The following is a 57,671-nucleotide window of genomic DNA, read 5'->3' on the forward strand; positions in this document are numbered from 1 at the left end:
ATTAGCTTGCCGGAACGTTGCGACGCGCGGCGGTGAATATACATTGTGAAATCGCGTCCGGGATAACGACCAACACACTAAATAGTAAATAAAATAACAGGAGGAATTATCATGATTGCAGATTATGCAGACAAACTGAATACATATGAGGAATTTAAAGACTACGCTGACATGGTTCAGCAGTTTATCAAAAAACAGAAAGAGGAGAACCTTCCAGAAGGCAGGTACGACCTGGAAAACGGCATTTTTGCCTTGATTCAGAAATATACCACGAAGCCCCTGGATGGTGCACAGATGGAATCCCATAAGAAATACTGCGACCTTCAGTACATTGTAGAAGGCACTGAGAAAATCTACTGGGCATCTCTTCGCAACCTTACAGTGGAAGACGACCGCACCCCGGAAGCTGACATTATTTTCTATAAAAGTGGTCCGGAGCAGGGATACACTCTTCTGGAGGCTGGAATGTTCGGCTTCTACGCTCCTGAAGACGGTCATATGCCCTGCATCGCCGTAACTGAACCACAGCCAGCAACGAAGATCGTGTTTAAGATTCCGGTGAAAGGTTGACATTCGGGCATAATACATAAAAATTGAAATATAGTAGGAATCCCCTTGGATAGATAAAAGTGAACTTGTTAAAATCTATTTAAGGGGATTTTATTAACATAAATTAGAAAGTAAATCATGAAATGGGAACAAAAAGTGAATAATTCTTGATTCAATTGACTAAAATATAATGAAATGTTATGATGAAGCTACAGGCAGAATGGAGGGAAGATATGGACAATTCGATTGTGCGGTTAACTGGAATAAAGTTAAAGAATTTTAAAAATGTTAAGTATGGAGAACTGGATTTTTGTAATCGCAGGAAAGAGTACAATGCCAGCATCTTAGGCTTATATGGACAAAATGGGTCTGGGAAGACTGCGTTGATTGAGGCCTTGCAAATATTAAAATATCTTCTTTGCGGAAAAGAGATTCCAGAAGATTTTTGGGATTGTATTAATGTAGATGCAGAACAGGCAGAACTTCAATTCATTTTTGATGTACGTATTCCTAAATATAGCGAGAAATATGAGGCATATTATGAATTTAAGATGAAAAAAGAAGTAACGGAGTATGCGTATAATTGGAATGAGAAAAAAAATGATGAGCAAAAGACACGGTTGGTTATATATGATGAAATTCTTAGTTACTCTTATGCCGATAAAAGAGTTAAGGTAAGAAAAGGTCCCTTGATAGATACATGCACAGAATCCGTTTTTGTACCTGTTTCTAAGTATGAATGTCTTATTGGAAAAGATAAAGATATAATGACAGATTTGATTGTTGCAAAAAAGTTTGCATACAAAACTTCCAGATCTTTTATTTTTTCACCTGAATTATTGAACGCAAATAGAAAACAACAGTTTGATATGGAGAAGCAAGATGGTGAATTAAGTCTTGAATTTGTCAGACACAGGGTGCTGCTAATAAGATTAGCTTTATATGGAAATTCGGAACTATTTGTGATTGATACAGCTAATACAGGATTAATTAGTATGAATGCTCTTCCGTTAATCTTTAAATATGAAGATGAAGAAAACGAGTCTGTAGGATTGTTTACTTTACCATTGGATGGCCCTGCAATTGTAGAAAAGGGGAAAGCTGATGTTGTTTATAAAATTGTTAACAACATGAACATTGTTCTGCAACAGATTGTTCCCGGTCTTACCATCAGCTTAAAAGATTTGGGGACTCAGGTCATGGATGACGGAAAGATAGGAAATCGCGTTCAGCTGATGTCCCATAAAAATAGCAAAGAAATCCCGTTAAAAAATGAATCCGATGGCATTAAGAAAATTATTTCTATTCTTCAATTGTTGATTGTTGTGTATAATAATCCGTCAATTACAGTTGCAATTGATGAATTGGATTCCGGTATCTTTGAATATCTTCTCGGAGAGCTTTTAAGAATAATTTCTGAAAAAGGAAAAGGGCAGTTGATTTTCACATCCCATAATCTACGACCACTGGAGACCATTGACAGAGGGTTTATTGCATTTACAACAACGAATCCTGAGATGCGTTACATTAGAATGTCAAAAGTGAAGGACAACAATAACCTTCGCGATTTTTACTTCAGGGATATAGTTCTGGGAGAACAGAACGAGGAACTTTATGAGCCTACTAACAATGCAGAAATTGCATTTGCATTCAGAGAGGCTGGTGAAGTAAGTGGCACGTAAAAAATTATATATGTAATCGTGGAAGGTCCGTCTGATGATGAGGCTCTGGGAGTTATTTTAAACCGTTTGTATGATAAGAATGCTGTATATGTGGAAATTACCCATGGCGATATTACTTCGAGAAATGGCATTGTCGCGGGAAATATTGCATCCAAAATTGGAGATATGATACGCGGGTATGCAAATGCAAACCACTATAAAGCTGGTGATTTTCAAGAAGTGGTACATCTTATTGATATGGATGGAGCATTTATTCCGAATTCATTGGTAGTACAGGATGAAAACGCGGTGAAACCTTTTTATACAGAAAATGAAATTAAGTCAGCACAGCCAGACCAGATTCTTTTGCGAAATGCAAGAAAAAGTGAAAATATAAATCGCATTTGCCTAATGGGAAAAGTATGGGGATCGGTTCCTTATCGAGCTTATTATATGTCTGCAAATCTGGATCATGTACTGTATGATAAATTAAACAGTTCGGATAAAGATAAGGAAAATGATGCATTTTTATTTGCAAAAAGGTATAAAGATCGTCTGGATGAATTTCTTCAGTTTATAGCGGATTCGGAATTTTCTGTAGTTGGGGATTTCAAGGACTCCTGGGAATTTATAAAAGAGGGAAAGCATTCTTTGGAGAGGCATACGAATCTGGGGATTTGTTTTAAAGAAATAAGAGAAGAGAGAATGGCCAATTCTTGTGATTCAGATTGACAAGCTCTTAATAAAGCGTATACTATAGCGTGTTAAGACACATAGTAGGAGGAAAGAGCTATGAAAAACAACAATAGTATCAAAACCGTAGTTGCTATCGGTATCGGTGCTGCACTGTTCTTTGTACTGGGACGTTTTGTGGCGATCCCTAGTCCGGTCCCGAACACAAACATCAGTCTTCAGTACGCAGTACTTGGACTTCTTGCAGCAATGTATGGTCCGGTTGCAGGCGGACTCATTGGTTTCATCGGACATACACTGATCGACCTGTCCTGGGGTGGAAGCCCATGGTGGAGCTGGGTTATCACATCTGCATTTGTAGGTGTTGTGATCGGTCTGTTCGCCAAGAAGCTTCAGGTTCAGGAAGGCGATTTCGGAAAAGGCAAAGTTGCCGTTTTCACAGTTGCAAACGTGATCGCACATGTTGTAGGATGGGTAGTTGTTGCACCTGTACTTGACATTGTAATCTATGCTGAACCGGCAAACAAAGTATTCGCACAGGGTGCATTCGCCGCTGTTTCAAACACCATCACAGGTGTTGTAGTCGGCGGACTTCTGATTCTGGCTTATACAAAAACAATTGCAAAGAAAGGTTCCCTGGATCAGGAATAAGTTGAAAGGGAAATTTGTGAAAGACCTTGCTATGGGGAAACTTGTGGCAGGGTCTTTTTTGATGCATAATTTTATTGGATCCCAAAAGTAAATTTCGCAAGATTTATGCAAAATAAGATAAACTTTGGTAAGAAATTTTATTGTGGATTTAAGAAATTCGTGTTATCCTTTTGAGATGGTGTAAGGTGTACACTTATAGAGATGCAAATTGTTAAGTGGTTCTGAAGCAGTCACATTGTTTACAAATTGACGATGGATTCGCTTCAGGATATTTGATTTTGAGGTACTATATGACAGAGAAAAAATCTCCTATTATTTCTTTCAAAAACTTTTCTTTCCAGTACCGGGCACAGAAAAAGCCTACGCTGAAGGAAATTAATCTGGACATTTATCCTGGCGAGCGGGTGTTGATCGCAGGTCCTTCCGGCTGTGGAAAAAGTACTCTGGCAGGCTGCATCAATGGCCTGAATCCTTTTTCCAATCCAGGAGAATGCAGCGGGGAACTTATTGTGGATGGTGTGGATGCGCCGAAGAGCAGCATTTTTCAGCTCTCTGCACATGTGGGCACAGTGCTGCAGGATCCGGATGGTCAGTTTATCGGGCTGACGGTTGGCGAGGATATTGCCTTTGCATTGGAGAACATCTGCATGCCGCAGGATGAAATGCATGAGATCACCCGTCACGCGGCAGAGTTGGTTGGAATTCAGGATCATCTGGATTACGCGCCCCACGAGCTTTCCGGAGGGCAGAAGCAGCGCGTCAGCCTGGCGGGGGTAATGGTGGATCAGGTGAAAATTTTGTTGTTCGATGAGCCATTGGCCAATCTAGATCCAGCTACAGGTAAGCAGACTATTGAGCTGATCGACGAGATTCAGGAAAAAACAGATACTACGGTGGTGATCATTGAGCACCGTCTGGAGGATGTTTTGTGGCGAGATGTGGACCGTATCGTTCTTATGGGCGATGGAAAAATTCTGGCAGATCTTCATCCGGATGAGCTTTTGTCCACCAGACTTCTGGAAGAAAATGGAATCCGGGAGCCCCTTTATCTTACTGCGCTGCGTTATGCAGGCGTGGAACTGGTTCCGGCGAAGAAGCCGGCACATGCTGATTCTGTCGTGATAGATGAGGCGGACCGGAAGAAAATGACAGACTGGTTCTGGTCCCGTCCGGCAGCAGAGGCTGAGAAAGAACATGAGCCGCTGCTTGAAGTTAGAAATCTTACCTTTGGTTATGAGAGAGGCAGTCAGACCTTACGTGATGTTTCTCTTACAATCCACAAGGGTGAAATGGTCAGTATTGTGGGGAAAAACGGTGCCGGGAAATCTACTTTTTCCAAACTGGTCTGCGGCTTTGAGATACCAGATTCCGGTGAAATCCTTTTCCAGGGAAGGGATCTTCTGCAGGAAAATATCCGCCACAGAGCCAAACATATTGGCTATGTGATGCAGAATCCCAATCAGATGATTTCCAAGACTATGATTTTTGATGAGGTGGCATTGAGCCTTCGCAATATGGGAAAAAGCGAGGAAGAGATTCGGGAAAAAGTGGAGGAAACTTTGAAAGTCTGCGGACTTTTCCCATTTCGGAACTGGCCGGTATCGGCGCTTAGCTTCGGACAGAAGAAGCGTGTGACCATTGCCAGTGTGCTGGTGCAGGATCCGGAACTGATCATTCTGGATGAGCCGACTGCGGGACAGGATTTTCGCCATTATACAGAGATTATGGAGTTCCTTCGTGGGCTGAATGAAAAAGGGGTAACAGTTGTGATGATTACCCATGATATGCATTTGATGCTGGAATATACGCCTCGGGCACTGGTCTTTGCTGACGGCAGGCTGATCGCGGACAGAAGCGCGGCAGCAGCTCTTTGTGATCCACAGCTGATCCGTCAGGCGGCACTGAAGGAGACCAGTCTTTTTACCCTGGCGAACCAGCTGGGAATCAGTCCGGCGGAAGAGTTTGTGCAGCGTTTTATTGAGGAGGACAGGGAGGTGCGAAGCCATGGCCGCTAAGACAGTGTTGAATTATCTGCCAAGGGAAAGTGTGATACACAAGCTGACAGGTACCACCAAACTGGCGTTTTTCCTGCTTTTTACTTTTGCAAGTATGATCACTTATAATACGTGGGTACTGCTTGGGCTGTTTGCGGTGAGCCTGGCGGCGTTTAAGCTGAGTAAGATTAAGTTCCGCGAAGTGCGGTTTATGATGATTTTTATGCTGGTATTTCTGGTGTTGAATAATTTGTTTATTTTTCTGTTTGACCCAAATCAGGGAACCACATTGTACGGAACCAGACATGTGCTTTGCCACCTGTTCTGGCGGTATGATCTGACCGCAGAGCAGCTGTTTTATATGGTGAATATTTCTCTGAAATATTTTGTTGCGCTGCCGGTTGCAATCTTGTTTATTTCTGCAACGAACCCAAGTGAGTTTGCCGCCAGCCTGAACAGTATTGGAATTTCCTACAAAGTGGGTTATTCTGTGGCGATTGCGCTTCGTTATATTCCTGATATTCAGCGTGACTATCACAGCATCAGCCAGGCCCAGCAGGCAAGGGGCGTAGAGCTTGGAAAAAACGAGCACTTTTTTGCCCGGCTGAAGAATTCGGTGAATATTCTTCTGCCGCTGATCCTGACCAGCCTGAATCGGATTGATACCATTTCCAATGCCATGGAACTGCGTGGGTTCGGAAAGGATAAGAAGAGAACGTGGTATATGAAGAGACCTTTTGAGAAAAGGGACTTCGTGGCAATTGGAGTTGGCGTGCTGCTGCTAGCAGTCAGCCTGACGGTGACGATACGGTGGGGGAGATTTTATAATCCGTTTGTGTGAGGGAATTGAATAATATGAAAGATATGAGATGGCTGTGCGAGGGGGCTCGCATGGCTATTTCTTTTAAAGTAAATTAAGGAGTGTACATATTATATTTGGTTATTTGTGGGGGGAGACAGATATAAAAAGAAGCATGGCTGTCAAGAAGGAGATTGGATGCAATCTTTAAACGCACTATTAGTAAAACATTGGAAAAGGCATTCTATGGTCAATCATATGAAGTGAAAATTTTATGGTTCCTTCTTGTATTCTGAATTTGTGCGTGTTACTATGAACTTGTAGATATCTTTTGATCTGTGAAGCGTTTCTTGCGTAAGGAGGAAAAATGAGCAGAAAGCCACAGAACAAAAGAAAAAGAGACACTGCTTACCATCCGGAGCTGCATACAAGAGATGTGAACAGCCGGGAGATTTTCAAAAACGATACACTTGCCAGCCAGTTTTTGAGAAATTATACGAATATTCCATTGTTTGCGAATGTTCAGCCTGAAGATATCAAGGATGTATCCAGCAAATCAACTCTATTTACAGCAATGCGCCGGAAGCGATAAAAGAAATTTACAAGAAGATTTTATGGACTTTACTAATAAAGATGAATGTGCCCGTGGACGAGGCAAGAGAGATGATGGGCGAGATTGGAGGTCGTGGAATGGGTTATCTGTTTGAAAAAAGAGCAAATGTAACCGAAAACTAAATTTAAGTAAGGGAAACAAATCACGATGAAAGGTATTAATACGTAAAATAAACTTAAGTGAAATTTATAAAAACAAACCTCCGGTTCTCAGGGACACTCTGAGAGCCGGAGATTTTATCTTCAATTCACAAAGGAGAAAACCATCATGAATTTATCCAATATTTTCGAATCCACCGATTTCGTCCACGCCAGTGGTACGAAGGAGGAACTGCAGGTTGCTGAATTTCTGAAAGCGCAGTGCGAGGAACTGGGCGTACTTGCTCATCTGGAGGCTTTTCGGGTTGCTATGGGAGAGATTGAATCTGCGCATTTGTTTGCAGATGGGAAGGAAATCACCTGTAAGGCGTTTAACTGCTGTGGCAGCGGCAGCGTAGAGGGAGAGCTTTATTATATGCCGGGAACGGATCCTGTTTCCATAGCAGGTGCAAAAGATAAAATTGTACTGATGGACACTCAGGGAGTTGGATTTTTTGTTTACCAGGATCTGATAAAAGCAGGAGCAAAGGGAATTATTTTCCAGTACGGAAATATGTATTATCCAAATACAGATATTGACCAGCGCGATCTGCGCGAAGCCGTTGTAGGGGAAGAACGGAAAGTTCTTTGCGCCATGATCCATTCCAGCCAGGCAGTAGAACTGGTGAAAAATAAGGTGAAGAACATTCGTCTGGAGGTTTCCCAGAAAGAGTACGACGGAGAGTCCCACAATGTAATTGCAGAGCTTCCTGGCAGACGGGACGAGTTTATTGTGCTTAGTGCCCATTACGATTCCACTTCTTTATCCCACGGCGCTTATGACAACATGAGTGGCTGCGCAGGTTTGCTTGGAATTATGGAACAGCTGAAGGGAAAAGAACTAAACTATGGTCTTCGTTTCGTATTCTGCGGAAGTGAGGAGAGAGGGCTTCTGGGCTCTAAAGCATATGTGAAGGAGCATAAAGAGGAACTGGACAAAATAGTGCTGAACATTAATCTGGATATGATTGGAACTTATATGGGTAAATTTATCTCCTGTGTTTCCGCAGAGGACAAGCTGGCACATTATATATCTTATATGGCAGCAGAAATCGGTTTTCCAATTGAGGCAAAGACCGGAGTGTATTCCAGTGATTCTACACCTTTTGCAGACAGCGGAATTCCGGCACTCTCTTTTGCCAGAATTGCCAGCTCCAATGTGGCACCAATTCATTGCCGCTATGATGTGAAGGAGGTTATGTCCATGGAGCAGCTACAGGGGGATATTGATTTTCTGGTGAAGTTTACAGAACGTTTTGCAAATGCAGCAGTGTGTCCGGTTGCAAGGGAGATTCCGGAGAAAATCAAGAAAGAACTGGATGAGTATCTTGCAAGAAAAAGAAAAGAGCAGTAGGGGAGGCTTCCTATGAGTTACATAACCACATACACAAGAAACCATTTCAATCCAGTTCATCCGGAGGCGGAGAAGATTGATATTCAGGATATTGCACATGCGTTGTCGCTGACCTGTAGGGGAAATGGACATGTAAGTTCTTTCTGGTCTGTTGGGGAGCATTGTATTTGCTGTGCGAAGGAGGCTCTTGGGCGAGGGTATTCCAATCGTCAGGCGCTGGCTTGTCTTTTGCATGATGCCAGCGAGTGCTATATGTCAGATGTGCCCCGTCCGCTGAAGCAGGAGATGCCCAGATACCGTGAGGTGGAAGAGCAGCTGCTTCAGGTGATTTATAAGAAATTTCTGGGAAGCAGTCTGACTGATGAAGAAGCGCAGCGTCTGAAAGAAATTGATGATGATCTTCTCTGGTATGATTTAGAGGTTCTTCTGGAAGAGAAACAACCGGGGGATGCACCGAAGCTGCACTTTGAGCTGGATTATACAGTGCGGCCGTTTGTTGAAGTAGAGCAGGAATATCTGGAAATGTTTCAAAAACTGAGCGAATCATAAAAGACAGATTTTTACCCGGAGAATGCGGCATTTATTATGCAGAAATATGAGGGATGGCAGATTCAGAAACAGACCTCAGACAGATTCTATGGGAGGAATTACACATGAACCAGGAGATAAAAATAGCGGTTTGTGATGACCTTGCGGAAGACAGGGAGAATATCACCCGGCTGCTTTCGGAATACACAGACAAAAATAACCTATATGTGAAAATAGAAGAATTTTCTTCCGGGGAGGCATTTTTATCCTCAGATACATCCGTTTATTCACTGGTTTTTATGGATATTTTTATGAGTGGGATGAACGGTATGGAGACGGCGAAGAAGCTGATTTCAAGAAACAGCCGGGTGCAGATCGTGTTCGGGAGCACCAGTACGGAGTTTGCAGCAGAGGCCTTTGATATTGAGGCGCTTCATTACATGGTGAAGCCAGTGAGAAAAGAGAAGCTGTTTCACATTCTGGATCGCTTTTTTGACAGTGTCTACTCCCTGCGGACTGTGAACGTGAAAGTGGGACGGCTGGAGGAGAGCATTTACATTTCCGATATTCTGTATGCAGAAGCAGATGGAAAACGAGCGAAAATTCACACGAAAAAGGGCGTGATAGATGCTTCCATGTCTATGGCAGATCTGGAAAAGGTTCTGCCAGCCAATGAGTTTTGCCGCCCGATCCGGTGGGCGCTGGTTTCCATGAGGGAAATCGTGGCTATGCCTACGGATATTCTGAAGCTGTCGGATAAGACAGAAATCCCCATCAGTCGTCTTAAGCGAAAGGAAATCCAGGATGCTTTTGCAAATTATAGCTGGCGAAGTACGAGACGGCGCATGCGGGGCGGAATCCTGTAAAAGAATTTACAGACTACGTTATAATTATAAAAGGAAAAAACTTTATAGCGTGTTTGAAAAAAGGTTTTCTGTAAAATATACGTTATAATCTGCAGGAGAAACTTGAAACGAAATATTGAGAGAACGTTTCGGACATGTTATGATTTGGAAAATATGAAAAACCTTTAGAAAACATTTTTTTGAAAGCGGAGGACATCATACTATGGGAAAAATTATTAATTTATCAGCAGTACTGGAAAAAGAAGAGAAATTACAGCAGGTAGTAGATTACATGGAGGAACTGAAAGACCAGTTTTCAGATTTGATCCAGGAGTATGAGGATGATGGCGCAGATGTAAGGAAAGTCGATACACTGACTGAGGCTCTGGACGCGCTGGAAGATGCATATGAGATGGTCTGTGAAGTTGCTGAGGAAGAGGAGTGATAATTTATTTAAAATAAGGTACATTCAGCTAAAAACACGAAACAACACAACGTGTTAATTAGTACTGGGTGTACTTTTCTTGTATATTGTGGAGATTTTGTAGTGTATAGAAATCGTACAAGCGTCGCTACGCGACGGCTCTAATGTTACTGTGAACTTTGTTCACAAAAAACACCTCGCGGAATGTTACCAGTGAACAGTAACGCTCCAATCTATTTTCTCATATAAAATCCCAAAAACCTATTGACATAGTGGGTTAATAGTGGTAATATCCATTTAACGAATAAATAACCCAGTAAATCAATACGGAATATCGACAATTATTGCCGAAGAAGCAAGCTGGCAGTTACTGGGGGCAGATACAGACATAACAGGCGGGCCGCCATACGGCGACATCACCTCGAATAAATGTAAAGCGGCCGCAGGCGCCGGGAAAGGAATGGATATGGCATACTATAAGGGAACACTTGGATTGATCGGAAACACCCCACTTGTAGAGGTTACAAATATTGAGAAGGAGCTTGGACTGGAAGCTACTGTTCTTGTGAAGCTGGAATACTTTAACCCGGCAGGAAGCGTTAAGGACAGAATTGCCAAGGCTATGATCGAGGACGCAGAGCAGAAAGGAATTCTGAAGGAAGGTTCCGTAATCATTGAGCCAACTTCTGGAAATACCGGAATCGGTCTGGCATCTATCGCAGCAGCTAAGGGATACAGAATCATCCTCACCATGCCAGAGACCATGAGTGTTGAGCGTCGAAACATTTTGAAAGCATACGGCGCAGAGCTTGTTCTTACCGATGGAACCAAGGGAATGAAAGGTGCCATTGCCAGGGCCAACGAACTGGCAGAGGAGATTCCGAACAGCTTCATCCCAGGACAGTTTGTGAACCCGGCGAACCCGGCAGTGCACAAGGCGACTACAGGTCCGGAGATCTGGAAGGACACTGAGGGAAAGGTTGATATCTTCATCGCAGGTGTTGGTACAGGCGGAACCCTTACCGGAACAGGTGAATATCTGAAAGAGCAGAACCCGAATGTGAAAATTGTAGCACTTGAGCCTTCTACCTCCCCGGTATTATCTGAGGGAAAAGCAGGTCCGCACAAGATCCAGGGAATCGGTGCCGGATTTGTTCCGGATGTTCTGAATACCAAAGTTTATGATGAGATTTATAAAGCAGAGGCTGATGAGGCATTTGCCACAGCGAAGCTTCTTGCACACAAAGAAGGAATCCTGGTTGGAATTTCTTCCGGAGCTGCGTTAAAAGCCGCAATTGACTATGCAAAGAAGCCTGAGAATAAGGGCAAAGTGATTGTAGCCCTTCTTCCGGATACTGGTGACAGATATTATTCTACACCACTGTTCACTGAATAAAGATACATAGTAAACATACGGTAACTGTGAAGGCATTGCGCAGTTATAGTTTACCAAATAAGAAGCCTCACTATCTGATATCGCTTATACAGAGTTGTTATCAGATCGGTGAGGCTTTTTTGCGTAATATTACGCTATTATTTTATTTGGCTAGCAATTGTACCGTCAGCATTGATAGTACAATTATCGGTCGGATTGAATTCGAGAATGTACATAAAAATTGCATGCTTATACATAAAAACGACAACTAACTTTTCCGGCGCCGTTTGTGATTGTAAGGGAAAATAGCTATGCTAAAATGGATTTAGTCAATTATCAAAAATAAATGTAATTGTTCAGTGCTAATTTTCAAAATGCTTTGTATTTCGTCATTTGATTCTGACCAGTTACAAATGAATTTAAGGGAGAGAAAAGAATTATGAAAAGGAAGGCAATCAGCCGGATACTTGCAATTTCGCTGAGTGTTGCAATGTGTGCACAAAGCATTCCGATTTATGCTGCAGAAGAAATTGGGACTTCAGCTGCAGCGGACTTCTTCGCAGAAGATTCTATTGAAAACCAGAGTTTGAATGAAGGCGACGCGGAAACCAACGCGGAAACTAACACGGAATCTAATACAGAAACCAACACGAAAGCCGATGCGACAACCGGCATATCGGAAGCGTATACGTTGGAAGAGAGTAATTCAGCGACCACATCGGAGGAAACGGTTACTGACGAGGATGGATTCTGGTCTGGAGAATCAGAAACAGTTGAATCTTCAGCAAATGGTTCTGGTGGATGGGAATCTGCGGAAATGGATGGAGCAGAAGCGGGAGATGAGGCGGTAAAGCGAGATGCTGCAGCTTTTGTTTCGGGAGACGTGGAAGAAAACGTAGAGGAAACTGGAGAAACAAATGAATTGGAAGAGGCTCTTTCTGAATCGGCAGAGATGACAGAAGGTGATTTTTCCTATGTAATTGTAAATAACAGTTATGCGCGTATTACCAGATATTCCGGAAGTGCCACCATCGTTCAGGTTCCGTCTACCATAGGTGGTTATGCGGTTCAGGTGATCGGAGCGAGAGCATTCCAGGGAAATACAGTGCTGGAAAGTATGGAGCTTCCCGATGGCCTGACTACCATATATGCTTATGCATTTGCAGACTGTACAAACCTTACCCAGATCAATCTGTCAGAAGGTCTTAATATACGCCTATGCATTTGAAAAATGTACCAGTATCACCAGCATACACCTGCCAGACAGCATTACCACGATGGGCTATAAAGTCTTTGGAGGATGCAGCAATCTTGAGAGTGCCAATTATCCGGTAAACTGGGTAAACAGCCCCAGTGGAAACGGATCGAACAGTTATGAATATGGAAATGTATTTTCCGGCTGTCCGAAACTGACCGAGATAGAGATTCCGGAAGGAGTAAAGGTAATCGCGCCGCATAGCTTTGCAAGCTTAACCACACTAACCAGTGTAACGTTGCCATCAAGCCTGACCGAAATCGGTGCATACGCATTCGCAGGAGCAACCGGTCTCACAGAAGTAACGCTTCCTTCCAATACCAAGACGATAAGAGATTATGCATTTGCCGACTGCGCAGGTTTAAAGGATATTTACATTCCAGATTCCACTACTGATATCAGGAAAGCTGTATTCGAAAACTGCCCACAGCTGACGATACATTGCAGTTATTATTCTATGGCAACCATATATGCCATTGAAAATAATATTCCATTTGAGCAAATTGGAACTTATACGGACAGCGCCGAAACCGTCCTGGATCGTTCAGGCACCAGCTATTACGGAGACTTCGGAAGTGCCACAGCCAATGGATATGTGGCCATGACAGTACGCTATAACATAAAAGACACATGGAAATCCGCAGTAAGCGACCTGAATGTGAAGCTGGTTCTTCCTTCCAACGGAGAGCTTGACGAATCCACATTAAAGGTGGATGGGGAGTTATGCCAGAACTATAATTTAAAGGACAGGACACTGACCATTCCTGTGAGCGGTACCTCTGGAATTATCCGTTTCAGTATCAAAGCACAGAGTCAGTCGGCAGCACGCAGCTACGCTATTTTGAACTACAAAAAGAATAGAAACTCCAGCCAGGAAATCATTGGTGTATTAAATGAAAGCATTAATCTGTTCACCATAGATGCACCAGATGTTGTATCAAAGCCAACCGTAAATGTTTCCGGTATGGCAAATGCCGGTGGAACTGTTACCCTGCTTGTGGATGAGAAAGAACAGCAGACAGTCCAGGTATCAAAGGCAGGTTTATGGTCTGCCGTCCTTACACTGGAAAATCCTTCCAACTATGAGACATATAAGATCAAAGCACTCTGCACACAGGCAGATGGTACAACAGAAACAAGAACTGCCGCAGTTACCTATAATGAAGGAGAACCCTCAATCGAGTCCTTCAAAATGTACTATAATGAGCATGACAAAATAAAATCCTACGATCTGACAAAGACAGACGGAGTAACACCTTTGGTGTATTACCTTCCGAAAAGCAAATTTGACTATGAGCTTACCTTTGAAAATCCGGAACAGATAAAGACTCTGTATGTTACAAGTACCAGAAACAACCAGACGAAATATCTGGAAGCAACCTATGATCCAGAAAAAAATGCGTTTGTGACAGACGGATATTTCGATGAATCCGATCACAACTATGTTCCTGGCGTGATTAGCTATGAATATAACAAAACAGTTCCAGAAGTAAAAATGGGACAGGATTTTGACTGGGAGGCTCTGCAGAAAGGACTTCCGGAAGGTGCAGAAAAGGATATTACGGTAAGGAAAAATACAGCAACCGATTATGACGCAACCATTGATCTCAGTAAATTCGGGGAGGATCTGAAAGATGTAGGACTGGATGTCACCATCAGCGTGTTTGACGAGAGCAACGGTTCCAGTATGGGAACATGGAAGGGATTGATCGACGAAGCCAATAAAGATATGGGCTATCTGATCCCGGGGTACGATGACAGCAAGTATATCTGCAACCTGGATTATTCCGACAAAGGCACCTGGTATATGCTGGTAAAGGATGTTACCGGAAATAAATACATTGGATTTATGCTGGACACTGCTACTGAAAATGCCGGGACTCTGGATCAGTACTGGACACTTTCCCAGATTTCCTCCCACCTGTCAACAATAAATAAGGGAGCGTCCATGTTATATCAGAACTATCAGATTGAGAAAGACATGGATGAGCTGAGAAAAGATGTACTGGCTTCCGGCGGTCACTATTCTGACCAGGAATTAAAGGAGAAATTGAAAGCTGTGGATAATCTAGAGAGTGACCAGAAAATGTTTATGATCATGACAGCGATGATTCCACTGGTCGTAGCAGGAGGGGCGATGGGCGCAGGCCCGGTAATTGCGCTGACTGCCATATTGGGAACGATTACAGCAGCTTCCTCATTATTCTGGGATATCAGAAAAGCAGATATTAAAGGGGAAAAATTCAAGCTTCGTTTTGTAGTAGATCCAAGCGGCTATGTGTTTGATCTTTCCACAGGAGAGAGAATTGAGGATGTTACCGTAACAGCTTACTGGATCCCATATGATGAGTCAGATGATTTCTGGAATAAAACGCCGTCCCCATCCGAGTATGGAACAAAATGGAATGCGGGGGAGTATAACCAGTACAATCCTCTTCAGACAAATGCAGACGGAAAATATGCATGGGATGTTCCGGAAGGCTGGTGGAGAGTAAAATACGAGAAAGAGGGATATGAAACTACATGGAGTGACTGGATGACCGTTCCGCCTCTTCGAACCGAAGTGAATATCGGTATGGTATCGCAGACAAAACCGTCGGTAGAGCACAGCTGGGATAACGGAACGGTAGTCATAGCAGCGACTTGTACTTCCACAGGAATTATCAGCTATGAGTGCACGGACTGCCATATTACCAGAACAGAGGTTTTACCGGTGAATCCGGACGCCCACAGCTGGGATAACGGAAATGTGACAAAGGAAGCCACCTGTACTGAGGAAGGCATCAGAACCTTTGCCTGTGTGAATTGTGGGCAGACCAGAACCGAGAAGCTGCCAGCGAAGGGACATGGGGAAACAGAGGTCAGAGGGAAAAAAGCTGCAACCTGTGCAAGTGAAGGTTATACAGGAGATACTTATTGCAAGACCTGCGGAACCAGATTAAGCTGCGGTGAAACAATCGCGAAGACAGAACACTCCTGGGGAGAATGGGAAAAGACAGCAGATGCTACTGTATTTGCAGCTCAGAAAGAGAAGAGAATCTGCCAGGTTTGCCAGACCACAGAAGAAAGAGATAATGGAAATCCGCTGACTTCCAAAATGACACTTACAGCTTCCAGTCTGAAAATGAAAATAAAACAGACCACAAAAGCGTTCCAGATTTCCGGCATGGAGAGTGGGGACTATGTAGCATCTGTGGTTTCAGGCAACAGTAAGCTTCTGAAGGTAAGCTCCTACACGAAAGACGGTGCAGTTACGCTGAAGGCTCAGAAGAAAACAGGAAAGACGAAACTTACAGTGACTCTGGCTGGTGGGGCAGTAAAAACTGTGAATGTTACCATCCAGAAGGGAACGGTGAAAACCACCAAAATTTCAGGTGTACCGAAGAAAATCACCTTAAAGAAAGGGAAGAAACAGACCCTGGCACCGATTCTGGCGCCGATCACAACCCAGCAGAAAGTGACTTATACCACATCTAATAAGAAGGTCTGCACTGTGACAAAAGGTGGTGTGATCACAGCGAAGAAAAAAGGTACTGCAAAAGTTACGGTACGCTCCGGAAGCAAAAAGGTGATTATTACAGTCAAAGTGTGGTAAGTTGCAAGAGAGCGAAGCGGGCTACGCCGACTGAAAGAAGACAAAATATACCGTAAAGCGGGGCGTGCAGATTGTAAGAATGATTAGGGGGGCAGACTTTAGAACTGCCAATATTACAGGATGTATGATGCCTCTGATAAACTGCCGTGTCTGATATGTTTAAGAAACATATTGAACACGGCAGTTTTTTTTAACAGGATAACTGTTTAGTATCTTCACACTGCCTTCTGGATAGTTGTCAAACAGGTTGTGCTGTGCATAAAAAAAGCAATCTTGTGCATAAAAACCGTAACCTTTCCCACCATTATTGTCTCAAAAATTCAATTATGATATTCTTTTTATGAGAAAAAAAGAGCACTTTTCCAGCTTTTGAAAATTTGCTGGTGCTATTCAGAGCCACGAAGCGTGTTGCTGTGAACGGAGTAAACAGTAACCCAAATGGATTTTTGAACAGTTATAATTGCCGAAAAAATAAGGGGGAATGAAAGAGTGAAAAAACAAATTTCAAAATGTGTGAAAATGCTGTTCCTTGGCATTATCATGTGCCTGGGTATGGCGCTTAGCGTGCATGCAGAAGGCTCAGGACAGTTTTTCCAGTTCGACGGCGAAAAGTGGAACAAGGAAGAATTTTCCTGGACAGACAGTCAGGGGCAGATCTGGTATGCCCATGAATATGGAACAAATGGAGAAGCTATTATCAGCGCAGTAACCGAGGCTGTTATGGAACTGCAGGTTCCGTCATATGTGTATAAGGATGGTGTGGCGAAGAAGGTAATTGGAATCGGTAAGTATTTTCCGGATTCAGAATATGATAACACATGGGACCGGTTTAGCTGTTTCTATTACGATGGAAAGTATGGCAACGGAACGCTGTATAAGTTGATTCTTCCGGATACACTCTGCTATGTGATGCCCAATGCATTTTCAACAAGTGGCAGCTGGTTTGACGGACTGGCAGCCGTTCAGCTGCCGCAGAATCCACGGCTTGTAATTGGAGAAAGTGCGTTTTATGGGGATAAGAATCTTCAAATCGTGCATTTTAATGACGCAGTAGGCGGTGCACAGCCTGTAAAAATCGAGAAGCAGGCATTTGGTAACTGTCCGAAACTGGAAGAGATAACATTGCCGCCAACAGGGGCTTATAACGAGATTGATAAAGAAGCTTTTTACAGTTATGGAGAATGTAACCTGAAAAGAATTTACAATGCCCCATCCGAGCTGGAACTGGGCTGGGATCAGTATTGTGCCGATGTTGAGGAGGTTTCTTTTGCAGAAGGACTTACATATGTCGATGGAATTTCGACTATTGTAGCTTATGAATGGAATGAGGATGGAAGTCCCTCGAGTGGACGGGGAGAAAACATTAAAACACTGAAAAAAGTAACGTTGCCCTCCACACTGAAGGAAATTGGCTGGGACGCATTTAAGGATAACAAGAACCTTACTTACATCAATCTCCCGGAGGGCTTAACCACTATTGGAAGTTATGCTTTTGCAGGCTGTACAGCGCTTACAGGATTTACTTCTCTTCCGGCAAGCGTAAGCGGAGGTATCGGAGAAGGTGCATTTATGGGCTGCAAGAACCTCCATCTTGAAAATGTATATATTCATGGAACTGACAGCCTGAAATATCAGTTCACCGACAGTGGAATTGTAAGTATCCGCATTGGTGCTGATGTAAAATATACAGTTGGTGCAATGTTCAAGGGCTGCACAAGCTTAAAAGAAATCACAGTTGACGCAGGACATCCGTACCTTTCTTCCCAGGACGGTGTGCTTTACAGTAAGGTCTATAAAAGCAGCGGAGGGGAAGTGGCTGGCAGCAGTATTTTCACCTATCCTGCAGGAAAAAGCTGGGCAGGAAGTTATACACTTCCGTCAGATGTGGTATTGTTAGGCGGTTTTGCATTTGATTCCTGTAAATTTACAGAGATTCACATTCCGGCCCGTGTACTGGATCTGGATTATGACTCTATGGCTTCTATAGGAGACAGGAACACATATTATGCCTTTGATTCCATCAAGGACAGCTGTAAATTATACGTTGTAAAAAATTCTTATGTGGACAATTACTTTAATACACGTTATCATTTTTATTATGAAAATGGTGATGTGCTTCCAATCAGTTATGATCTGGCTGGCGGAACAAATGACAGCTCCAACCCATCCACTTTCACAGGTGGAAACAGTATTGAGCTGAAAGCGCCTACACGAAGCGGTTATACCTTTACCGGATGGACGACAGTAGATGCGGATGATGAAGAAGTAAACTTTTCCGGTTCTTACACACCATCAATGGGTGAACTGGTAAGTGGTGTTAAACTGACTGCAAACTGGAAAAAGAACCCAGATCCTACCAAGGCACCAGAACCGACGAAAGCTCCAACGGCAGAGCCGACAAAAGCTCCGAACGCAGAGCCGACTAAGGCACCATCTGCTCCGGAACCGACGAAGACTCCGAACGCTTCTGATAACAATCAGAACACTGTAATTCCATCCAAGCTTCCGAAGCTTACTGGAACCAAGGCCACCAATGTGCTTACCGATGGCGCCAAGATTTCCTGGAAGCGGATTGCAAGTGCAACCGGATATCAGATCACAATTTCCACTGACAAGAAATTCAAGAAGAATGTAAAGAATTATATTGTCGAGGAAAATAAAAACAATGAACTGATCTACGGTTTGAAATCTGGAAAGACCTATTATGTAAAAGTAAGAGCAATCGCACAGGGCGGCGGCAAGAAGGTTACTGGAAAGTATAGCAAGGCTGTTAAGTTTACAACCTATGTTGTGCCGAAGGTAAAGAAGATCAGTGTAAAGAATAACAAGAAGGGCACGATCACCATTACGGCATCCAAGGTAAAAGGTGCTGCTGGTTATGCATTTGTAGTGACAGCAGATTCCGGTCTTACAGATATTGTAGCAATCAAGGAATCCAAGAAGAATACAGTAACGATAAAGAATCTTTCTAAGGGACATACGTATTATATACGTGCTTGTGCCTATAAACTGAACAAGCAGAAACAGAAGGTGTTTGGTGTGTACACGAAAAAAGCCAAAATTACAATTAAAAAATAAGGAACGAGTTGTTGTGTTTACAACTAGATAGAATGTGACATGAAGAAAGATGAGCAGGCAAATGTGTTGCTTTCGTTAAAAAATTTATATCGGTTGTTTACCGTGAAAGATTATCCGGTTTATTCTACAGGTATTTTACGTGAAAAAAGTAAAAAAGGTCTGACTCTGGTCAGATTCTGGGATGAATATCTTCTCTATGAGTGGAAAGGCACCAGACACGGAAAAATGATTTTTCGAAAGGATGGAAGCCAGAACCGTTATCATTCGGAATTTTGTAATCGCAAGGAAAGCTTTCCCTTGTATCATATATACATAGAGGAAGTGCTGGAAGGTCTGAATACGGAGACATTTGGCAGTCAGGTACTGATTTTTGAAAAATTCCTGAAAGAGAAAAATTATAACCATTCTGTGTTTGTACAGAAGCTGAGAAAATTTCTGGGCATGGTCATGGAGTCAGATCCATGGCTGTCCCAAGAGTGTGGGGAAAAGCTGATCTTCTGGATCGATTACATAGAGAAAAAACAGAAGGATTTTTCCCAGTCCTTTGGGGATGCCTGGCTGTTTACCCTGCTTAGTCTGCACGCGATGGCGGGGCCGGAAATATCCGGGGCAAAAATGAAACTGGTAAGAAACCGTGAAGACTTAAAGCCGGAATATATCTGGAGCTGTATTTATCGGGAATCCGGGGAAACCAGGCAGAGCTTTCTCACCCTGCGAAACTGTGAATTGTTCCGGAAATCTGTGAAAGCCAGCCATTTCTTTGGCAGAGAAGAAGAGTTATATGACTTGAAAGAGATGTTCTTCAATTCCGGAAAGTATCTGATTTCCGGAATTGGAGGAATTGGAAAAACAGAACTCATGCGTCAGCTTGTGAGCTGGATGGAGCAGGAAGAAGTAAAGTGCCGGATCGCAGCTGTTCAGTATGAGGAGAATCTGGCGGCCAGCTTTTCCAGAAGTTTTCTGAATCTTACTGGTGAGAGCGTGGAAGAAAGATTTCACGAAAGTATCTATCATCTGTCAGAAGAGCATCAGGAAAAAACAGTGCTTTTTCTGGATAATATGAACCATACGGAAGAGGAAGATCCTTACCTGTCAGAACTGAAAGATCTGCCGTGCACCATATTTGTTACTTCACGTCAGAAACATCTGGATGGGTTTACTACATTTGGCATAAAGGCACCGCAAAAGAATGCCTTAAGTTTGATTTTTCGTGACAATTACAACAAAATACTTTCCAGAGAGGAAAAAGACCGGCTGAGTCGTTTGCTGGAAAAAGAGATTTTTCAGCATCCTCTGACATTGAAGCTTCTTGGAAAAGCGGGGACCTACTATTTTGGTAATTGGGATTATCTGGAAGAAGAGCTGCAGAATAACTGGAATGATGTTGCAGAAGAGTTCGGACTCATTGATATGTACCGTGGGCTGTACAAACTGGCTGATATTGGAGAAACCGGAAGCCAGCTGGCAAGGATGTTCGCGCTTCTGCCGTATCAGGAAATTGACCGGAATTTTACTGTGATGTTTTTCCAGGGATTTTTGAAGAAAAACGAAACTCTGGGAGAGGCGCTTGGCAGACTGGTGAAATTCGGTTGGCTGGAAGATACGGGAAATGGTTACCGTATGCATCCTGTAATTGCAGAGAGTCTGTGTACAAAGGATTTTTCAGAAGCTGAGTTTCAGCCATTCTGGGAACGGGCACAGAAGTGCTTTTTCCCGAAACAGGCATCGAAAGACGAGGATCCTCGTATGGAGGAAATTGCGTGGCTTGTCTTCCAGGGAATTTCCAGAGTACAGGGAGCGGTCAGTGGCCAGCTTGTGGCACTGGCGGCAGAGGCTGCCCGATATCTGGAGCTGCCGGTTCCTATGTGCGGGAAAATCCAGAAATTGGAAAAAAGATGTGCACAGATTTCCAATGAGACGAAGTTTATGGTAGCGTGTCTGACAGAGACAAAACCTGAACAAAACGAAGAATATATAGAACTCTTCCGCGAACAGCTGAAAAAGAGAACGCTATCATCGGAATGGATGTTGTTTGCTATAAGTGATTTTTGCAATAGGCTGGAGCAAAGCAGTAATTATGAGTGTTACCGGGAGATCTGTGATTTAATTTTTCAACAGAAGGATAATATTGATTATAAAATTGGATATGCGCTTTTGCAGACGAATATGCAGATGTTAAAGCTTAATGTGAAAAAGGCTGAAATGTGGGCAGAACGTGGAATCCTCATGTGTGTACAATGGGGGCATAGCCAGAGAATACTGGATTTTCTTTATCCAAAAGCAGAATGTCATATGTTTTTTCAGGAAAAAGAAAAGCTGGCAGATTGTCTGGAAAAAATAGAGCAGATACAACAGATACAAAGAAAGCGTCAGGGTGAGAGTGAGTATGCAATATGGCAGCTTCGTGGTCAGCTTGCAGCTATGGATCAGAATATGGAAGAAGCCGCCTATTGTATGGAACAAGCAACGGACAGGTGCAAAATGTACTGTGGTGAGAAAAATCAGATGTATTCTGCCCTGTCAGAGGAACTGGCACGAATGTATAATGCTGCCGGACGAAGGGAAGAGTCGTTGGCATGTCATCTTGCGGTTCGCAATCAGCTGCTTAAGAATGGCTATCGTGAGGGTTCTATGCTTCTGATGGTGGACAACAATATGAGTGTAGTCTACCTGGACCTGGGAAGACCGGAAGAAGCGATCCCATATCTGACAGAGGCGCTGGAGCTTACGAAGGAAAATGGACTTGTAGGTTCGGCAGTTGCAGAGCCTACCTGGAATCTGGCACGCGTTTACCGTGCACTTGGAGATGAAGAAAAAGAAGCTATATATCTGAAAGCCGCCGTTGAAGGCTTCCGGGAATGCTACCCACCGGAGCATCCCAAGCGGATTGCAGCTGAACAAAGACTGAAAGAACGCCAGGGGGAATGAACCTAGCTTGGGGAATGAAAGGTTCTGTTGAATCTAAAAATTTAAAGTAAAAATTTAGATAGAGCTAAAAAGTATTGTGTTTATTTCAAAACTTTTTAGCTCTTCTTTTTATACTGAAATAAAAATTTTATATAAATATTTACATAATAACTACAATCTAATTGAAAAAAGAGTGCAATAAGCACAAAAAAGCATAAAATAAACTGTATAAATACACGAATTTAACAACAAGAAGTAAAAAAAGGTTGAAAAACAATATAAAATTATTATAATAAAACATATAAAAACATTACACGAAACAAGGAGGAAGCAAAAATGAAAAAACATGTATTGTTTGGGGTAGCAATGACAATGGTAGCAGTAACTGCAATGGGAAGTACAGTATATGCTGAAGATGGCGGAAGCAAGAAAATTGCAGTCATCCGAAACATGATCAGCTCTGACCACACGACTCAGTTCTTCGCAGGTGCGACTGATGAGGGCGAAAAGCTGGGATACACAGTGGACACCTTCATGAGTGACGGTGATGATGTTAAAATGCAGAACCTGATGGATCAGGCATTGAATCAGGACTATGACATCTGGATTGTTTCCCATGCAAACGAAGGTTATCAGTACGATTATCTTAGTAAAGCTGTTGAAAAGGGAATCAAGGTTGTTGGCTTTGACTGTGGTGGAGATCATGTTGACGGTGTTACCTATACAAGTCAGAGTGATCCGGATCTGACTGCTATTTCTCTGGATGCGTTGATTGAGAATGCTAAAGAAAAAGGAATTGAAGAGCCTGTTAAGATCGTGGAAGTTAATACATTAGGTGCCATTGTTCCTTTTGATACCAGACATAAAACAGTTGAGCAGTATGAGGAAGAGGGAAAAATCGAGGTTGTAAAGATGATTTCTCCAAACCTGCAGGGAGATTATTATTCAGAGATTAATACAGCTCTTACAACTGCTGTTCAAGGTGGACTGGAATTTGATGGTATCTGGACAGCATCCACAAGTTTTCTTGATCCAATTTTTGATGTAATGCATTCTCTGGAAAAAGATTATGTGGTAACCGGAATTGATATTTCTGACACGGAAGTACAGAGACTTGCAACAGAGCCTGACTATTATTGCTGTGCAGCGGTTGATCCATATGTTATCGGTATGGTTGACGTACGAATTGGTGTTTCAAAGGTTCTTGGATTAGAAACTCCGGAAGAATATAAATTTGATGCTGTAGGAATTAACAATACAGATGTAACAAAAGATGATTCCATGGCAACCCTGGTAGGAAAGATTTCTGGATTTGGTTCTTCTGATGCATTCCTTTCCGATGAACTGAATGCCCTGTATAAATAAAGCAATCTGGTAAAAGCTGGCGTCTAGTACATCGAAAATTAAGTTTCTGCTATATTGACGCAGGATGATTTCTTCATATGCAAGGCGGAGGAAGGAGGCGTAGCGGTGGCTACGGCGACTGACGACAACGCAGCAGATGAAAAATCAGACAAGTCAATATGGCAGTTACTTAATATTCGATGTACTAGAAACGCCCCAAGGAAGGAAATACTTATGGATAACGCTGGTAAAAATGTAATTGAAGTAAAAGGGGTATCGATTGAATTTCCCGGTGTAAAGGCCTTGCAGAATGTGTCATGTAAATTTGAAAGCGGTATGGCTAAGGCTCTGATCGGAGCCAACGGAGCAGGAAAATCTACATTAATGAAAGTTCTTGCAGGAGCAAATCCAACTTATACAGGAGAGGTTTATTTCAATGGAAAGAAAGTGGAACTGAGAAATCCCGTAGATGCAAAAGCCCAGGGAGTTGGAATTGTATATCAGGAAGTTGACAGTATTCTTACACCAAATCTATCAGTAGCAGAAAACATTATGACCGATCATTTAATCTACGAATTAAAAGGCCTTGGCGTTGTAAACTGGTCCAGGATGAATAAAGAAGCAGCAGCTGTACTGAAGGAACTGGATATTGATATTAATGTAAAAACACTGGTTTCAAATTTGACTCTGGCAGAAAAACAGATGGTTGTTATTGCCAGAGCAATGGTGCAGAACTGTAAATTCCTTATTCTGGATGAGCCTACAGCACCACTTTCCCAGAAAGAAACAGAGACCTTGTTTGACCTGGTGAGAAGACTGAAAAAGAAAAATTGTGGCATTATTTTCATTTCCCACAGATTAAATGAATTGTTCGAAATCTGCGAAGCGATTGCAGTTATGAAAGACGGTCAGATGGTTGGAGAACGCCAGGTAGATGGAAAGCTGAAAATTGATGATATTGTACAGATGATGCTTGGTGGAAAACATGTATTGGATTTGGATAAGTCTGGAAGAAATGTGGGCGAGGTTGTGCTGAAAACAGAGAATCTGAAAGACAAAAAGGGCAGAGTACACAATATCAATATGGAAGTTCGCAAAGGCGAGATTGTAGGTATTTCTGGACTGGTGGGAGCTGGAAAAACAGAACTTTGCAAGACTCTGTTTGGAGAGTTTGGAAAAGTAGAGGGCACATATGAGGTTTGTGGAAAAACAGTAAATCCGGTCTGTCCTGCAGATGCGATTAAAGCTGGTCTGGCACTGATCCCGGAGGAAAGACGTAAAGAGGGAATCTTCATTGAGGAAACTGTTAATCACAATATGTCAGTGGTTACTCTGGGGAAATTTTCAAAGGTTCTGACTTTTATTAATCGAAAGCAGGAATTTGAAGCAGCGAAGAAGAAAATTGCCAGTCTTACTGTAAAAACTCCCTCACCCAATCAGAAAGTAGGCTTGCTTTCCGGTGGAAATCAGCAGAAAGTAACTATTGGAAAATGGCTGGATTCAAATGCTGCGATTTATATTTTTGATGAGCCTACAAAAGGAATTGATGTAGGTGCCAAAAATGAGATATATAAGCTGATCGTAGAGCTGGCAAGACAGGGAAAAGCAGTTATCTACACATCCAGTGAGCAGTCTGAAATTCTCCTGGTGTCTGATCGTACCTATGTGATGTACGATGGAACAATTCAGAAGGAGCTGCGCACAGATCAGACAACAGAGGAAGAAATTTTATTCTATTCAACTGGAGGAAGTAATTATGAACAGTAAAATAACGGCGAAAAAGCTGGTGAGTAAAGGTGGAGTTGTCATTGCTGTTATTATTGCATTTATTGTTTTTGCAATAGGGGCTCCCAGTGTGTTCTTAACACCAAGTAATATTGTAACTATTTTGAAATCAATCTCCATCACTACAGTTATTGCAATGGGGGCAACTATTGGATTTGCAACTGGTGTATTTGATTTAAGCTTTGCTACGCTGGCAACACTTGGAGCTGCCTTAAGTGTAACCTTTATTGGCTGGTATAATATGTCTATGCCGGTTGCCATGATCGCTGCAACTCTGATCTGCATGCTTGTAGGGGTGATAAATGCTATAGTTGTAGTAAAGTTTCATGTAACCGCTTTCCTTGCAACACTTGCTATGCAGTTTGTTCTGGATGGTGTGATCCTCACCTATTCGGGCGGTGCGCTGATCAATCCAAAGGTTGCAGGAGCAAACGGACAGGAGGTTGTACGTGAAGTTCCAGAAGCTTTCTGGAATATGGGAAAATCTCCCTACATTATTATCATTATGTTTGTATGTATCATTGCTGTGGAATTGTTCCTTTCTTATACGAAGTATGGAAGACTGCTTTATATGGTAGGATCCAATCCTGGCGCGGCAAGGTTATCCGGTATTAAAACTGGTGCATACATCACTCTGGCATTTGTGTTGACAGGGCTGTTCTCTGCTCTTTCAGGCATGCTGATCGCCGCAAGAGCTGGAACTGTGCAGTCAACAGCAGGAAGTTCTTTCTTGATGCCGGCTATCGCAGCTGCCAATATCGGTTTCTCTTTTGGTGGCAGGGGCAAGGCAAATGCAATCGGAACATTTGTTGGTGCAGCACTGATTGGTGTTGTGGAAAATGGTCTGTATGCAATGGCTTTCCCATATTATTCTATCAATATTATAAAAGGTCTGATTCTTTTACTGGCGCTTATCATGAGTGCAGCCACAGCGAAAGCACAGGATTAATGGTAAATTAAGACTCTGATTTTATAAATCCTGTAAAGGGCAGTTCCTTCGCAAAAGCGAATCCTTTACAGGAGTGTTTTAAGGATTTTGAATTAAAAATTGACATTCTGAAAACTATCATGTAAAATTTTTACGAAAATGATAGTGTATGTGCAGATGGAGGGCAGCTATGAAGGTAAATATGAAACAGATCAGTGAGCTAACAGGTTTTTCTCAGGCAACCATTTCCAATGCTTTGAATAAAAAACGTGGTGTGAACGCTGATACGGCAGCCCGCATACTGTCAGTTGCCCGTGAATTGGGATATCTGGAGAAGGAGAGTGTACAGAAGGTTAAGTTTATAACCTTTTTCAAAGAAGGCGTAATCGCAGATGCTCCTTTTTTTCCACCTATTATAGCTGCAGCTGAGAAGGAGTGCAGAATCCAGGGAATGGAAATGATCCTGCTTAATATTGACAAAAGAAGTGCTGATTATGAGGAAGTGATAGAACAACTGCGTGAGGACAAAAGTTCGGCAGTGATCTTACTCGGAACAGAAATGACAGCGGAGGATATAGATGTTATCCGGGCAATTACCACTCCTCTTGTAGTGATTGATTACTGGAATAAAGATGAAGATTTCGATGCAGTATTGATCAACAATACAGATTCCGCTCAGATGGCTGCAGAGTATCTTTTAAAAATGGGGCATAGGAAGATTGGATATCTGAGAAGTAAATTTCGTTATGTTCCTTTTCAGGAGAGAGAGTTGGGATTTCGCAGGGCATTAGCGGAGGCAGAACTGACACTTCCAGATGGTATGATATTTGATGCAGATTTGAGTCCAGACAGTCATTTTGAGGATGAACTGCGAGAGTATATCCGTACTCTTCATGAGTTTCCCATGGCTTTTTTTGCAGATGATGATACGATTGCACTAGCTGCGATGAAGGTGATTCTGGATTGTGGTCTGAGAATTCCGGAGGATATTTCTCTTTTGGGATTTGATGATATTCTCACGGCAGCATATATGAATCCGTCCCTTACTACTGTCAGTGTTCCTAAGCAGGAGATTGGCAGAGCAGCTACGCAGAGACTTTTTGATATTATCAGAAATGGCAGTGAAGTAAAATACAAAATCCATATTTGTACGTCCCTTGTGGAACGGGAGAGCGTGCTGAAACTAAATTGAAAACCAGGTGAATGCCTGGTGATTAGGAGGCACCTTTATGGATTGGAAAAAAAATATGGAACCCATTGACTTTTCGGCATTGCATGACTATCTTCTGGAAGATGAAGATGGAAATATTCTGCCGATGGATGTACCCTATTTTAAAGAGAAAAAAATTGCACCAGGTACCTGGCAGATTTTAAGCCATGGTGATTACAGCTATTTGATCGAGGGCGATGATGAGGCGATTCTTATTGATAGCGGTATCGGATGTGGCAGCGTGAGAAAGTTCTGTGAGGAGCTTACTGGAAAGCCTGTTTACCGTATGTTGCTTACCCACAATCACTATGATCATACAGTAAATAATTATCTGTTTGATGTGGTGTATATGTCTCCAAAGTGTTATGAGAAGAGATGGGATGCTATGGGAAGCATGATGTCAGCAATCCATGTTCCTGTGGATTATCCGGTTGTATTTTTGCATGATGGTGATACTATTAATTTAAAAGGACGTGAGCTTCAGGTGTTTAATATTGAAGAGCACTGCTCTGGTTCGCTTCAGTTTCTTGATAAAAAAGAGCGAATCCTGTTCTGTGGAGATGAGCTGAATGGAAATTTCTTTGACAGTAGAGTTTCCGTAGAGCATTCTTTCAGGAATGTGGCAAGGTGGAAATCTTTCAGAAGCGAGTATGATACTTTATGTGCAGGAAATGGAATTCATGATGCAGTTTATGTAGATCGCTATTATGATACTTTAAAGTATATTCTGGAGGGGCATGCCGGAGAGGGAGAAGAGTATTATGTACCCCATGAGGATGCCAGAGCAAAGGTGAGTGAGCTGAATGGAAAGAAAGTTCATCTACGTCGAAGCCCGGACATGGACTCGGTAGCAGATGCTATGAAAGCTGTAGGTTTGGAGAAATTCCTGAAATTGACCGATGGAAGAGGCTGCTTCTGCTTTCTAAGAAAACTTACTCCAGACGGAATGTTCGACAGACAGCTGGAAATGAATGATTGTAAGGTTTGCTATTATATTAATCGAATTTATGATGAAAAGGAAAAAGAAGGCAGTGTAATTTAAATGAGAAGGGGAGTGCGGAAGCACTCCTTTTTTTGAATATGTCAGCTGGATTTTTGTTTTTAGTTTTACGCAACTGTTCAGTGTTTTTTCGGTTACATGCTTCGCGTTGCACTTTTCGAGTTTTCTCTGAACTATGTTCATCAAAATACCTTGCGGAATAATTGCAATTTGTTTAATCTATGGTGTAACATTATTTACTATATGAGTGTCAAAATAAATAATGAACCTATTGACACTACAGGGAGGATGCTTATATAATAAATTTGGGGTGATAATACATGAAGGATTATTCGAAATATCCAGATGGGAACAGATTTTATTCTGGTGCAGAAAGAAAAAAATCCATTCTTATAAATGAAAAACCATACCTTGTTAAGTTTCAAAAAAATTCCAGAGAGGGTTTGCGTTTTAATCATGTATCGGAATATCTTGGAAGTCATATTTTTAGTTTGCTTGGAATCGAAACACAGGAAACATTTCTGGGAATATATAAAGGCGAGAACGTTGTGGTAATACAGGATTTTCTTGGAGAAGATGAAATATTTGTACCATTTAATGGTGTGGGAGACAGTTCATTGGAACAAGACAAAGAGAAGTACCAGTATTCTTATGAAGATATTATTGAGATGCTGCAGGCTAATGTAAAGCTTACAGATGTTCATCAGACTATTGACCTGTTCTGGGATATGTTTATTGTAGACGCTTTTATTGCCAATTTTGATCGCCATGGAAGTAACTGGGGATTTATTAAAAAAGATAATATGTATAGACTTTCACCTGTTTTTGATAATGGCTCCAGTCTGTTTCCCCAGTTAAATTCAGATGAAAAAATAGAGGCTGTTCTTGGAAGCCAGGAAGAAATAGATAAGCGCATTTATAAATTTCCAACATCGCAGGTAAAGTATATGGGGAAGAAAAGTTCATACTATGAAATTATATCAAGCCTGGCATTCGAAGAGTGCAATAAAGCACTGGTTAGGATAGTAGAAAGAATTGATTTAGAGAAAGTTAACAAATTAATTGACACGGTAGAAAATATCAGCGAAAAGCGCAGGGCTTTTTACCAAACAATCCTTGAACAGAGGTATGAGAAAATATTGCTTAATGCATATAACAAATTATCAAGATTGACAGATACGGAAAAGTAATGAGAATAGTTGATTCCTATATTAGAGGGTGTCTGAAAAAGCTGATATGTTTGTTTGAAACTTAAATGCAGGAGGTGGAAACATGCAGGCAGTACGATCAGACTGGAAGCCAAGAAACAGAATTACTACACCGCTTACTGGAACTCCTTCCTATGTGAATTCAGGAATAATTAAAACAGTTATGAAGAGCGGTGAAAAAATCAGTGTGGCTCAGATTGATTATCAGGAGTTTGATGAAGAGAATTTTCAGTATGTGATAATCCCTTACTGGGACATTATTGACGGACTTCCGGCAAGTGTGTTTCAGGGTCTTCCGGGAATTGATATGGATCTTCGGCTAGACCGTTATTACCGAGTGAATTATATACCAGTTTTTATTACGGAAAGAACGCCCTCTGAGAACCGGGAGGATTTATGGGAAATCCTCGAAACGGTGGGGCTGGATTATTATGATCGTTTTGAATGGCTGCTCAGAACCACTATGAGAGCTGCAAATGATAATTTAATCGTTGAAAGAAGACGGGAATCACAAGTTGTAGAAGAGTTTAGACCGGGAATATTATCTGATCTGCAGTATGGGGATAAAATTATTGTTGATTCATTGGAAACAATCGCGGATACTACAGCTGGATTTGAAGATCGTATTTTTAAAGCAGTAACAAATGGTGTGGATATCGTCAGTCAGAATAGTGATGTATTAGTTGGTATGATGGTACGTTCTGCAATGGTTTCTGTGGCAGTAACTCAGAGAATTCTTGAAAGACGTGAATATGCATCAAAGAGAAGAGCGGGCATTGAGCAGGCGAAAAAAAATGGGAAATATACTGGCAGAAAGCCAATAGAAGTAGATGAGAAAGTACTTTATCAAGCGAATAAGGAGCTTAAGGCGGGACTTATCAGTGTAGAAGAGGCTATGCGAAGGACGAAGATTGGCTCCAAGTCTACATTTTACAGGAAAGTACGGGCTCTGGAACAGGTATGAAAATCTATGATATAGTATACTTAAAACTGACTACAACTAATCCTATTGACATACTAGGAAACTTTATAGTAACATAAATCAAAATCGGTCCAGCTCTTTGCGCGAAGGATATTTTTTGTCTGAAAGGGAAAGATGGAGCTGGGGAGAGACTAAATTTACTGCCACAGGAGGATAATCATATGAGTGAAATCACTGCAACCAAAGAGCAGCAGAATAAATACGAAGCTTTAAAAGAATACTTACGCAGTCTGGAAAGTGTGGCTGTGGCTTTTTCAAGCGGGGTGGACTCCACGTTTCTTTTGAAAACAGCACACGATGTGCTGGGGGATAAATGTATCGCGATTACTGCCATGTCCTGTTCTTTCCCGAAGAGAGAACTGGAGGAGGCGAAAGCCTTCTGTGAGAAGGAAGGAATCCGACACATTACAATAGAGTCTGAAGAACTGGAAATTGAGGGCTTCTGCCAGAATCCTGCCAATCGTTGCTATATCTGCAAGAAAGAGTTATTTGAGAAAATCTGGGACATTGCCAGAAAAGAAGGGCTGAATGCAGTGGCAGAAGGCTCCAACATGGACGACAACGGCGATTACAGACCGGGGCTGCAGGCAGTTGCAGAGCTTGGAGTTAAGAGCCCGCTGCGCCACAGCGAATTATATAAAGAAGACATCCGAGCCCTGTCCAAAGACCTTGGCCTTCCCACCTGGGAGAAACAGTCCTTCGCCTGTCTTTCTTCCCGTTTTGTGTACGGCGAGACCATCACGAAGGAGAAACTTGGTATGGTAGATAAGGCAGAACAGCTTCTTCTGGATCTGGGATTTCATCAGCTTCGTGTGCGTATTCATGGTACACTGGCACGAATTGAAGTACTGCCAGATGAACTCCAGAAAGTCCTGGAGAACCGGGAGCAGATCGTGAAAGCATTCAAAGAATACGGCTTCACATACGTGACTATGGATCTTCAGGGATACCGAATGGGAAGTATGAATGAGACACTGAAGAAATAGTTTTGGTTTACGTTGTGAACGGTAGGCTTGTAATGTATAAAAGTTGTGCATTGCTATAATTATGAGACCAAACTTTTGGACAGAGATGAAAGATTCTCTGTCTTTTTTTGATATTATCGTCTATACTATGCTGTTAGTTAATTGTTTTAAATGCAGTTTTACGCTATCATTAAATTAATCGTCTGACAAATTTTGGGAGGGAGTATGCTGCGGGCTCATTTGCAGAATAGCAGGTTATCCATTTTGGGGAAGTGTTTAGTGTTATACAGCAGATATTAATGGAAAAATCTTTGCCTCTGGAGTGTGTTTGAAAAGACGAAAAAAAGAATAGCGAGGTAAAGCGTATGAGAAACAGACGACTGGCATTGGCTGCAGCATTGCTGCTGGCAATCACAAGTGCAGACGGAGCAGCACTGGCAGTAAGTGGAGCTGATTTTTCTTCTGAGGAAGTAGCAGAAGCAGTTTTTGACGAAGTGGAGAATGAGGGTCTGGACAATCAGGATGAGGTTCAGGAACAGGTTCAGACTCCGGAGATGGATCAGGTGGAGGAACAGTCATCCGAGGATTCATTCTCAGATGCGTCTGGCATGGAAGCAGCTGCAGAATGGCAGAATGAGGAAGCGGCAACAGCAGACGAAGCCCTGGTTTTTTCAGATGGAGAAGACATAGGAATTACCTATACCTTGTCAGATGATGGGAAACTGGTAATTTCCGGAACTGGAAGCATAGCAGATGATGCATTTGCTGGCAACACTAAGATAACAAGTGTGGTTATCTCAGAAGGAGTGACCGGCATTGGTTCCCGCGCATTTACTGGCTGCACCAATCTGACAAGTGTGACAATTCTAGAAGGCGTAACCGTCATAGATGGTATGACCTTTGGCAATTGCACCAGTCTGACAAGCGTAACCATTCCGGGAACGGTAACCTCTATAGAAGTTCAGGCATTCTGGAAGTGCAGCAGTTTGACAAGCATAACTATTCCTGCAAGCGTAACGAGCATTGGAAGCGGTGTATTTCAGGGGTGTACCAGTCTGACAAGTGTAAAGCTTTCAGAGGGCCTGACCAGAATTGGAGATCAGACTTTTGGCAGATGTAATGCGTTAGAAACCATAGAAATCCCGGCAAGTTTGACATCTATAGGAAATGATGCGTTTAAAAACTGTGCCAAGCTGAGAAGTATCCGCTGCTATGCAAATAGCAGCACGTGGCAGCCCAGATACATTTGTGATTCAAATACAACCGTATATTACAGTTACAATCCGAACCATACCCATTCCTACAAGTCACATGTGATAAAAATGAGTGGCTGTACCTATTCGGGATCTGAAGAAGAAATCTGTGAATTTTGCGGTGATTACTATACAAAAGAAACACCGGCACTTGGTCATGACTGGAACCGTGGGGAAACAACAGAAGATGCTTCCTGTGAAAGTGACGGAGAAAAAACTTATACCTGCAGAAGATGTGGTGACAAAAAGAAAGAGACAATTCCGGCAACCGGACATAGCTGGGTAAGGTCATGGCATGAAGATGCAACCTGTACAGATGACGGAGTCGATGAATACACCTGCAGGTATTGCGATACGGAAAAGAGAACTACAATAAAAGCAACCGGACATAAATTTTCTGCATGGGCAGTAACACAGGAAGCAACTGTGGATGAGGAAGAAGTCCAGACACGTACCTGCAGTGCATGCGGTGAGCAGGAAACAAAAATTACCCGGGACAGACTGCAGCCAACAATGAAATTGAATCAGTCCAGTATTGTGCTGAAGACCGGACAGAAGACGAAGTGTCTGAAAGTAACCGGGCTTGCAAAGGGAGATTTCATTTCCACCTGGAGTACGGATAACTGGAGTATTGCAGATGTATCTGTTAGTTCAGATGGAACCTGTAACATTACCGCCGGTAAAACTACAGGCAAAACCCGTATTCACATATACCTGAACAGCGGATATGAAAAGTCTGTTACCGTAAAAGTCCAGAAAACCGCTGTAAAAACCACAAAGATCAAAGGTGTGCCGAAAACACTGAAATTAAAGAAAAATCAGAAATATTCCCTGAAACCGGTTTTAAAACCAGTAACAAGCAAAGAAAAAATCACCTACAAATCCAGCTCCTCCAAGGTGGTAAAGGTAGATTCCAAGGGCAGAATTACTGCAAAGAAAAAAGGAACAGCCGTAATTACGGTGAAAGCAGGGAAGAAAACAGTTAAGTGTAAGGTGACTGTGAAATAACGTATATTTTGAAAGGACAGGAATGAAATATTTTCTGTCCTTTTTCATGAATATTTATTGATTCTTTTTCTCACATTTCCTATAATAAGCCTATGTGTTATAAATTTACCCATGTGACATGTAAAAACGCCGGAAAGGATATTGTATCCCGTAGAAGTCAGCGATGCATTTTACCTGTTGCAGGGGCTTTTTGTTTTGAAGATTTGGGATTTCAAACACGCTCTGGTCTGCCATGGCAGCAGGTCTTTGGACAGTGTTGCAGACAGAAGTATATATTGAGTTAAGCTGCGGTATCAGGTGCCGTGAGGGAGTAAAAGAGTATGAAGAAAAAATGTGTGGCAATGATGTTAATCGCAATAATGACCGCATCTTTAGCTGGCTGTGGAAGCAGCAAGGACGGAAGCGGTAAATCTGTAAAGCTGGATTCGGATCACCCGGTGTCCCTGACGATCTGGCATTATTACAACGGTGCCCAACAGGCAATGTTTGACACCCTTGTAAAGGAATTTAATGCCTCCGTTGGAAAAGAGGAGGGTATCTACGTGGAGAGCTACAGTCAGGGTTCCGTATCCGACCTTGAGGAAGCAGTCAACAGCTCTTTGAACGGAGAAGTAGGAGCAGAAGAACTGCCGGATATTTTTTCTTCCTATTCTGATACTGCTTACGCAGTACAGCAGCAGGATAAGCTGGCAGACCTTTCCGTGTATTTTACAGAAGATGAGCTGTCCAGGTATGTAGATTCCTACATCCAGGAGGGCTATTTTAACCAGGATGGCGCTTTATATCTTTTCCCAGTTGCCAAATCCACAGAGATCACCATGATCAATAAGACTGACTGGGAGCCTTTTGCAGAAGCCACTGGAACTACAGTGGAGGAACTTGCCACTACAGAAGGTATTGCAGAGGTTGCACAGCGCTACTATGAGTGGACGGATGAGCAGACCCCGGATGTGCCAGACGATGGAAAAGCATTCTACGGCAGAGACTCCATGTCCAACTATTTTATCATTGGCATGAAGCAGATGGGAAAGGAAATTTTCCAGGTGAAAGATGGAAAAATGACCTTAAACACAGACGAAGATCTGATCCGCCGCCTTTGGGATAATTACTATGTACCATATATGAAGGGCTATTTCGCATCTCTTGGAAAATTCCGTTCCGATGATGTGAAGACAGGAGATATTCTTGCATACACGGGCTCCACATCTTCTGCCGTATACTTCCCGGATACCGTGGAAATAGGGAATAAAAGCTATCCGATTGATTACATCGTATGTGATTCTCCGGTTATGGAGGGCGGCGAGAACATAAAAGTTCAGCAAGGTGCCGGAATGGCAGTGACCAAGTCTGATGAGGAACATGAGTATGCTGCAAGTGTATTCCTGAAATGGTTCACACAGAAGAACCAGAACCTGCGCTTTGTATGCGAATCCTCCTATATGCCGGTTCTGAAAGAAGCCAACAGCGTAGACGCACTGGATTCCGTTATTAAAGAGAATAATATAGAAGTCAACCAGAAGGTTTACGATTGTTTTACAACGGAAATGGAAGACTTTGATAAAACAAGTTTCTATACAATTGGAGCCTTTGACAATAGCTACAGTGCCCGTAAGATCCTGGATTATTCTCTGGCTGACAAGGCAAAGGCTGATAAAGATGCCATGGACGATGCAATCGCAGACGGAGAGAGCCGGGAAGAGGCTCTTGCACAGTATCTGACAGATGAGAATTTCCAGAGCTGGTATACAGAATTCTGCCATAGCCTGGAGTGTATTTGAAAAAACATTCAAAGTGGTTTTTTAGACAGATTCTGGACATAAGGAGGTGCGGAGGACTGTGAAGAAAAAGAAATCTCTTTGGAACATATTTCTGATTCCTATACTGATCATTGTGTTTGTACAGGGTGCAGTCCCATTCCTGTCATTGATTTTCAGCGGAATCCGCTCAAACATGGAGAATGCGGTTATCGGTCTGGATAGTCATACGGTGGAGAACCGTAAGGTAGTTCTGGAGAACGACATGATCGAGCAGTGGAGCAGCGTGTACAAGGAAAGTGATAGTCTTTCCTCAGCGCTGACAAAGGTATTGAGCAATCATCAGATGGATATGCAGGGCTTCATGGGCTCAGGGAGAGTCCAGGAGGAATATCTGGAAACAGTTTTTTACGATATGGTGGAGGTTTTGCAGTACAATTCCACTTCTGGAATTTTTCTGGTTCTGGGAAATGACGGTGATACAGATTCGGAAGGGGAATACAAAGGCTTCTGGGTGAGAGACTCAGATCCCCAGACCAAAACGGCTTCCCGCACGGACCTGCTGATGGAGCGTGGAAGTAAGGTACTGTCGCAGAATATGTCCATTTCACTGGATACTTCCTGGCATACAGATTTCCACTTCCAGGGCAATGGGAAAAGAGATGCCGATGACTTTTTTTACCAGCCATATATAACAGCAGAAAATTACGTTGATTCCCGCACCAGTATGAAAAATCTGGGCTATTGGTCGAAGCCGTTTATTCTGGAAGATTTCTATAAGGATAACCATAAGATGATCACATATTCGGCACCTCTTGTTTATGATAAAACCGTTTACGGTGTGCTTGGAATTGAAGTGGGAGTGAATGATCTGACCAAATTTTTTCAGGTAAAAGATCTGGATTCCGATCTGAATGCAGGATTTGCCCTTGTGGTAGACCATGGAAATGGAAATTATGAGGGAATTGCCGGTGAGGGTGCGCTGTATGATGCAGTTTCCCGGGACGGAAGTGACTTTGTTCTGGAGGAGCCGGTGCAGGAGAATTTGCGGCTGGTACAGGGGGCTGCCATTGGGAAACAGCAGATTTACGGACTTGTGAGCAATCTGGAGCTGTACAGCAGAAATGTGCCGTATGAAGATACGCAGTGGGCATTGTGCGGTTTTGTTACAGAGGATTCTGTGTATGGATTGATTTCCGATGTTTATGAGAGAATTCTGGGAGCGATTCTGGGAAGTGCCCTGATGGCGGTTATTCTGGTTTATTTTCTTGTCCAGTATGCGACGGAACCGGTTTACCATCTGGTGGAGAGTGTACGAGGCGGAGTGAAGGGAATTCACGGTTTTCAGGAGTCAGGTATTCAGGAGCTTGATGAGCTCCATAAAGTGATAGAGAATCTGACGGATACCCAGATGCAGACAGAGAATCAGCTTCTGGAGGAAAAGGAGCGCTATCGGATTGCGGTAGAAAGTTCCCAGGATGCCTTTTTTACCTACAAATGTAAGGAAAAACTGCTGGAAATAGTTAACAGTAAAGGCAATGACGGTGTATGGGACTGCGGAAAGCATCCGGAATTTCTTGATAATGACAGTATCCATCCGGCAGATAAGGCAAAGCTGGTGAACGCAGTAAAAAGCTCAGACGGCGTTCTGGATGTTGACTTTCGTCTGCAGCATGCCAATGGAGAATTTCAGTGGGTAAATCTATCCGGAAGCATTACTTTTGATGAGAATAAAGAGCGCAGCAGGGTCGTTGGCTGTATTCACAATGTGCATCAGCACAAGCTTCTGGAGCAGGCGCAGAAAAGAAAGCAGATTTATGACTCCATTACCTCTTTTTACCGCCTTGGAAGCGGACTGGAAGTTGTGGAAACACTGTGTCGGGATGACCCGGAAGGGGTACTGGTACTTCTGGAAATCCAGCAGTTTTCCAAAATCGATGAGCGCTATGGCCTGATCTTCGGAGATATTATTCTGGAGCAGTTTGCCGGTCTGCTGGCGAAGCGCTTCCAGGAGGACGGTTTAAACGGTGGTATTTATATCAGGGCTGGTGCAGACCAGATGCTGGTATGGCTGCCGGTATGTACGACCGGACCGATCGTGAGAAGTGTGCAGGGACTGGAAAAGGATTTTGGGGCGCTTACAGATGAGAAGCATCTGTCCCTTTCCCTGAAATGTGGAATCGCAGTTACAGGCAGCAGAAATTCGCTGTCTGAGGCACTTGAACAGACGAAGACTGCTCTTACAGCTGCACGTCATGGAAAGCAGGAAATTATATTCTATGAGGAGCTTTCAACTGAGGAAAAAGCCTGTGCGGTTGATGTGGCATTTGCGGAGGTGGCTTCTCTGGAACGTCTGAAGGAAATGACACTTTCCTCTATAGCTCTGAACCTGTTTGACAGAGATGGTGATACTTCTGTGGTTCTGGATATTCTGGCGTTGAAGCTGCAGGAGAAATACCATCTGACAGACATTGTGATCACCCATTTCAATGGGGAATATATGGTAAATAACCTGCTGTACTGCTGGAAAACCTGGGAGAAAAAGGATGGCTGGGACGGTATGGTCCACTGTTCTGAGAAGCAATATCAGCACTTTGTGGAGACCCAGGAAATGCAGCAGCTTCTGACCTCCGGGGAAAGCATACGGAAAGAGCCGCTGATTCAGCCTTTTGCTTCGGGCAGAAACGATATTGTATTCCATATGACAGACAACGGACAGTATTCCGGAAGTATTGTATTCCAGGACATTGACCAGGATGTTCTGGAGAAAAAAGAAGAGTGTAAGTGTCTGGAAGAAATCAGTGCAATTATTCAGAACCGGTTGAACCTGGAGCGTCACGATCTTTCAGCTAAGGCGAAATCGGATTTCCTGGCCCGTATGTCTCATGAGATCCGTACTCCTATGAACGGTATTATAGGTATGACGGAGATTGCATTGAAAGATGGACAGACTGAGGAGCGGCGGATCGACTGTCTGAGAAAAATCGAGTACTCCTCGGAATATCTGCTTGGACTTATCAACGATATTCTGGATATGTCCAAGATTGAGAGCGGAAAGATGAGGCTGATCGAAGAAAAATGCAATCTCATGGAGATGATACAGGGACTTCGTCCTTTGCTGGAAGCGAAGCTGAACGAAAATAACATTCAGTATATAGCAGATATCCAGCTGAAAAACCATTGGTTTATGGCAGATTCCCTGCGGCTGAACCAGGTTCTGGTAAATCTTCTGGGAAATGCGCTGAAGTATTCCAGACCAGATGGACATGTGTGGCTGACCGTTCGCGAGACAGAAGAAGAGAAAGGCTTTTCCAATCTGTATTTTCAGGTCAGGGATGATGGAATTGGAATTGCACCTGAGAAACAGCAGCTTATTTTCCGGCAGTTTGAGCAGGCGGATAATTCTGAAAATGCAAGAAAACAGGGCACTGGTCTTGGTCTTGCCATCAGCAGAAGAATTGTGCGGATGATGGATTCCGATATTAAGTTGGAAAGTGAGCCTGGTAAGGGAAGCAGCTTCAGCTTTAACGTGAAGCTTCAGCCGGTAAGCGGAGAGAAGACTACGGTCACCAGCCAGCCGGAGGAGATCAGCTTCCCGGGAAAAAGAATCCTGGTGGTTGAGGATAATGAGCTGAATATGGAAATTATCTGTACGATTCTTGAAAATTACGGAATTAAAACCGAGCAGGCAGTTAACGGAAAAGAAGCTGTGCGGCGCATGGAAGAATCCGTTCCCGGATATTACGATATGATCTTTATGGATATTATGATGCCGGAAATGGACGGACTGGAAGCAACCCGGACCATCCGGAATCTGGATCGTGAGGATTGCAAAAAGATTCCGATTTACGCAATGAGCGCCAACGCTTTCGACGAGGATGTGAAACGTTCCCTGGCAAGCGGTATGAACGGACATCTTTCCAAGCCTGTGAATCTGCAGGTGCTGGAGAAAACGCTGCAGAAAGTGCTGGGATAAAAATAAATGGTTTTTTAATGCATCTTGTGCAATATATTGACAGTTTGTGATAACCCCGTCTTTTACAGACGGGGTTATGTTATATTTATGGCAATATAGAAGGGAGCGATCACAAGCATGAAATATCAGAATATCATAGATAACATGACCCTGAAGGAAAAAGCCGCATTCCTCAGCGGAAAAAGCGAGTGGCAGACAAGAGATTTCCCGCGTCTGGATATCCCGGCGATTTTCTGTTCAGACGGACCGAATGGTGTGCGTAAACAGGCTGGAGCAGGAGATCATCTGGGAATCAATCCAGCAGTACCGGCAACCTGTTTTCCTACAGCGGCAGCTATGGCAAACAGCTGGGATGAAGAGCTGGAGCAGAGGGTAGGCGTTGCCCTTGGTGAAGAATCCATGGAAGAAGACGTAAACGTTCTTCTTGGACCTGGACTGAACATTAAGAGAAATCCTCTCTGTGGACGTAACTTCGAGTATTTTTCCGAGGATCCCTATCTTTCCGGAAAAATGGCAGCTGCTTTTATCCGCGGTGTGCAGAGCACAGGAGCAGCAGCCTGCGCAAAACATTTCGCTGTAAACAGCCAGGAGCTTCGCCGTATGGCAATGAACGCAGTGGTAGATGAGAGAACTCTCCGTGAGATCTACCTCACCGGTTTTGAGATTGCCATCAAAGAGGGTGGCGCGAAAACGGTTATGAGCAGCTACAACGAGGTAAACGGTGTTTACGCCAACGAAAACGAGCATCTGCTGAAAGACATTCTCCGTGACGAGTGGGGCTTCGAAGGCTCTGTTATCACTGACTGGGGTGCTTCTAACGACCATTCTCTCGGTGTAAAGAACGGTTCTACCCTGGAAATGCCGACTCCGGGACTTGATGCAGCGAGAGAGCTTCTTGCCAGCGTAGAAAGCGGCAAGATCAGCGAGAAGGACATTGACGAGCGCGTAGACGAGCTTCTTGATCTGGTACTTACCACCACCGAGAATGCAAAGCATTATAAAAAAGTGGCAGACAAGAAAGCCCTTCATGAGGAGCACCACAAGCTGGCACGTCTTGCCTGCGAGAACAGTGCAGTTCTTCTGAAAAATGAGGACGGAATCCTTCCGGTTGGAGCGAAGGTTCAGGCAGCCATAATCGGTGACTTCGCTTTTGACCCAAGATACCAGGGCGCAGGTTCTTCCATGGTAAATTCCACAAAAGTAGATTCCATCAAGGACATGCTGGAGACCAGCGGAATCTCTGTGACTGGAATTGTACGCGGTTATCAGCGCGATGGCAAGGAAGACGAAGCTATGAAAAAAGAGGCCGTAGATCTTGCCCGCCGTTCTGATGTGGTTCTGTTTTTCTTCGGATTGAACGAGAAAAGCGAGACAGAAGGTCTTGACCGCAAGCATCTCCGCATTCCGCAGAACCAGATCAACCTGATCCAGGAGCTGGCAAAAGCCAACGCAAACATGATTGGTATCATCAGTGCAGGTTCTGTTATTGAAATGCCATGGCACCATCATTTCAAAGCCCTGCTTCACACCGCTCTCATGGGTCAGGCAGGTGCAGGTGCAGTGCTTGATATTCTTTCCGGTAAAGTCAACCCATCCGGAAAGCTTGCTGAAACTTACATTAAGAAATATGAGGATACTCCTTCTTACAATTACTATCCGTCACAGGAGCGGAACTCTGAGTACAGAGAGGGAATTTACGTAGGATACCGCTACTTCGACACCGCAGGTGTGCCGGTAAACTATCCATTTGGATATGGTCTTTCCTACACTACATTTGAATATGACAATCTTCAGGTGAAGCCGGATGGGGCGACGTTTACCCTTCGCAACACCGGAAAGTATGATGGTGCAGAGATTGCCCAGCTTTATGTAGGACTTCCGGGAGCAAAAGTTTTCCGCCCGGTCAAGGAACTGAAAGGTTTTTCCAAGGTGTTCTTAAAGGCAGGCGAGGAGAAAACCGTTACCATTAAGTTCGACGACAAGACATTCCGTTACTGGAATATGAAGACAAATAAATGGGAAGTAGAAGGCGGCGTTTACAGCATTATGATCGGTGCAAGCTGTGCGGATATCCGTCTTCAGGATTCTCTTGCCATTATCGGAACCACTGAGGTAATGCCATACTATACTAACCGCGTTTCTTCTTACGTGGAGGGAAAAATCCAGCAGATCGGAAATGAGGAGTACGAGACGATCCTGGGACATTCCATTCCGGACGGAAGCTGGAGCGGCGAGCTTGGCATGAACGATGCCCTTTGCCAGATGTATTACGCGAAGAACGGAATTGCCCGCTTCATCTGTAAGAAGCTGGGCGAAAAGTTGAAAAAGAGCGAGGCAGCGGGAATTCCGGATCTGAACACCCTGTTCCAGTACAACATGCCATTCCGTGCAATCGCCAAGATGACAGGCGGTATGGTTTCCATGGAAATGGTAGAGGGACTTCTAAAGGTTGTAAACGGTCATTTCAGCGGACTTGGAAAAGTAATCAGCGGATTTTTCAGAAACCAGAAGCTGAACAAGCAGTATGAGAAAGATCTGGAAGAGCAGAAATAGGAGGAGTATCATTATGGGAAAAATCAAACAGTTAATCGAAGATCACCCGAATATCTGGGAATTTATTAAATTTAACGTATTATCCAACTGTGCAACTATTACAAACTTCATTATCATGTGGCTGTGTACCGGTTTTATTTTCAAAAGCTTTGCAAATACACCATTTAAGTTTCTGGTGTTCAATTACGCAGATAATATCGAGTCCAATCTTGGTTTATGTGGATTTTTAAGCTTTTTGGTTGCAACTGCAGCAGCTCAGACCGTAAACTTCTTTGTACAGAAGAATCTGGTTTTCAAATCCAATGCAGCGTTTGAGAAGGCTGTACCGAAATACATTGTACTTGCAGTTGTGCTGGTGCTTGTATCCGCAGCACTTCCGGCTTACAGCCAGAGCTTTTTCGTAAACATCGGTATTTCCGAAGCACTTGCACCTACACTCGCAAATGTTCTGAACATTCTGGTTCAGGTAGTTCTCAGCTACCCGACCATGAAATTCTGGATCATGCCGAACAAATAAAGATGATTGTCCTTTACCCGGATTGCCTTGCAGTCCGGGTTTTTTAATGCTAGAGCGTGTTTGAAAAAGGCTTTCTGCAAGATGTGCGTCACAATTTGTGGGAGATTTCGCTCGGATGAGGGCGCCGTAGCGGGCTACGGCAACCGAATTCGGGTGAAATCTCCCGCAAAGTGGGGCGTGCAGATTGCGGGAATGATTTTTCAAACACGCTCTAATATTAAAAGGCGGAATTTAACAATTTAAACACATTTTTCCCACAAAGAGAACACAAATTGTCTCTATACTGTGAACTATCAAATGAAGAGAACATAAAGGAGTTTCTAAAGGAGGCTTTTATCATGAAGAATAGAAATGAAGAATTAAAGAGAAAACTTAAAAAGGCAGCAAGCATTAGTCTTTGTGCAGTACTGGCAGGCGGCCTTGCAGCAGGAACATATACAGGAGTTAACTATCTGACAGGCTATGAGCAGAGCGTACAGGCAGCAAGCGAAGATAAGGTTGAGCTGCTGAAATCCGAGAAGAAATCGGATGATTCCAAGGATGACAGCAAAGATGAGAGTACAGCAAAGGGTAGCCTTGATGTATCTGATATTGTAGAAGCGGCAATGCCAAGTATCGTTTCCATTACAACTAAATCTGTAGAAGAGGTTCAGAACTACTACGGAATGTTTGGCCAGTACGGTGCTTATTCACCATCCCAGGAACAGGAGGTTCAGGGAAGCGGTTCCGGTATTATCATTGGTAAGAACGATTCCGAGCTTCTGATCGCAACCAACTATCATGTAGTAGAAGGTGCGGAGACCTTATCAGTTGGCTTCTGCGACAGCACAGCATGTGAGGCTAAGGTAAAAGGCTATGACAGCGAGAAGGATCTTGCAGTTGTAGCAGTTTCCCTGGATGATATTGACAGCGATACAATGGATGCCATTACGATTGCAACTATCGGTAATTCCGATGACCTGAAGGTTGGTGCACAGGTTGTTGCAATTGGTAACGCACTTGGTTATGGTCAGTCCGTAACAACCGGTATTGTAAGCGCCAAGAACCGTCAGCTGAATTCTGATGATACAGTCGGCGATTATGACAGCGACAGCAATTCCGCTACGAACCTGATCCAGACAGATGCAGCAATCAACCCAGGCAACAGCGGTGGTGCTCTTCTGAACATGAACGGTGAGGTTGTTGGTATCAACTCTGCAAAGCTTGCTTCCACAGCGGTTGAGGGTATCGGTTATGCAATTGCAATTTCTGATGTAACAGATACGCTGGAGAGCCTGATGAATGAGGAGACCAGAGATAAAGTTGATAACCACGGTGTTCTGGGAATCACAGTTCGGAGTGTTGACAGTGCAGTAAGTGAAGCATACGGTGTTCCGGAAGGCGTTCTTGTAAGAGACGTAACAGAAGGCGGTGCAGCTGATGAGGCTGGTATTGAAGCAAAATCCATCATTACAAAATTTGCAGGCAAGGTTGTTACAACCAAGGAACAGCTGATTGATTTCCTTTCCTACTACGAGCCAGGTGAGGATGTAGAGCTTACCCTTGAGGTTCCGGATGGAAAAGGTTACAAAGAAGAGACGGTAACTGTAACTCTTGGCGAGAACACAAATACACAGAGTACGGATTCCAAGGACAACGGTGACGGTCAGGGAAGCAGCCAGGATGATAATCTTCTGGAAGACTGGGAGAATAACGAAGGCGGCTCAGGTCTCCAGTACGGCGAGGGCTGGAATTAAACACTTGGGCGAATACGCTCTAGTAAGGCATACAGATTGCTGGAATGCTTTTTAGACACGCTCTAAGGCAGGAGAACCGGGATTGATTCAGCCACGGAAATGTAAATAATAGAATGAGAGAGGTTCATCTGTAAAAAAGGTGAACCTCTTTTTTCGGGCAAAATTTCCCACAAAGCGAGGCATGCCGGTTGCGAAACAGATTTTTCAAATATACTCTGCTTTGAAATAGTTAGAAAACACATAGAAAACTGAATAATAGATTGCGTAACCTACCTTAAAAAGGTATAATTATTTTATTGTCTGCAGACTGCGGCATAATATTTTTTAGAGTTATACGAAAAAGGAAAAGAGTCAGCAAAATGAACAACGAAAGATTTCTGGTTTTCGATATAGATGATACCTTATATAGCCAGATGGAGCCGTTGCTTACAGCCTGTGAGTTCAGTCTGGGCAGGAAGCTTCCGGATCCGGAGCTGTTTTACCGGATTTTCGGGAAAAGAAGCGCTGAAATGTTTCTGTTCAGCGAGAGTGGACAGGTTTCCATTCATGAATCCCGGATTTACAGAATTGAAAATACTATGAAAGACCTTGGAATTCCCTTTACCAGAGAGCAGGCAGAGCTCTTCCAGAAGAGATATAAAGAGAATCAGTCCCATCTTCATGTTTCAGGGGTAATGACACAACTGCTGGACGAATGCGAAGCTGCCGGAGTGAAAATGGGCGTGATCACCAACGGACCTTTTTCCCATCAGGTTCAGAAGTTTCATACACTGGGACTTGATAAATGGTTTACAGAGGATCAGCTGATCGTGTCTGTAGGTGTGGGCGTGGCCAAGCCGGATGTGCAGATTTTTCGCATGGCAGAAGAAAAATGGGGAATGAAGCCGGAGAATACTTTTATGATCGGGGATTCTCTGGAGAATGACATTGCAGGTGCAAAAAATGCCGGATGGAAGACCATCTGGATGAACCATCACCGTTATACGGTTCCGGAAGGTATGGAAAAACCAGATTATATTGCATATACAGAGGAAGAGTTGAGAAAGCTTATTGTCCAAATATGCTTTACAACGAAGAAGGATGGATAAAGTATGGTATCAGATTACAAAATCACCATGGAGCAGGCAGAGTACGAGATGGTCTGTTACCGTAAGGTTTTTAACTTTGTAAGGCTTCTTGACCAGGAAAAACTGGAGAAATTGAATGCAGAAGGTCTGTTGGCAGCAGAGGGCGGACAGACAAAAAAAGCAGATTTGTGCATAGGACATTTTGCCAGGGCTGTGTGGCAATGGAAGCCTTTTTACGGAAGGCAGAGCTGTGCAAGCTGGAATTTATTGGAGATGACATTTATCAGATCATGGCTAAATATCTGGAAATTGACGGTAATCCTTATGTAATGGAGCTTTTGAAGAAAATGGACAAAAGCAGCCCGATCGACCAGAAAGATCATGAGCGCCTGATCAGCAGCCTTACCGGATATAACGAGAGACTGTATCAGGATGTTCTTACGAAGGCATACAACAGACGTTATTATGAAGAAGAATTGAAGTCCCAGATGGGACCGGCTGGAATTGCCATGATCGATCTGGACGATTTTAAGCTTTATAACGACACATATGGACATAATGCCGGGGATATGGCCCTGACTGTTGTTGCAGAAACCATATGCAAGCATATCCGTAAGGATGATATTCTGATCCGCTATGGCGGGGATGAGTTTCTTCTGGTGCTTCCCGGAGTAACAGAAGTGAAATTTGCCGGAAGACTGCAGGAAATCCATGATAAGATCCACCTGGCTGCTGTGCCGGGATATGCAGGGCTTCAGTTTTCTGTGAGTATTGGAGGAACAATTGCCGGGGCAGATGAAACCATCGGAAGTGTGGTAGGAAGAGCTGACCGCTTTATGTACCAGGCGAAAACTCGTAAGAATCTGGTGGTAACCGAGTCTAATGAGATAAAAGATGGAAATGCAGACGGCGCAGAGGTTAATCGTGATGAGCTGAAACAGCAGATTCTGATCGTGGATGATGCTGAGCTGAACCGTGATATTCTTGCGGAGATTCTGCACCATGATTTTAAGACTATGGAAGTAAGCAGTGGGGAGGAATGTCTCTCCGTGCTTCGGGAGTATGGTGCAGGAATCTCACTGGTGTTGCTTGATATTGTAATGCCTGGCATGGACGGCTTTGCAGTTCTTGAGGAGATGAACCGGAACCATTGGATCGAGGACATTCCGGTCATCATGATCTCCAGTGAGGAGACAGAATCATATATACGCCGGGCGTATGAAATGGGAGTTTCAGACTATATCAGCCGCCCGTTTGATGCCAAGGTTGTTTACCGGCGTGTATATAATACTATTAAATTATACGCAAAACAGAGGCGCCTAATCACACTTGTAACGGATCAAATTCGAGAAAAAGAAAAAAATAGTCAAATTTTGATAGATGTTCTCAGCCATATCGTAGAATTTCGTAATGGAGAGAGCGGTCAGCACGTTCAGCACATAAAGATGTTGACCGGATTTCTGTTGGACAGACTGATGCAGAAAACGGACAAATATGATCTGAAATGGTCTGACCAGTACATGATCACAATTGCATCTGCCCTTCACGATATTGGTAAAGTGGGAATCGACGAGAAGATTTTGAATAAACCAGGCAGACTGACAAATGAAGAGTTTGAGGAAATGAAAAAGCATACCCTGATCGGTGCTTCCATGCTGAAGAGTCTTGGGGTATATCAGGATGAGGAGCTTGTGAAGGTGGCTTACCAGATCTGCAGATGGCACCACGAGCGCTATGACGGCAAGGGCTATCCGGATGGTCTGAAGGGGGAAGAAATTCCGATTGCGGCCCAGGTGGTTTCTGTTGCGGATGTATATGATGCACTGACAAGTGAGCGCGTATATAAGAAAGCATTTTCCCATGAGAAGGCTATGGAGATGATCCTAGCTGGTGAGTGTGGAACCTTCAATCCGCTGCTTCTGGAGTGTTTGCAGGATATTCAGGGCAATATACAGAGGGAAATGAAGAGAGCAGCAGAGCAGCCTATGCTTGTGCAGAATTCTTATGTGGGGAAGATGATTGAGACGGTGCAGTAGGCATGGATTATTATAATGTAATATATTGCGGTATTGTTCGGCGAAGTGTTTTTGGTAAAAATCGTGAACAGCAGCATTTGCAGGTCGGGGGACCTGCGGGAGTGGGGGTAAGTTTTACTTTATGAAAAAGAAAATTCTTACACTGGCGGCAGTGGTAACACTGCCGTTTATTCTTCTTGTGATGTATCTTCTTGCCTCGATGGCAAGCTACAGCAATACCTACGATGAGATCGTAAGCAACATGACTGTGGCGAACAATTACAATCTGAATTTCAAAGAAGAGATGGATGAGAGCCTGTATAAGCTGGTTGTTGGCTACGTCACTCTGGATACCATCGAAACAGACAAAAGTCTTAAGAATCCATATACTTTAATAGATGAATTACGCAGCGAGTTTACCAGACTGACAGCCATTACTACAGAATCTGAGAGCAAGCTGTGGCTGGAGAGCCTTCTTCGCAATATCGATACCCTGAAAAAAAGGGTGGACGATATTGTGGACAGCATTTCTGCCGGTGGCAGATATAATGAGAATATTGAGAAACTGGACAACAATATTTACATTCTGACGGAATTGATCCAGGATGATATTCAGTATTATATTTATTATCAGACACGTTATATGGACAAGGTTACGGATACCCTGCAGGATCAGATCGGGCGGTTTATGGTGGTGTGCAGTGTGCTGATCGGCGTGCTGATCATTGTGGTTGCGGTCAGCGCGGTGATGATCGTTTCCGGTATTATACAGCCCATCAGTCAGCTGAACCAGGCTACGGAGAAAATCGCCCAGGGTGATTTCAAGGCCAGAGCCCAGGCGGATTCCGATGATGAAGTGGCTGAGCTTGCAGCGAGCTTTAACAAAATGGCAGGAAGCATGCAGTCCCTGATCGATAAGGTGAAGGAAGACGAGCGGAAAATGCGAAAAGCAGATCTGCGCCTTCTTCAGGAGCAGATTCAGCCTCATTTTCTTTATAATACGCTGGACACCATTGTGTGGCTGATCGAGTCCAATGAGCCGGACGAAGCGGTGACCATGGTTGTTACACTGTCAGACTTTTTCCGTGAGATCCTAAGCAAAGGGAAGGAATTTATCTCCATTAAGGAAGAAGAGAAGCATATCAGCAGTTATCTCCAGATCCAGGAAATGCGTTACCGGGATATTCTAGAATATGACATTCAGCTGGATCAGGTAATTTATAAATATCAGATTCTGAAGCTGACTCTTCAACCGGTAGTGGAAAATGCGCTTTATCATGGCATTAAGTATAAGCGTGCTAAGGGATGTATTCACATTCATGGGGAGAAAGAGGGAGATATTATCCGTCTGACTGTCCGGGATGATGGTGTGGGCATGGATGAGGAAGAGCTTGAACAGCTTTGCCAGCAGATTGAGAAGCCCTGCCAGGAGACGGAGAAGGGCTTTGGTCTGGCAAATGTAAATGAGCGTATCCACATGTATTTCGGACCGGAGTATGGAATGAAGATCCAGTCACAGAAGGGTAAGGGAACTACAGTGGAGATTGTAATTCCGGCTATTCTGGAAGCTCCGGTTGAGAAAACAGGGAATGATACAGCAAAAGTGGCTGAAGGCGGCAACAGCGTGAATTCTGACGCAAATAAAAAAATAAAAAGTAATCCGAAACAGCAGAATGCCAATAAGATAATTGAGGGTGGACGGCCACAGCAGGAGGAGACAGGCGTATGAGACAGTTTATAAGAAAAAACATCTGGGCTGTGGCACCGGTTGTGTTTGTGCTTGTGGCACTGGTTCTTCTGGGAAGTCCTTTGAGCAGCAGCAAAGTGCAGGAAACTCCTGCGGAGGACGACAATCTGATCGTAGTAGGTGTTTCCCAGGTGGGAAGCGAATCTGTATGGCGAAGTGCCCACACTCAGTCCATTCAGGACGCGTTCACCAGGGCAAACGGCTACATGCTGATTTTTGACAACGCCAGACAGAAGCAGGCCAATCAGATCAAGGCCATCCGAAGCTTTATTTCCCAGCAGGTGGATTATATCGTACTTTCTCCTATCGAGGAATCTGGCTGGGACACTGTGCTTCAGGAGGCGAAGGATGCCGGGATTCCGGTAATTCTCATAGACCGTAAGGTTTCCGTGGATGATGACTCCCTCTATGCTTCCTGGGTTGGTTCCGATTTTGTCCGCGAAGGACAGGATGCCGGTTACTGGCTTGAGAATTACATGAAAAAGCAGGGCAGGGAAGATGACGAAATTAACATTGTAGTGCTGAAAGGAACCAAAGGCGCCTCCGCTACCATCGGCAGAACCCGTGGGTTCAATGAAGTGGCAAAGGTGCAGCACAATTGGAACATTTTGCAGCAGGTAGACGGAGAATTTACCACAGCCAAAGGAAAAGAAGAGATGGCAAGGCTTCTGGATCAGTATGATGACATAGATGTGGTGGTTTCACAGAACGATGACATGACTTTTGGAGCACTTGAAGCAATCAGAGAAGCAGGAAAAACAGCCGGAGTGAACGGCGATATTACGGTAATTTCCTTTGATGCAGTGGATGCCGGCGTGGAGCTGGTGCGAAACGGTGAGATCAACATTGATGTCCAGTGTAATCCTGACCAGGGAAAATACGTGGAGCAGATCATTCAGGATATGGAAGCTGGCAAAGAAATAGAGAAAGCATATTATGTTCCGGAGCGGGTGTATACCCAGGAGAACGTTGGGGAGGAAGAAAATGTTACGGAAGGTATTTCTGGTTGAAGATGAGACGGTGATCCGCGAAGGGCTCAGAGACAGGATTCCCTGGGATCAGTTTGGATACCGTTTTGTAGGGGAAGCAGCAGATGGGGAAATGGCTTTGCCCCTGATCCGTAAGACGAAGCCGGATGTATTGATCACGGATATTAAAATGCCTTTTATGGATGGGCTTTCCTTAAGTAAAATTGTGAGCAAAGAATTTCCGCGGATGAAGATTATTATTATCAGTGGTTATGATGATTTTGAATATGCAAGACAGGCAATTGAAGTTGGTGTTGACCAGTATCTGCTGAAGCCGGTTACTAGAATGAAGCTGAAAAATGTACTTCTTGAACTGAAAGATAAGATCGAGCAGGATCAGGAGCAGGAGGACTACCGCACCCAGTTTCAGAATGAGATTCAGGAGTATGAGCAGTTTTCCAGACGGCGTTTTATGGAAAAAATACTGGAGGGCGAGCTGTCAGTTAAGGAGATTTATGATGAGGCAGAGCGTCAGTCCATAGAAATTACGGCAGCAGGATATAATTTGCTTTTCCTGTATTTACAGGAGAAAAATAAGGACAAGATGGCAGGTTTTCTTCGGAAACAGGATGAAGTGCTTCATTATTTTCTCCGATATCCCCAGTATCTGCTTTTCCGCTGGAATGTAAACAGCTACGGAGTTCTGGTAAAGGGGGAATTGTCCCGGCTTCCGGAGCTGACAGATAATTGCGTGGAGTATGTGAAACGGACCTGCGAAGGGGAAGAGCAGATGGACTGGTATGTGGCGGTAGGAAAACCTGTGGAGAGATTGAGCCTGCTTTCCCAGTGTTATCAGAGCGTGAATCATTATTTTGCATATCGTTTTATGGTGCCGGGGCTGCATGTGCTTACAGAAGAAACTTTGGAGAGTTATGTAAACTCACAGGGAGAGAACCGTTTGGCGGCAGTAGATTCTTCACAGCTGAATCCTGAGATCATCAAGGATTTTCTCACAAAAGGAAGCAGCAGTGAGATCCAGGAGTTCGTTCAGGGATATCTGGGTGGAATGAGTAAGGCACTGGAGTCCAGAATGTTCCGGGATTATGTGGTGCTTCATATTCGGTTTACAACTATTATGTATCTGGAATCCATTGGTGTGGAAAAAGAGGGTTATACAGAACGGATCGAGGGAAAATATCAGGATACCAGTATCAAGGCATCGCAGGTGGCAGGGTATTGTGTGGACATTCTTCAGAGTGCCATTGATATCAGGGATGAGAAGAATGAGTCTCAGGGCAACAGCGCCATGAGGAAAGTGCTGGATTATATTGATGAGAATTACTATAAAGAGACCATTTCCCTGAATGAAGTAGCGGATGCGGTGAATATGAGTGCCAACTATTTAAGCGCAATTTTCAGCCAGAATATGCAGAAGACGTTTGTAGAGTATATTACCTGCAAACGTGTTGACAGAGCGAAAAAACTCCTGCGCGAGACGGACAAGTCGTCCGGAGAGATCGCACAGGAGGTGGGATATAAGGATCCCCATTATTTCAGTTATGTGTTTAAGAAAAAATCCGGGTGCAGCCCAAGGGAATATCGGAGTAAGGGGACTGCATGATATTCAAAATTAATTATGCGATTTCGGCAGTGATAACTGCCATGGGACTTCCTGCGAAGAGACAGGGAGTCCTTTTAATTTGTTTATGCTCATCTGGGCGGCCAGAGTACCAGGCTGGTGTGTCTGGTGTGTCAGTGTTGTGGCGCAGAGCAGACCAGATGTAGTGAGGTAGCTGGTATTGAAGGTGGCTAGTGCTATTGTGGCTTCGAAACTATGGCCGGCGGAAGCAGCTGTGAATCCAGTGTTTTGAAGAGAGGATGAAAGGGAAGCGTGAGTTGCTATCTTTTTCTCCTGTCCAAGCGACAGCTCTTCCCATAACAGCCATGCAATAAAGTCATCCTCACAAATAAACGCAGTGCAGTCGGGGGTGATCCGTTCCAGAAATTTTTTCAGGAAGCTGATATCCCGGCTCTGACGGAAATCATCCAGCTCCTGTGTAGTATACCAGCAGATGTTGCGGTCTGGTACAGTCAGCCCCTGATTTTGCATGGCATCCAGAAAGCCCTGGTATCGCTCAAGTCCCCGCTGATCGTCCATCTGGAAAATACCGGCGATAGAAGAGTGGCCTTTTTCCACAAGACTTTGCACCAGAAGACCAGCCCCATATAGATTATCTTCATAGATTACTGGAATCTGAGACAACTGGGGATAAGCACATCCCAGGAACAAAATGAAAGTTCCCCTTTGTATCAGCCTTTGATAAAGCTCTGTATTAGGTGATGGTAAGGCGCTTTTTACAGGCTCCACAATAAGCGCCCGCAGCGGACTTTTCAAAAGAAACTGAAGGATTTGCCGTTCCTGGTCCACGTGATTGTGAGTGGGGTAAACCTTGCAGGAAAATCCCTCCGCAGCCAGCGTCACACGAATATCATTTATCAGTGCAGGATATTCATATTGCTGTTCATCTGGAATCAGAATTCCAACTATATTCTGGTCTTCCAGGCTGGAAAGCCCGGTAATGTAAGCTCCGCTCCCTTTAATGCGGCGGATTTCCCGCTCATCTTCAAGAACCGCCAGCGCAGCCCGGACCGTTTGTCGGCTGACACGGTATCTGGCAGCCAGCTCCTGTTCGGTGGGAAGTTTGTTGATTCCCTTTTGAATAGAATCTGAAATGATTTCTCTTAGCTGTTCAACCAGCCATTTATATTTGATCGCCATATATTTTAGTTCCTCTTTCTTAGGTTAGAGCGTGTTTGAAAAAGCATTCCTGCAATCTGCCGCGCCACTCTGGTTTTTTTATTTTGCTGAGATAGTTATTTCATAAAATTTTCACATGAATTATTTATGATTTCCCAATAAACCTTCTGCTTTTTCACTTTTAAAACCCAAAATATTATACCTTTTTTCAAATGATCAAACCTTCTTTTCCCAGCTTAGACAGTTTGCCAAATCGAAAAACATAGAAAAAGGTGTAATATTTTTCACAAAATCATAAGAAAACAAACTTTCTAAATGAGAAATCATAAAATATCACCCCTTTTCCTGCCTGAAGTCCATTATAATATAAATTTGTCTGCATTTCACTATGAAAACCAACAAATTTGTATTGTTTGAACTGACGAAACGACCAAAAGACAGGAAAACAATATTGAAATTTATGTTAATTTTCGCTAAATTATAGACATCAAGAAGAACACGGATTCAAGAACGGACGGAAAGCTAAGACAGCAAACGGATCAGTGTTGAACGAGAAACCAATGGCAGGCGCGACCTGCAAAAGTATTTTTCTAAAAGAAAGAGAGGAACAATCACTATGAAAAAGAAATTAGCAGTTATGGCACTCGCAGCAGCAACACTCAGCATGATGGCTATGCCGGTTTACGCTGACGATCTGGTAACAGTTGGATACGCACAGGTTGGACACGAATCAGACTGGCGTACAGCAAACACCCAGAACTATCAGGATGTTTTCTCAGAAGATGCCGGATATAGCCTTGATCTTGTAGACTGCGACAATGACAATGCTGCACAGCTTGAAGCAGTTCGTACATTCATTAGTAAAGATATGGATTACATCGTAATCGCTCCGATCCAGTCCGCTGGCTGGGACACCGTTCTTCAGGAAGCACAGGATGCAGGAATCCCTGTAATCATCGCAGACCGTGAGATCGAAGCAAGCGACGACTTATATGATGCATGGGTTGGAACAAACACAACAAACGAAGGTATCACAGCTGGTAACTGGTTAGCTGAGTACCTTGGCGATAAAGACGCGAACATTCTTGTAATCGAAGGTTCCGTAGGAGCTTCCGCGGCACTTGGACGTACAGAAGGATTCAATCAGGTAGCTGGCGAGCATGATAACTGGAAGATTCTTGATTCTCAGTCCGGTGACTTTACACAGGCTGGTGGCCAGGAAGTTATGGAGTCCTTCATCAAATCCTACGAGGGACAGTTCAATGTAGTTGTCTGCCAGAATGATAACGAAGCATACGGCGCAATGGATGCAATGGATGCAGCAGGTATCACCTATGGTGTTGATGGCGATGTAACTCTTATTTCCTTCGATGCAACACATGATGGACTTCAGTATACATTAGATGGAAAGATCAACTGTGATGTTGAGTGTAACCCGATCCAGGCTGAGGTTGTTAAGGGCGTAATCGAGAAAATGCAGGCAGGCGAAGAATTTGAGAAGACAACACTTGTTGAGGATCAGGCATTCGTAGCACCTGGAATTGAGAGCGAGTATGCTACAACTATGACAGATGAAGTTCTGGCTGGACGTGCTTACTAATCAGAAAAATCAATCGGAGAGTGTGAAAACAGCAGAGCTGTGAAACAATCCGTAAACATCGAAATTGGTTATCAGCAAGCAGCTGAAAAACGATAAAGATGAACAAATAGGGGAGGAAAGTCCCAAGGCGGATTTTCTTCCCCTTAATTTTCGCGAGCAACGAGCCGAAGTCCATGCTTGCATGAGACCTTGGCGACTGCCGCGATAACGGGTAAAACTCGCAGAGCGTGTTTTATCTCGTTGTTTATACGAGGTTATGAGCCGCAGAACAGAGGAATCTATGGCAAATAACGCGATAACGAGGAGAATGAAAAATGAAGTTGATAACGGGAAGGGAGGAATCGCGTTGGAGGCAGGAGTAGTATTGAAAATGCAGGGAATCTGCATGACATTCCCAGGTGTAAAAGCACTGGAAGGCGTGGATCTGACATTGAAAAAAGGTGAAATCCGCGCGCTGATGGGAGAGAATGGCGCGGGTAAATCCACATTGATCAAGTGCCTGACCGGCGTAAATAAATTTGAGGCTGGAGAGATTTATCTGGAAGGATTTGATCATCCCATCGTAAATAAAGATACCATGGACGCCCAGAAGAAGGGCATTTCTACTGTATATCAGGAAGTAAACCTCTGTCCAAACCTTTCGGTGGCAGAGAATCTTTACATAGGCCGCGAGCCACTGACAAAGCTTGGAACGGTCAACCGAAAGGCAATGAACCGTCAGGCAGCTGTCCTTATGAAACAGCTGGAGCTTGACGTTGATGTAACACGTAATCTTGAAGAATATTCACTGGCATTGCAGCAGATGATCGCAATTGCCCGTGCTGTAGATATGGACTGTAAGGTGCTCATTCTGGATGAGCCAACTTCTTCATTGGATGACCGTGAAGTAGAAAAGCTTTTTACCATGATGCGCAGACTGAAGGAGAAAGGTGTAGGAATCATATTTGTTACCCATTTCCTGGAACAGGTTTATGCAGTATGTGACGGAATTACCGTTCTTCGAAATGGTCAGCTGGTTGGCGAATATGAGATCGCAGATCTTCCGAGAGTGAAGCTGGTAGCAGCTATGATGGGAAAAGATTTCGACGATCTTGCTTCCATTAAACCGGAGACCACAGGAGATAAGAGAAAAGAACCGATGGTAATCGAAGCCCGTGGCTTAAGCCATGCAGGAACCATCAAACCATTTGACCTTGATATCCACAAAGGAGAGGTTATCGGTCTTACCGGACTTCTTGGAAGCGGACGAAGCGAACTGGCACGTACTATTTACGGTGCTGACCGCGCCCAGACTGGTACTTTGAAAGTAAAAGGCAAGGAAGTTAAGGTGAAAAATCCTATTGATGCCATGCATCTTGGAATGGGACTTCTTCCTGACGACCGTAAAGCGGAGGGAATTGTTGCAGATTTGTCCGTAAGAGAAAATATCATCCTTGCAATTCAGGCAAAACAGGGAGTTCTGAAAAAGATCCCTATGGCAAAACAGTGTGAGATTGCAGACAAGTATATCGATCTTCTCCAGATCAAATGTGCAAGCCGCGAGACTTTGATCAAACAACTTTCCGGTGGAAACCAGCAGAAGGTTATCCTTGCAAGATGGCTTGCAACAAACCCGGATTTCCTGATTCTGGACGAGCCTACTCGAGGCATCGATATCGGTACCAAGACAGAGATCCAGAAGCTGGTTCTGAAGCTTGCAGATGAAGGAAAGAGTCTGATCTTCATTTCCTCTGAGATTGAGGAAATGCTCCGTACCTGTAACCGTATGGCAGTTCTCCGTGACGGTCAGAAGGTTGGAGAGATTGATGAGGCAGATATGAACCAGATGAACGTAATGAAAGCAATCGCAGGAGGTGAGCAGTAATGGGTAATTTCAAAAAACTGGCGCAGAAACGTCTGTTCCTTCCGGTTTTCAGTATGATCCTGGTCATGCTGATCAACGTAGTATATGATATTGCAACAGGAAGTGCACCGCTTTCCTTCTTTATGATTTCCATTAAGAATGGTGTACTTTACGGACGTCTGATCGACATCCTGAACCGTGGAAGTGAAATCGCCATACTGGCAATCGGTATGACACTCGTTGTATCTGCTTCCGGCGGTACTGATATTTCCGTTGGTTCCGTAATGAGTCTTTACGCAGGTGTCTGCTGTATGATCCTTGCAGGATACGGAAATGTAAATGTGCAGGAATATGCGCATCCGCTGCTGGTTGGCATTGGAGCCGGACTTCTTGTCACTTTGATCTGTGGCGTTTTTAATGGATTTCTGGTTGCCTATATGAATATTCAGCCTATGGTCGCCACCCTGATCCTATGGTCGGCAGGCCGAGCAGTAGGACTTCTTCTTTGCAACAGCCAGATCGTTTATGTTCGAGTTCCTTCTTTCCAGAAGCTTGGCGCTTACTGCGGAATCATTCCTACACCGATCATTGTGGCTGCTGTGTGTGTGGCAATTGCTTCTATTGTACTTCGCTACACAGCACTTGGAACTTACATCCAGAGTGTTGGTATTAACAAAAAAGCTTCCCGTATCGCAGGCTTTAATTCCGCAAAAATCATCCTTATGTGCTATGCAATCTGCGGTCTTTGTGCAGGTCTTGCAGGTATGGTTGCAACCTCCAGAATCTATTCAGCAGATACCAATAACATCGGTCTGAACATGGAGCTGGATGCAATTCTTTCTGTAGCACTTGGCGGCAACAGCCTTGGCGGCGGTAAGTTTTCCCTGGCAGGTTCCATCATTGGAGCGTACACCATCCAGGCGATTACCACAACTCTGTATGCACTTGGTGTTTCTTCTGCACAGGCACCGGTATTTAAGGCAATCGTAGTTATTA

The 57,671-nt window shown here is 43.7% G+C and carries 41 protein-coding genes (1 of these 41 running past the window's edge); 40 read left to right on the forward strand and 1 reads right to left on the reverse strand.

Going from position 1 to position 57,671, the window contains the following annotated elements:
* The first annotated feature begins 111 nt into the window (after positions 1–111).
* The 37 genes from AB5618_RS15025 (at position 112) to AB5618_RS15205 (ending at position 52,095) form a co-directional block, all read left to right on the forward strand.
* Positions 112–570 (forward strand): YhcH/YjgK/YiaL family protein, encoded by a 459-nt coding sequence (locus AB5618_RS15025; protein ID WP_173769163.1) that lies wholly within the window; start codon positions 112–114, stop codon positions 568–570.
* A gap of 212 nt (positions 571–782) precedes the next feature.
* Complete coding sequence (locus AB5618_RS15030; RefSeq protein ID WP_173716766.1) at positions 783–2,231, forward strand: AAA family ATPase; 1,449 nt, start codon at positions 783–785, stop codon at positions 2,229–2,231.
* A 66-nt stretch (positions 2,232–2,297) separates the two neighbouring features.
* Positions 2,298–2,942 carry a hypothetical protein gene (locus tag AB5618_RS15035; protein ID WP_256144271.1) on the forward strand — a complete coding sequence of 215 codons (645 nt, stop codon included), beginning with the start codon at positions 2,298–2,300 and terminating at the stop codon, positions 2,940–2,942.
* A gap of 60 nt (positions 2,943–3,002) precedes the next feature.
* Entirely contained in the window at positions 3,003–3,554 is a 552-nt protein-coding gene (locus AB5618_RS15040; protein WP_148461353.1) for an ECF-type riboflavin transporter substrate-binding protein, read from the forward strand.
* A gap of 290 nt (positions 3,555–3,844) precedes the next feature.
* The gene (locus AB5618_RS15045) at positions 3,845–5,569 is read left to right on the forward strand and encodes an ABC transporter ATP-binding protein (protein ID WP_148461354.1); all 1,725 of its coding nucleotides are present in this window, start codon (positions 3,845–3,847) and stop codon (positions 5,567–5,569) included.
* Positions 5,559–6,389 (forward strand): energy-coupling factor transporter transmembrane protein EcfT, encoded by an 831-nt coding sequence (locus tag AB5618_RS15050; RefSeq protein ID WP_148461355.1) that lies wholly within the window; start codon positions 5,559–5,561, stop codon positions 6,387–6,389. The genes AB5618_RS15045 and AB5618_RS15050 overlap by 11 nt, the downstream gene beginning before the upstream one ends.
* Positions 6,390–6,714: 325 nt before the next feature.
* Positions 6,715–6,939 carry a hypothetical protein gene (locus AB5618_RS15055; protein ID WP_148461356.1) on the forward strand — a complete coding sequence of 75 codons (225 nt, stop codon included), beginning with the start codon at positions 6,715–6,717 and terminating at the stop codon, positions 6,937–6,939.
* Between the two features lie 288 nt (positions 6,940–7,227).
* Complete coding sequence (locus AB5618_RS15060) at positions 7,228–8,451, forward strand: M28 family metallopeptidase (RefSeq protein ID WP_368366868.1); 1,224 nt, start codon at positions 7,228–7,230, stop codon at positions 8,449–8,451.
* Positions 8,452–8,463: 12 nt separating this feature from the next.
* Positions 8,464–9,000 carry a hypothetical protein gene (locus AB5618_RS15065; RefSeq protein WP_118577906.1) on the forward strand — a complete coding sequence of 179 codons (537 nt, stop codon included), beginning with the start codon at positions 8,464–8,466 and terminating at the stop codon, positions 8,998–9,000.
* A 104-nt stretch (positions 9,001–9,104) separates the two neighbouring features.
* Complete coding sequence (locus tag AB5618_RS15070) at positions 9,105–9,845, forward strand: LytTR family DNA-binding domain-containing protein (protein ID WP_173769152.1); 741 nt, start codon at positions 9,105–9,107, stop codon at positions 9,843–9,845.
* A gap of 202 nt (positions 9,846–10,047) precedes the next feature.
* Positions 10,048–10,269: a hypothetical protein gene (locus tag AB5618_RS15075; protein ID WP_118577908.1), complete on the forward strand. Its 222-nt coding sequence runs from the start codon at positions 10,048–10,050 to the stop codon at positions 10,267–10,269.
* Positions 10,270–10,714: 445 nt separating this feature from the next.
* Positions 10,715–11,644 carry a cysteine synthase A gene (gene cysK / locus AB5618_RS15080; protein ID WP_148461361.1) on the forward strand — a complete coding sequence of 310 codons (930 nt, stop codon included), beginning with the start codon at positions 10,715–10,717 and terminating at the stop codon, positions 11,642–11,644.
* A 418-nt stretch (positions 11,645–12,062) separates the two neighbouring features.
* The gene (locus AB5618_RS15085) at positions 12,063–12,851 is read left to right on the forward strand and encodes a leucine-rich repeat protein (protein WP_173769151.1); all 789 of its coding nucleotides are present in this window, start codon (positions 12,063–12,065) and stop codon (positions 12,849–12,851) included.
* 49 nt (positions 12,852–12,900) lie between these two features.
* Entirely contained in the window at positions 12,901–16,473 is a 3,573-nt protein-coding gene (locus tag AB5618_RS15090) for a leucine-rich repeat protein (protein WP_368366878.1), read from the forward strand.
* A gap of 489 nt (positions 16,474–16,962) precedes the next feature.
* The gene (locus AB5618_RS15095) at positions 16,963–19,551 is read left to right on the forward strand and encodes a leucine-rich repeat protein (protein ID WP_195478245.1); all 2,589 of its coding nucleotides are present in this window, start codon (positions 16,963–16,965) and stop codon (positions 19,549–19,551) included.
* Positions 19,552–19,590: 39 nt separating this feature from the next.
* Positions 19,591–22,479 carry a tetratricopeptide repeat protein gene (locus tag AB5618_RS15100; protein ID WP_368366869.1) on the forward strand — a complete coding sequence of 963 codons (2,889 nt, stop codon included), beginning with the start codon at positions 19,591–19,593 and terminating at the stop codon, positions 22,477–22,479.
* A 315-nt stretch (positions 22,480–22,794) separates the two neighbouring features.
* Positions 22,795–23,823, forward strand: a complete 1,029-nt coding sequence (locus AB5618_RS15105) for a substrate-binding domain-containing protein (RefSeq protein ID WP_148461367.1) — start codon at positions 22,795–22,797, stop codon at positions 23,821–23,823.
* Positions 23,824–24,036: 213 nt separating this feature from the next.
* Positions 24,037–25,569, forward strand: coding sequence for a sugar ABC transporter ATP-binding protein (locus AB5618_RS15110; RefSeq protein ID WP_148461368.1), 1,533 nt, complete (start codon positions 24,037–24,039; stop codon positions 25,567–25,569).
* A complete protein-coding gene (locus AB5618_RS15115) occupies positions 25,559–26,536 on the forward strand; it encodes an ABC transporter permease (RefSeq protein WP_178090579.1) in 978 nt (325 codons plus the stop codon). The genes AB5618_RS15110 and AB5618_RS15115 overlap by 11 nt, the downstream gene beginning before the upstream one ends.
* 169 nt (positions 26,537–26,705) lie before the next feature.
* On the forward strand, positions 26,706–27,707 hold the full coding sequence (locus AB5618_RS15120; protein ID WP_178090580.1) for a substrate-binding domain-containing protein: 1,002 nt from the start codon (positions 26,706–26,708) through the stop codon (positions 27,705–27,707).
* Positions 27,708–27,744: 37 nt separating this feature from the next.
* The gene (locus tag AB5618_RS15125; protein ID WP_148461371.1) at positions 27,745–28,767 is read left to right on the forward strand and encodes an MBL fold metallo-hydrolase; all 1,023 of its coding nucleotides are present in this window, start codon (positions 27,745–27,747) and stop codon (positions 28,765–28,767) included.
* Between the two features lie 278 nt (positions 28,768–29,045).
* Complete coding sequence (locus tag AB5618_RS15130; RefSeq protein WP_148461372.1) at positions 29,046–29,915, forward strand: HipA domain-containing protein; 870 nt, start codon at positions 29,046–29,048, stop codon at positions 29,913–29,915.
* Positions 29,916–29,997: 82 nt separating this feature from the next.
* Positions 29,998–30,897, forward strand: coding sequence for a recombinase family protein (locus AB5618_RS15135; RefSeq protein ID WP_148461373.1), 900 nt, complete (start codon positions 29,998–30,000; stop codon positions 30,895–30,897).
* 179 nt (positions 30,898–31,076) lie between these two features.
* The gene (gene larE / locus AB5618_RS15140) at positions 31,077–31,901 is read left to right on the forward strand and encodes an ATP-dependent sacrificial sulfur transferase LarE (RefSeq protein ID WP_148461374.1); all 825 of its coding nucleotides are present in this window, start codon (positions 31,077–31,079) and stop codon (positions 31,899–31,901) included.
* A 344-nt stretch (positions 31,902–32,245) separates the two neighbouring features.
* Positions 32,246–34,141, forward strand: a complete 1,896-nt coding sequence (locus AB5618_RS15145; protein WP_294430456.1) for a leucine-rich repeat domain-containing protein — start codon at positions 32,246–32,248, stop codon at positions 34,139–34,141.
* Between the two features lie 320 nt (positions 34,142–34,461).
* Positions 34,462–35,919 (forward strand): ABC transporter substrate-binding protein, encoded by a 1,458-nt coding sequence (locus AB5618_RS15150; RefSeq protein ID WP_227200121.1) that lies wholly within the window; start codon positions 34,462–34,464, stop codon positions 35,917–35,919.
* A 58-nt stretch (positions 35,920–35,977) separates the two neighbouring features.
* A complete protein-coding gene (locus AB5618_RS15155) occupies positions 35,978–39,871 on the forward strand; it encodes an ATP-binding protein (protein ID WP_294430452.1) in 3,894 nt (1,297 codons plus the stop codon).
* Positions 39,872–39,988: 117 nt separating this feature from the next.
* Positions 39,989–42,424 (forward strand): glycoside hydrolase family 3 C-terminal domain-containing protein, encoded by a 2,436-nt coding sequence (locus tag AB5618_RS15160; protein ID WP_195391808.1) that lies wholly within the window; start codon positions 39,989–39,991, stop codon positions 42,422–42,424.
* Between the two features lie 13 nt (positions 42,425–42,437).
* Positions 42,438–42,941: a GtrA family protein gene (locus tag AB5618_RS15165; RefSeq protein WP_118577927.1), complete on the forward strand. Its 504-nt coding sequence runs from the start codon at positions 42,438–42,440 to the stop codon at positions 42,939–42,941.
* 81 nt (positions 42,942–43,022) lie between these two features.
* On the forward strand, positions 43,023–43,184 hold the full coding sequence (locus AB5618_RS15170; RefSeq protein ID WP_306467751.1) for a DUF6783 domain-containing protein: 162 nt from the start codon (positions 43,023–43,025) through the stop codon (positions 43,182–43,184).
* A gap of 95 nt (positions 43,185–43,279) precedes the next feature.
* Positions 43,280–44,677, forward strand: coding sequence for a S1C family serine protease (locus AB5618_RS15175; protein WP_187565330.1), 1,398 nt, complete (start codon positions 43,280–43,282; stop codon positions 44,675–44,677).
* Positions 44,678–45,036: 359 nt separating this feature from the next.
* On the forward strand, positions 45,037–45,765 hold the full coding sequence (locus AB5618_RS15180) for an HAD family hydrolase (RefSeq protein ID WP_368366870.1): 729 nt from the start codon (positions 45,037–45,039) through the stop codon (positions 45,763–45,765).
* A gap of 3 nt (positions 45,766–45,768) precedes the next feature.
* Entirely contained in the window at positions 45,769–46,074 is a 306-nt protein-coding gene (locus AB5618_RS15185; RefSeq protein ID WP_368366871.1) for a hypothetical protein, read from the forward strand.
* Complete coding sequence (locus tag AB5618_RS15190) at positions 45,966–47,780, forward strand: diguanylate cyclase (protein ID WP_368366872.1); 1,815 nt, start codon at positions 45,966–45,968, stop codon at positions 47,778–47,780. The genes AB5618_RS15185 and AB5618_RS15190 overlap by 109 nt, the downstream gene beginning before the upstream one ends.
* Before the next feature lie 121 nt (positions 47,781–47,901).
* Entirely contained in the window at positions 47,902–49,488 is a 1,587-nt protein-coding gene (locus AB5618_RS15195) for a sensor histidine kinase (protein ID WP_368366873.1), read from the forward strand.
* Positions 49,485–50,516: an ABC transporter substrate-binding protein gene (locus AB5618_RS15200; RefSeq protein WP_368366874.1), complete on the forward strand. Its 1,032-nt coding sequence runs from the start codon at positions 49,485–49,487 to the stop codon at positions 50,514–50,516. The genes AB5618_RS15195 and AB5618_RS15200 overlap by 4 nt, the downstream gene beginning before the upstream one ends.
* On the forward strand, positions 50,491–52,095 hold the full coding sequence (locus AB5618_RS15205) for a response regulator (protein WP_173718023.1): 1,605 nt from the start codon (positions 50,491–50,493) through the stop codon (positions 52,093–52,095). The genes AB5618_RS15200 and AB5618_RS15205 overlap by 26 nt, the downstream gene beginning before the upstream one ends.
* A 9-nt stretch (positions 52,096–52,104) precedes the next feature.
* Here the strand turns inward: AB5618_RS15205 and AB5618_RS15210 are convergent, their stop codons facing one another.
* The gene (locus tag AB5618_RS15210; protein WP_173718024.1) at positions 52,105–53,253 is read right to left on the reverse strand and encodes a GntR family transcriptional regulator; all 1,149 of its coding nucleotides are present in this window, start codon (positions 53,251–53,253) and stop codon (positions 52,105–52,107) included.
* A 595-nt stretch (positions 53,254–53,848) separates the two neighbouring features.
* Here AB5618_RS15210 and AB5618_RS15215 point away from each other — a divergent pair.
* From AB5618_RS15215 to AB5618_RS15225, 3 genes are all read left to right on the forward strand, one after another.
* Complete coding sequence (locus tag AB5618_RS15215) at positions 53,849–54,832, forward strand: ABC transporter substrate-binding protein (RefSeq protein WP_148461385.1); 984 nt, start codon at positions 53,849–53,851, stop codon at positions 54,830–54,832.
* 307 nt (positions 54,833–55,139) lie between these two features.
* Positions 55,140–56,696, forward strand: a complete 1,557-nt coding sequence (locus tag AB5618_RS15220) for a sugar ABC transporter ATP-binding protein (RefSeq protein ID WP_330590177.1) — start codon at positions 55,140–55,142, stop codon at positions 56,694–56,696.
* Positions 56,696–57,671, forward strand: partial view of an ABC transporter permease gene (locus AB5618_RS15225; RefSeq protein ID WP_118577725.1) — the 5' portion only. 86 nt of this gene lie beyond the right edge of the window; 976 of the gene's 1,062 nt are visible here — the first part of the coding sequence; its start codon is at positions 56,696–56,698; the stop codon falls past the right edge of the window. Before AB5618_RS15220 ends, AB5618_RS15225 begins: the two co-directional genes overlap by 1 nt.

Source organism: Ruminococcus sp. J1101004sp1_RTP21198st1_B9_RTP21198_201120, assembly GCF_040924245.1.
Classification (GTDB): Bacteria; Bacillota; Clostridia; order Lachnospirales; family Lachnospiraceae; genus Blautia_A; species Blautia_A faecis.

Bases quoted from the DNA above. Each gene is read 5' to 3' on its own strand.
- AB5618_RS15075 (WP_118577908.1), top strand. From the start codon at position 10,048: ATGGGAAAAATTATTAATTTATCAGCAGTACTGGAAAAAGAAGAGAAA.
- AB5618_RS15190 (WP_368366872.1), top strand. From the start codon at position 45,966: ATGGAAGCCTTTTTACGGAAGGCAGAGCTGTGCAAGCTGGAATTTATT.
- AB5618_RS15115 (WP_178090579.1), top strand. From the start codon at position 25,559: ATGAACAGTAAAATAACGGCGAAAAAGCTGGTGAGTAAAGGTGGAGTT.
- AB5618_RS15125 (WP_148461371.1), top strand. From the start codon at position 27,745: ATGGATTGGAAAAAAAATATGGAACCCATTGACTTTTCGGCATTGCAT.
- AB5618_RS15045 (WP_148461354.1), top strand. From the start codon at position 3,845: ATGACAGAGAAAAAATCTCCTATTATTTCTTTCAAAAACTTTTCTTTC.
- AB5618_RS15180 (WP_368366870.1), top strand. From the start codon at position 45,037: ATGAACAACGAAAGATTTCTGGTTTTCGATATAGATGATACCTTATAT.
- AB5618_RS15195 (WP_368366873.1), top strand. From the start codon at position 47,902: ATGAAAAAGAAAATTCTTACACTGGCGGCAGTGGTAACACTGCCGTTT.
- AB5618_RS15160 (WP_195391808.1), top strand. From the start codon at position 39,989: ATGAAATATCAGAATATCATAGATAACATGACCCTGAAGGAAAAAGCC.
- AB5618_RS15130 (WP_148461372.1), top strand. From the start codon at position 29,046: ATGAAGGATTATTCGAAATATCCAGATGGGAACAGATTTTATTCTGGT.
- AB5618_RS15135 (WP_148461373.1), top strand. From the start codon at position 29,998: ATGCAGGCAGTACGATCAGACTGGAAGCCAAGAAACAGAATTACTACA.
- AB5618_RS15085 (WP_173769151.1), top strand. From the start codon at position 12,063: ATGAAAAGGAAGGCAATCAGCCGGATACTTGCAATTTCGCTGAGTGTT.
- AB5618_RS15205 (WP_173718023.1), top strand. From the start codon at position 50,491: ATGTTACGGAAGGTATTTCTGGTTGAAGATGAGACGGTGATCCGCGAA.
- AB5618_RS15050 (WP_148461355.1), top strand. From the start codon at position 5,559: ATGGCCGCTAAGACAGTGTTGAATTATCTGCCAAGGGAAAGTGTGATA.
- AB5618_RS15090 (WP_368366878.1), top strand. From the start codon at position 12,901: ATGGGCTATAAAGTCTTTGGAGGATGCAGCAATCTTGAGAGTGCCAAT.
- AB5618_RS15065 (WP_118577906.1), top strand. From the start codon at position 8,464: ATGAGTTACATAACCACATACACAAGAAACCATTTCAATCCAGTTCAT.
- AB5618_RS15060 (WP_368366868.1), top strand. From the start codon at position 7,228: ATGAATTTATCCAATATTTTCGAATCCACCGATTTCGTCCACGCCAGT.
- AB5618_RS15200 (WP_368366874.1), top strand. From the start codon at position 49,485: ATGAGACAGTTTATAAGAAAAAACATCTGGGCTGTGGCACCGGTTGTG.
- AB5618_RS15145 (WP_294430456.1), top strand. From the start codon at position 32,246: ATGAGAAACAGACGACTGGCATTGGCTGCAGCATTGCTGCTGGCAATC.
- AB5618_RS15185 (WP_368366871.1), top strand. From the start codon at position 45,769: ATGGTATCAGATTACAAAATCACCATGGAGCAGGCAGAGTACGAGATG.
- AB5618_RS15215 (WP_148461385.1), top strand. From the start codon at position 53,849: ATGAAAAAGAAATTAGCAGTTATGGCACTCGCAGCAGCAACACTCAGC.
- AB5618_RS15220 (WP_330590177.1), top strand. From the start codon at position 55,140: ATGAAAAATGAAGTTGATAACGGGAAGGGAGGAATCGCGTTGGAGGCA.
- AB5618_RS15070 (WP_173769152.1), top strand. From the start codon at position 9,105: ATGAACCAGGAGATAAAAATAGCGGTTTGTGATGACCTTGCGGAAGAC.
- AB5618_RS15055 (WP_148461356.1), top strand. From the start codon at position 6,715: ATGAGCAGAAAGCCACAGAACAAAAGAAAAAGAGACACTGCTTACCAT.
- AB5618_RS15120 (WP_178090580.1), top strand. From the start codon at position 26,706: ATGAAGGTAAATATGAAACAGATCAGTGAGCTAACAGGTTTTTCTCAG.
- cysK (WP_148461361.1), top strand. From the start codon at position 10,715: ATGGCATACTATAAGGGAACACTTGGATTGATCGGAAACACCCCACTT.
- AB5618_RS15105 (WP_148461367.1), top strand. From the start codon at position 22,795: ATGAAAAAACATGTATTGTTTGGGGTAGCAATGACAATGGTAGCAGTA.
- AB5618_RS15110 (WP_148461368.1), top strand. From the start codon at position 24,037: ATGGATAACGCTGGTAAAAATGTAATTGAAGTAAAAGGGGTATCGATT.
- AB5618_RS15150 (WP_227200121.1), top strand. From the start codon at position 34,462: ATGAAGAAAAAATGTGTGGCAATGATGTTAATCGCAATAATGACCGCA.
- AB5618_RS15030 (WP_173716766.1), top strand. From the start codon at position 783: ATGGACAATTCGATTGTGCGGTTAACTGGAATAAAGTTAAAGAATTTT.
- AB5618_RS15100 (WP_368366869.1), top strand. From the start codon at position 19,591: ATGAAGAAAGATGAGCAGGCAAATGTGTTGCTTTCGTTAAAAAATTTA.
- AB5618_RS15025 (WP_173769163.1), top strand. From the start codon at position 112: ATGATTGCAGATTATGCAGACAAACTGAATACATATGAGGAATTTAAA.
- larE (WP_148461374.1), top strand. From the start codon at position 31,077: ATGAGTGAAATCACTGCAACCAAAGAGCAGCAGAATAAATACGAAGCT.
- AB5618_RS15040 (WP_148461353.1), top strand. From the start codon at position 3,003: ATGAAAAACAACAATAGTATCAAAACCGTAGTTGCTATCGGTATCGGT.
- AB5618_RS15170 (WP_306467751.1), top strand. From the start codon at position 43,023: ATGTGCGTCACAATTTGTGGGAGATTTCGCTCGGATGAGGGCGCCGTA.
- AB5618_RS15175 (WP_187565330.1), top strand. From the start codon at position 43,280: ATGAAGAATAGAAATGAAGAATTAAAGAGAAAACTTAAAAAGGCAGCA.
- AB5618_RS15210 (WP_173718024.1), bottom strand. From the start codon at position 53,253: ATGGCGATCAAATATAAATGGCTGGTTGAACAGCTAAGAGAAATCATT.
- AB5618_RS15165 (WP_118577927.1), top strand. From the start codon at position 42,438: ATGGGAAAAATCAAACAGTTAATCGAAGATCACCCGAATATCTGGGAA.